Raw genomic sequence first — 41,893 nt, forward strand, 5'->3', positions numbered from 1 at the left:
CCATGCGGGCTGTTCGCTGCCTTTGAGCTCGGGCTTCTCGACATCAAATGCCACTTCATCGACATTCTCGATCGTGCCGGCGGCCAGTGCGCAGAACTTTACCCTGAAAAGCCGATCTATGACATTCCGGGCTTCCCGGTCGTCACAGGTCAGCAGCTGACCGACAATCTCATGGCACAGATCGCGCCATTCTCGCCAGAGTTCCACTTCTCGCGCATGGTCAACTCCATCGAGAAGCAGGAAGACGGCTCGTTCAAGCTCACCACTGACGCGGACGAAGTGTTCAACACCAAGGTTGTGGTCATCGCTGCTGGCGGTGGTTCGTTCCAGCCAAAGCGTCCGCCTGTTGCTGACATTGAGCAGTTCGAAAACAAATCCGTCTTCTACGCTGTGCGCAAAATGGAAGATTTCCGTGGTCAGGACGTTGTCATCGTCGGCGGTGGCGATAGCGCTCTCGACTGGACCCTGGCTCTCGAATCCGTTGCGCGCACCATCACCCTTGTTCACCGCCGCGACGCCTTTAAGGCAGCTCCCGCTTCGGTCAACAAGATGAAGGAACTGGTTGCTGAAGGTAAGGTCAACTTCCAGCTCGGCCAAATCGCCAAGCTTGAAGGCGAAAACGGTCAGCTCAACCACGTTCACCTCGCAACCGATGCGGGCGATCTCTCGATCCCAGCAACGCGCTTGCTGCCGTTCTTTGGCCTGACCATGAAGCTTGGTCCAGTTGCTGATTGGGGTCTTGAACTCAATGACAACACCATCGTCGTGGACACTGAAAAGTTCCAGACTTCGGTTCCCGGCATTTTCGCCATTGGCGACATCAACTGGTACCCAGGCAAGCTCAAGCTGATCCTCTCGGGCTTCCACGAAGCGGCCCTGATGGCGCAAGCCGCTAAGGCCGTTATCTCTCCCGGCGAACGCGTTGTTTTCCAATACACCACCAGCTCGACCAAGCTGCAGAAGAAGCTCGGCGTCGCATAAGGCTCGCGCCCAACACACTGTTTGCGGCGAGGGCGTAGGACTTGCTTCTACGCCCTTTCGGCTTTATCCCCATCGCGCTGTTGAGGAGCGACTGAATGAAGATCACTGTAACTGATCAGGCTGGCGAAGTTCACGAGCTTGAGGGCTTGGAAGGCTGGCGCGTGATGGAAGTGATCCGCGATTGGGGCCTGAACATTAAGGCTGAATGCGGCGGCGCCTGCGCCTGCGCGACGTGCCATGTCTATGTTGATCCGGAATGGCTGGACGCCGTTGGCGCTGCCAATGACGACGAAGAAGATATGCTGGACACGGTCGGCGACGTGAAGTCGAACTCGCGTCTCTCGTGCCAGATCCTCTGTTCAGACGACCTAGATGGTCTCAAACTGACCCTAGCGCCGAGCGCGGCTAAGGACTGAGTGGGTTTTATCACCCCCACCTAACCTCGCCTAATAGGGGGAGGGACGACAGCGCCTAATGATAATATCTCCCGTCGGACTCGATCTGGCTCCTCCCCTGTAGGGGAAGGCCGGGTGGGGATATTGGCCCCTCCATCACACTACCGAGCCTGTTCCGGCAATCCAGTGCGATGCTTGTTCACTCTCCCCGGCATAAATCCGGGGATGACGCCCGCTGCTACCGCGCTCCGTTGTGGATGCTTTAAGCTCTCCTGCCTTAGGAACGCGGCGTATTTCTTTCTGACCACATAGGCTAGTCGATGAGTGCCGTTTCATGCCGAGGCTGCAAAGATGCGGAACCGTTTCCGATTGCCTTCACCATGGCGTTTCAACCAATCGTCGATGTGAGTGCCGGAGAAATCTGGGGCTATGAGGCACTGGTTCGGGGTGCCGAAGGACAGGGGGCCGGTACGGTGCTCGCAGTCGTCACGGAAGCGAACCGTTATGTCTTCGACCAGGCGTGTCGCGTAAAAGCCATTGAGCTGGCAGGCCAGCATTTGCCAGCATCGTCGACAGCCCGTCTTTCGATCAACTTCATGCCCAATGCGGTTTATGAGCCACGCGCCTGCATCCGCGCGACCTTGGCCGCTGCGGCACGCACAGAGTTCAACCCGCATCGCCTGATGTTTGAGTTCACCGAGAACGAACGCATGGCCGATGCCTCACACGTTGCCAACATCGTGGCCGAGTATAAGCGCATGGGTTTTCTGACCGCGCTTGATGATTTCGGCGCTGGCTATGCCGGGCTCGGCCTGCTTGCTAAATTCCAGCCAGACCTCATCAAGATCGATATGGAACTGCTGCGCGGCATTGATACGTCGTCGGCGCGCCAGCATATTATCGGCGCTATTGTAACCATGGCCCAGCAGTTGGGCGTGATGGTATTGGCCGAAGGCGTTGAGACTGAGGGCGAACTCAACGCGCTCCGTCAGGCCGGTATTTCGCTCTTCCAAGGCTATTATTTCGCTCGGCCACAGGTCGAGCAATTTCAAGCCATTGGCGATATCCGCCTCGCTGCCTAACGGCCCACATTCACCAGCCGTCACCCTCCGGGCCCCCCCCCCCCTCCATCGTCATTGCCGGGCTTGTCCCGGCAATCCAGTGCGATGATGGTCCGGTCTGGATCCCGGGGGCGAGCCCGGCGATGACGAAGTGGAAGGAGGCCGGACGACCAAGCTCCGGCAACTGATTGCTTATGCCCCTTTGCCCGCATCCTGCGTGATCTTCACCAGCTCAGGAATGAAGTCGCGAACCATCGGCTGCGGTTGGGCGTCAAATGGCAGTGGCCTCACGACCCGCATCGCGGCGATACCGACACGCACGGTCATCAGACCGTTCACCACGCCTTCGCCCAAGCGTGCCGACAGCTTCGCGGCCAGACCTTGCCCGACGAGCTGTTCGACGATGCCGTCCGTGAGCACCAAGCCGCCTGTGACGGCCAAATGGGAGAGAACGGCACCCGTGAGCCTAAAGAAGCCAAACAGGCCCGGGCGGGCCCCGTAGAGGGCTGCAATAGAGCTTGCGAGCCGGATGCTCTCATAAATCACAAAGGCGATGTCGATCAGCGCGCGGGGCGACACAGCCGTAACAAGCGCCACGCGACGCGCCGACGCGGCAGTGAGGCGTTTGGCCTTCGCATCAAGCGGGGACATCAGCGCGCGCTCCGAGAGAGCGATCACCTCATTGCCGTCGAACATATTGGGCAGATGTTCGGAGACGTTTTGCTTAGCTTGTGCCAGATCGGCGCGAGACGCGTATATGGCGAGCAGTTCGTCGGCGACTTTGCCCGCACGGTGGCGGTCGTTCTCGGCTTTTGCGCGTGCGGCATCGGCCTTGAGCGCATCAAGAACGCGCAGGCGTCGGAGCGCAAAAAACTCGCGCGTCAGCAGGGCCAGGATGGCGACGATGAACGCGCCAAGAACGCCTAACCCAATGTAGCCGACATAGACGTTTTGCGCGAAGAGATCGCTGATGAGCCGCTCAGCCGCCAGACCCAATCCGGCGGATATGAGGATGCCACCCGTCGTCCAGGCGATCCGCCCAACCCAGCCCATGCGTCGGGCCGGTGGCGTTATCAATTCCGGGTCTGGTTCAGGCTCGAACGCGACTTCAACGATCTCCGCGCGTTCCGCTGCGAATGCCCTTGGTGCGCGCACGGGGGCCAGGCTCTCTTCGGACGACGTGATGGTGTGGGCAACAGGGCGCTTCATGCCATCCAGTCTCCAATGAGATAATCAATGGCGCGGTCTAGGCGGATATGCGGAAGCACCACATCACCGGCGGCGTTGCGCTCCAGGCGTTGCGGCGGCGTGAAACGCAGGAAATTCAAGTCCACTGGCGCGCCGTCTTCGAATAATGAATCCGGCCGCGCCGGCAAGTCGCCGGGGAATAGAGCGATTTCGGTCTTGCCGTCATAGACAGTCCCATCCAGTCCTTCGCCGGCGATGGGCGTTCCAACCAGCGTGGGCAGCGTGTGACCATCCTCGCGGATGGTGCCTTCGGTGGTCGCACGAATGCCCGCTAGGGCCATGGATTTGGCGTCAGCCCCTGCGAACCGGCCGCGCTTGGCAGCATTAGCTACCAGCCGATTGAGAATGGCTTCGAGCTTGTCGTGGCTCGTGTGGTGCACATGGTCCGCTTTCGTTGCTGCGAACAGAACCCGATCGATCCGGCGCGAGAATGGCCGTAGAATAGGGTTCGCTTCACCCTGGCGGAAACAAGCCATAACAGCGGTCAGCGCCGTTTCGAGATCGCTCACGGCGGCAGCGCCAGTGTTCAACGCGCGCAGCGTATCGACCAGCACAATCTGCCGGTCGAGCCGGGCGAAGTGATCGCGGAAGAAGGGGCGGACGATGCGGTCCTTATAGGCTTCATAGCGCTGCTCAAGCATGCGGTAGAGGCTATTGCGCGGGATGTCCCCGGCAGGCAGCGGCAGCGGCGCAAAGGTGAGGGCAGGGGAGCCTTCCAAATCACCGGGCAACAGGAAGCGCCCGGGCGGTAGCGTCGAGAGGGCTCCGTGCTCGCGACTGCGGCGCAGATAGGTCGTGAAGGCCGCAGCAAGATGCTCGGCCAAAACGTCCGTTGCCTCCCCCTTCACGTTAACCGTGTTAAGCTCGGTCAGGAACTCGGAAGCCTCAGCGAGGTGTCCCGGCTTTTGTGCGCGCTCCAGCGCGTCCTTGCTCCACTCGGCGTAGGACAGGCCCAAGAGCGGCAGGTCGAGCAGCCATTCGCCGGGGTAGTCGACGATATCGAGGTTCAGCGTGGCCGGGCCACGCATATTGGACCACCATTTGGCTGACTGATATTTCAGGACAATCCTGAGCTGTGAAATGCGTTTTGTGCCTTCTGGCCACGTCGGCGGGTTGCCCGTCAGCGTTGCCAGGTGCTGCTCATAGGCAAAGCGCGGGATGGTCGCATCGGGGTATTCGGCCAATCGCGCGCCAATGAAACGCCCCTCAGATGCCGGCACAAAGCCAGGCAAACGCCCATTGGTGAGGAGGTTATGAACGAGCGCGGTGATGAAGATGGTTTTGCCAGCGCGGCTCAAGCCGGTGACGCCCAATCTCAAGGTTGGGGTCATCACGCCAGTGGCGCTATCTGCAAGATTGGAAAGAGCAATACCGATTTCGTCGGTCAGTCTGGTGGGCGGTTGCGGCACGCGGTCAGTCCTCAATGGCACCCAGAATTTAAGGGCGTTCTGCGCCAATACAAGGCTTGAACCCCAAGTGGGGGAGAGCCGTTCCAAAACAAAGGGGCCACGAGGGCCCCTTTGGATCTTATGCGCCAATCTCGTCGAGATTGTATGGCGTGGATTGGTAGATCTCGTTGATCCAGTTCTGGAACAAGAGATGCCCGTGGCTACGCCAGATATTGCGCGGCGCTTGGGTCGGATCATTGTCCGGATAAAGATTGGCCGGCGGCGGGGTGTCGAGCCCCTCCTTGATATCGCGCTCATACTCATCGGCTAACGAGCGATTGTCGTATTCGAAGTGGTTGAGGAAATAGACCGCGCGCTGGTTTTTGTCGCCCAGCATGCACAGGCCAACGTCTTGGCTATCAACCATAATCTCAAGGTTATCACCGAGCGTGCTGCGGTCGATATCATTGTAGCGCGAAACGGGCACCATCAGATTATCGGACATGCCGCGCAGGAATGGCGAACGCGGAGTGATCACTTGATGCTCGTACACACCAAACGACTTCTTCTCGGTGCGATAGCGACGGGCACCATGGAAGTGGTGCAGCGCGGCTTGAGCACCCCAGCAGATAAACATGGTGTGGTGCACATTGGTGCGGGTCCACTCCATAATTTCGAGCATTTCTGGCCAGTAGCGCACTTCCTCAAACGGCATATGCGCAATCGGCGCACCCGTGATGATGAAGCCGTCGAACTTCTTGTTCTTCACCTCGTCCCAGGTTTGGTAGAACGAATTGAGGTATTCTTCCGAGGTATGCTTGGACTGGTGCTCGGTGATGCGCACGAGCGACAGGTTCACCTGCAACGGCGTCGAGCCGATAAGGCGCGTGAACTGGGTTTCAGTTCGCTCCTTATTCGGCATCAGATTGAGCAGGCCGATTTCAAGCGGACGGATATCCTGACGCGCAGCGCGCGAGGAATCCATGACATAGACGCCCTCGTCTTCGAGGGTCTTTCGGGCAGGCAGCCCGTCTGGAATTCTAATAGGCATGGTGGCCTCTTATTCGATGCAAGGAGAGAGCGTTTCGAGCGGAGCGCGCGTCACCACGGGGTGCGCGCGCTAGCGCATTCGCTTCTCAATTGCGGCGGCCACCAGATCGATAAACTCGTCGCCATCGCGGACAGTGGCCAAGTCCGAAGCTTCGATAACATAGCCGAAATTGTCCGCGAGCGCTTGGTAGCGCGGCAGACGATCATGGAGCAGAGCTTCAAAGCCCCAGGCTCCGAACCCGGCTGGGTCGACATCGCAGTCGTCCATAACGCCGTTGATCAGCTTATATTCGGCCCATTTCTCAACGAGAAACTCGGGGCGATAATACATGGGCTTCGGCGACTTTTTAAACCGCTTCACCAGCTCGATCGCATCCTTGTCGGTGCCACGGATGTAAATAAGCGCCGTGTGCGCGGCCAGCGTCTTAACCACCGGGTCTTCGGCATTGGTTGGGTCGATCACTTCGATCAGCGAGCCGCCCGTGTCTGCAATAAAGTCATTGTAGCCGTACAGGGCTTTCGCACGGTCGAAGAAGTAGGGAACGTCCTGCAGCGCCGCGATTTCCGCTACGCGATGTTGCTCTTGGCGACGTTGATATTCCGCCAAGGGCAATCCACCCCGCGTTTCATCGCCCGGCGTGCCGAGATAGGTCGAGAGCGGGTCGAGATTGTCGAAGGTGATGTTGGACGAGATGTAGATGGAGTCCGAGCGCAGCAGCTGCGCGAGGAACGGCACCTTCATCGCCTCGTGTTTGAAATTGTCGACGATAAACTCGACCATGTAGCGCGTGCCAATGCGGTAGTCGGCCGAATAGTGGAACCAGCTATTGTCGCGCAGCATATTGCTCAGACGAGTTTTGCCCACGCCTGCCATGCCAAACACGGTGATCGCGCGTCTCGGGGCCTTCACAAATTCATCGGCGCTGGAAAACAGCATTTGGGCAGTCTCGTCGTTAGATAGATCGGTTCGATTTAGCTGATGCTCTGTGGTTTCACAAGCAAGAGGCAAAAACTGCCGGTTGGAGTGGATCGTTTTGCCGTGGCTGCCAAGTTTATTGTGACGTAAAAGTCAAAATCGTTAATAGATTCAACGTTCCAAGTAAGTGTCATCCGTCTTGCTTTGTTATCGCCAAGTGAGCCCAGTTGGGCGTGAGGTTGGGCGGAGCGAATAATGGGTATATATGGTGCACTTTCTACTGCGGTTACTGGGTTGCGCGCTCAGTCTCATGCACTAGAAAATATATCAGGTAATATCGCAAACTCTCAGACTGTTGGTTACAAGCGTATCGACACGAGTTTTAAGGATCTGATCGCAGACGCGCCAGTTCGTGCGCAAATCCCTGGTGCGGTGCTTGCTCAGTCGCAATCGACCAATAATCAGCAGGGCGATATCCAGACTAGCTCCAACGAGACCTATATCGCTCTGAACGGTAATGGCTTTTTTGTTGTTGAGCCAAAGATTGGTCAGGCTGATGGTTCGCCGCTCTTTGCGGGCACCAATAACTTCACCCGTCGTGGCGATTTTGAGATCGATAAGGACGGCCTTCTTGTCAATGGCGCGGGCTACTACCTGAAGGGGTTCCCGATCGATACCGCCACTGGGAATATCTCGGGCTCTGTGCCGAGCGTGATTTCGATCTCAAACGCCTATTTGCCCGCCAATGTGACGCGTTTAATCAACTACCAGGCGAACCTTCCACAGGTTCCCAAGACGGCCAACTACAACGCTGCATCGCCAAATAGCGAGCTGATGAAGACTTGGTCCTATACTGGAGTTTCCGGTAGTCCTGCATATCCGCGTACGACAAACGGTGCGACCATTTCCGATTTTGCGACGAGTGTCCCTGCTCGTGCAGTCGGCGCGCAGACCTATGTCGGAACAGCGGCGGCAAATACCATTGCCAATGACGGCGATCTGCTGGCCGTGACGATGCATGGCGCCACCTACAAACCTGCTGTTCGCTCCGACCGGTACGACGCCTGGCGTTGGCGAAATCCTGATCGATAACACTGGTACGGTCGCTGATGTGGTGGGCCGAATTCAGACGGCACTGCGCACGGCGACGGGTGAGCCGACGGTTTCGGCTCAACTGCGCCATGGCGCGATGGTGTTGTCCGCTGGGGATGGCAATACGGCAGACCTTACGTTAGCCACGACACGCGCTGCTGGCGGTGCAGTCGTTGGTGGCATGCTTGGACTTGGCGACGGGACGAAAACTGCCCAGACTGGGGGGGCTGTGACTTCGGCCACAACGCCAGGTTATATGGCCGTCTCTCATGGTCAATCGATGGAAATCAACATCGGTGGTCTGGTCCGCAAGTACACGTTTGATGCTGTTGGTGGCATGACCGCAGGTACGGGCGAGGCGATCATCAATTCCAGTAAGACACTGGATGGCATGCTGGCGGATATTCAGACGGATCTGCGGGCGAACTCCGGGTTCCAAGGCACTGATGGTGACATTGAAGTCGTCATCAACGGCGATGCTGTACAAGGCGCCAAGAGTCGAGCCGCCGACGATATGATCCCGTAGCGCTGCCTCCACGTCAGTGGACGTGGCATCGGCAGTAAGCTCGACCTCTTCTTCGCTGGTCCCGATGTCGATGGTGAGGGTTTGTCCAGAGGTCAGCTCGCCAGCACTGTTCGTGAGTTGGAATGTGGTCTGGGCGGTTGAGGCTGGTTGGTAGTCACTGTTGAGACGGAACGTTAGGCTTGCGGGACTTGCCTCGACGCCTGGATTGGAGGGTGTGACACCGGTTATGGTCGGTGGGTTTGCGCCATGTGTTAGGGCGGTCAGCGTGATTTGCTTCGTGTCTTCGTCGACATCGACGCTGTAACCGCCTTCAACGCTAGCGATACGGAGATTTTCGACAAATTGCGAGAACGAGCCGCCAGTTGTGATGGTTTGTCCGCCCGCTTCGATAGCCGTTGAAACGTCAGAATAATTGAAACTGGTGCTGCCTTTGATGGCTTGGGTGACGCCTGTTTCAGGATTGTTATCTGGGTCGAGGTTGATTGTCGCTGCGGGGTCTTTGGCTCTCACGGTCTCGATGATGATCTTGCCATCAAAGGGCGTGCTCGCGGCTCCGATCGACACCGTATATTCGTCCTGAGTATCCTCGTGACCGTCGAGTGCGAGCCGGATGTTTTCAGCCACACTTTCAGCATCGGGTGTCGCGCCAGTTACGGTGACACTCTGTCCGGCAACTGAGAAGGTGTCGCCAGTCTTGAAGCCAGCGTCCGCACTGATGATGGCGCGCGCGCCTGTGCCAGCACGTGCGTCGGATGCAATTACGGGACCGCGATAGGAGGTCGCGGCTATCGTCTGGACAGTGGCTTTTTGCCCGTCAACCGTGGCAGTCGCTAGGCTAAGCTCGCTGACTGTGTCGCCGAGCTGTCCTCCTTTTAAGCGCAATACGGATGCGTCGGTTACATCGAAGGACTGCGTCTGGAACGATTTATCCTGGCGGGCCTGCGGCAGGGTCGACTGCATGGACTCCAAATTCTTGGTCAGAGCAGTCAAGCCATTGTTAGCGGCCTCGATCACTTTGATGCCGGAGGCCATAGAGTCGAGAAGATTGCTCATATCAGCCGCGCGGCTATTCAGCGCTGAGGCCGTGAAGAAGTTGGAGGGGTTGTCCAGAGCGGAATTGACCTTGTTGCCTGTCGCCAGGCGCTGTTGGGTCTTCTCCATCAGTTGAGCGGTATTTTGGAGGGAAAGCAGATTCCTGCGAACGGCTTTTGATAAAGAAATGTCACTCATGATCAGGCCACTTTCTAGGGTACGCTTGAGATACCTCTTCCTGAGGTGCGCTCATGCTGATCTTGAGGGGCGTAAACTGGGCTTAAGAGCCGACTACGGTGTTCCGCTTACACCGCGGTCACAAATCAAATCAAATTTCAGATAAAACGTTGTCGGCATATCGAGTTAAACGAGAATGTCTCTTAAGCGCATTTGTGGTGCATCGGGAGACGAGGGGGCGCTGGACTGTGCGTATTTCCGCCGTTCGCCCGTCATTCTCTGCGCGAGCAATGATGTGGTGAAACCAGCTTCTCCATCGAGAAGAGGTCGGCCTAGCATCTGGCCCACAGGAGTTGACTGCGGAGGATTGTGCCTTAGTCCCGTACTTTCCGTGCGTGGACCGGCGTATCGACTACTGCTCGCCGCCTGATGTTCAATCAAGCGCTGCCGCTGATCTGGATTGGTTGTCGTGCCCGTAGAGCCGCGAACGACAATGGTCGAGGCCATCGTGATCTCCAATGCTGCCTACTGCACCAGAAACGTATGGCTAGGTCATTGGTTGCAAAACCTATTTGCAACCAATGTATGGGAGGCGGCTCGACGCTAGAGTGCGCGGTTGACGGCGATGCCGCGCGCAGCGCTTTCTGGATCGAGTGTGATGGTTCCGCTCATGTCATAGGTCCGGGTACGTTCCTGCTGACCAACGGCTTTGGACACGTCGGTTAGCACATCTTCGGTGACGGATTTTGCGGTCGCGAGAACGCGCAAGTTCTCGGCCATTTGTGTGGCCAAGCTTTCGTGGCCATTTTGCAAACGACGCAATGCATCTGGCGCTTCAGCAACGATACGGGCGTTCTGGCGCTGGATAGCGCGCGCAAAGCCAACGTAGTCCTGCGCGAGGGCAGTCTTCTCTGGCGTGAGCTGACCGGCTTCGCGCAAGTGACCGGCACGGAGCAGCGTGGTTTCTTTGTTCATCACGTCGACCAGTGACGACAGAGAGGCCTCGGCGCGTACGCAGAGATCGAGAGGATCTAGGCTGTCTAATTCTGCCAAACGGGACGCTGCGGTCATTTCTGGTAGGCTCCGATGCCGGAAACAATATTGATTGGGTTAGAATTGGCTTCTTGCTGGCTCAAAAGCTGCGCGACGATCTGATCAGCGAGACCAATTCCACCGTTTTGAGCGATGGCATTGGCGAACTCTTCTGCTTGCATGCCGCGCCAGGTATCTTCACCGAAGCTGCCGCCGCCCATGCCTTCGTCGCTTTGTACGGTTTCGAACATGGCTTTGGTCAGCTGGGTCAGGAAGACCCCTTCAAGCTCTTCGGCCTGCTGGCGGAAGGCTGCGTACTGAGGACTTTGCTTGAGCGTGGAGTTGGTAATCGCGTCCATTAGAGCACCTGAATTTCGGCTTGAAGTGCGCCAGTCGCTTTGATTGCCTGAAGGATGGCGATGAGATCTCGAGGGGCAATTCCAAGAGCGTTTAGGCCATCGACGAGTTCTTGCAGGGTCACGGACTGGTCCACCACTTGGAGCGCAGAGTCCGTTTGGGTGACCTGCAGATCGGTGTTGGGTTCAACAGCGGTTTGTCCATCTGAGAACGGGGCAGGCTGCACGACCTGAGGGTTTTCAGCGATAGTCACTGTCAAATTTGACTGTGCAACCGCTACGCTGGAGACGCGAACGTCCTTGCCGACAACAATGATGCCAGAGTTTTCGTCGATCACGATCTTTGCTGACTGGTCGGTCTGCACGATCAACTGCTCGATATCGGTCAGCAGGTCCACGATGTTGCCGTTGAAGCCCGGTGGCAGCGTTAGACGCACGGTTGATGGATCTTCAGGCACCGCAGTTGGCACGCCGATGAAGTCGTTGACCGCCAAGGCGATACGACGAGACGTGGTGAGGTCGGGGTTGCGGAGAGCCAAGCGTACAGAGTTTTGAGAGCCAAGATGGAAATCGATCTCACGCTCAATCAAACCACCAGAGGCGATACGGCCTGTGGTTGGTACGCCTGAGATAACACGGGCAGCGTCGCCAGTGGCTTCAAAGCCGTTGATCAACACCGGGCCCTGCGCGATGGCGTAGACTTCACCGTCGGCGCCAACGAGAGGGGTGACCAGCAGGGTGCCGCCTTGGAGGCTCCGCGAGTCGCCCATGGCAGCAACGCTGACGTCGATGCGCGTGCCCTGTGTGCCGAATGGCGGCAGATTGGCTGTGACCATGACCGCTGCTACGTTCGCAGTACGCACGTTCTCGCCCTGCGTATTCACGCCCATGCGTTCGAGCATCGATTGCAGAGACTGCTTGGTGAATGGGGAATTGTTGAGCCTGTCGCCGGTGCCATTGAGGCCGACAACGAGGCCATAACCCACGAGTTGGTTCTCGCGGATGCCTTCCATGTCGACAATGTCTTTAATGCGCGCAGGGGCGGCGGTTACGGGCGCAAGTGGGCTCAAGGCCAAGGCGGCGGTGAGTGTTGCGGCTATAATCGATCGGACCAGACGGTACTGCATTTCATTCCCCGAGGGTTGGCGCCGTGCAAGATCTGCGGAGCCAGTCGGAAAGGTAAATGCGAGAACCGTGCCAGTTTATGTTTTTGCCCTCTATCCATATGTTTCTAAAGAGTAAATGGTTCGTGCTCGGGCGGTTTATTCGCCATTTGAGAAGGTGATAAGCAATTCTTGCCGAGCATTTTAACCATTCGTTAACTGCTGTGGGCAGATTTTGCCGGTGTAGGTTTCGTCACGGTGAGTCATTCGCTTGCGCATCGAGGGTTCAAATAGGTCTGGGTCTGTGTCCAACCGCGGCGCTTTGTCGAAAGCGGGGGCGGGCGCTGTTTTTGCTCCGACCGGTCAGGGCGGTGTGGGACGGATTAAACAAGCGCCTCCTGCTTCTGCAGTGATGGGCGTTGGTTCAATTCTGGCGCTGCAGGGCATTGGTGACGTTAATGAGGGCCGCCGTCGCGCAGTTAAACGTGGGGCTGCTTTGTTGGACCTACTTGAGGGTATGAAGGCAGACCTATTGTTGGGTGATGTTTCACCGTCTCGTTTAGATGCCATGAGCCAACAACTCTCAACGTTGCGCGATAAGGTTGACCCAGATCTCGATGCTGTTCTGGATGAAATTGAGCTCAGAGTACTCGTTGAATTGGCAAAGTCTGGCCGTTTCCCGACACTTTAGTTCGGGTCGGGATGTTATATTTTCCCTGATTTTCTAATGGTTTTGCGGTGATCGGCATTGTCCTGCCGCCGGTCATCATGCTCGAATCTGCTTTGTATGCTTGCGGGGTTCGACTCAGCCGAATATATAGGCCGCCCATAAGAGCGCATTGGAGTTGAGTCTGCTGATGTCTTCGGTTGAACTTACGGACTATCGACCCAGCGAGGACGAGCCTTTCATGAACCCGCGCCAGCGGGAGTATTTTCGGGCGAAGTTGAACGCTTGGAAGGATGAAATTTTGCGCGAAAGCCGCGCAACGCTCGAGACCTTGCAGGAAGAGAGCCAGAACCATCCTGATATGGCCGATCGCGCCAGTTCAGAGAGCGATCGCTCGCTTGAGCTGCGTACGCGTGATCGACAGCGTAAGCTGATCGCCAAGATCGACTCGGCGCTCAAGCGCATCGATGATGGCACTTATGGCTATTGCGAAGAGACTGGTGACCCTATCGGCATAGCGCGCTTGGACGCTCGTCCGACAGCGACCTTAAGTCTTGAAGCTCAAGAGCTGCACGAACGCCGCGAAAAGGTTTATCGCGACGAATAAAGAATTTTACAGAAGCCCGCAGAGATGCGGGCTTTTTTGTTTCTGTCCGCCAAACAGCAAAAAGCGGAGCCGGGGCTCCGCTCTTGGGTCGTGCTGATGGAGGGCCTTAAAAACCGAAGACGGTGGTGATGCCCGATTGGCCATCTCCGTTCTGCAGGCACTGACCGTTGGTGGCATTGCCGAACTGGAATAGGCCGCAGCTATTGCCATAGCCGTTCTGGTGAATAGTGCCGTTATGGCCATTCCCTTCTTGCCAGATCAGGCCGTGATTGCCAGAGCCGTTCTGCGAGCCGCCTGCGGCATTGCCCGAGCCGTTCTGGTAGACATTTGCGCCGGTGCCGGACATGCCCTGAAACAGCGAGACGAGCTGGAGGCCGACGCCAAGCGCTTGGGCCTGGTCTGGGTCGGTTGGGGCGAAGCCAAACGAAATCTGACCTGCGGCCTGTGTTGGTGCGGCGCTAAGAGCCAGAATAGCGGCTGTTGCGGTGGCGGCGATGATCTTGGTGAAGGTCTTGGTCATTTTAGTCTCCTCAGTGTTTGCGTTCCCAGTGCTGGTGTTCCAGCTGATGAGACGAGATTAGCGAGGACCAACTGAACGGCGCAGGAAGAGCTCGTTCAGACAGCGTTAATCATGTCGAATTTGAAATAAAAATACCCCGGACGAGGCCGGGGCATAAAAGCAATAGCGTTCAAACGATTAGCTTTGGTAGCTGATGGTGTTCGAGCAATCATAGGTCACGCCCTTGGCTGTGATAGTGAAGTCGATGTTCAGTTTGGCATCGGCACTGACCGTCACTTTGCTGATGGTGATTGTCTGTGCTTTGGGGGCAGTGAAGCCGCCGCCCTGGTTGATATTTGTCGAGCCCGACCCGCCTGATCCCTTCATCGACAGGCGATATTCGCCGCTGATGGTCTCGGGGCTAAAAACAACGGCTTCAAGCGATTTCATGCCGCGTTCTGTGCTGGCATGGATGCCGCAGCTGATGCCGGTGTTAACTGGTGGCTGGTTGGCAAAGGCGCTCGCGGCAACACAGCCAATGACGGCTAGGGTCGCGATGCGGATAACAGAGTGTGTCATTCTTTCCTCCTCAAAAGCATGAGGGCCGACAGCGCCGGCCCAATTCATTGGTTTATCGGTGTTATGGGCAAGCCTGCACAAAGGCGCTGACATTGTTCGAGCCGTGCTGCACGACATTGGCATTGCAGCCATTGCCAACCTGCACGCCTGCGGCGACGTTGCCATTACCGTCTTGTGTGATGACGCTGGTGTGGTTGGTGCCGAACTGGCCGACGCCCGCCTGATTGTTCCAGCCCTGCTGAGAGATGTCGCCGTAGTTGTCGTAGCCGTCCTGACCGATAGCGGACACATTGTTACCGCCGTTCTGCGAGCTAACCGCCTCATTCCAAGCGCCGTTCTGGTAGCCTGCGAAGAAGTTGTTCCAGCCAGTCTGACCGCCGCCAACGGCATTGCCGTAACCGTACTGTGAGATCGAGATGCCATTTGCCATGGCGGGAGCTGCTACGGTTGCGAGTGTCGCTGCGGCGATGGTGGTGATGATGAAAGTGCGGATCATTTTAGGTCTCCTCGTTTTGCGACCCCTCCGGTCGCGTTGTTGATGGGACCTTTTTACGAGGGCGATTTGGAACGGCCGCTGAAGCGCAAATTCAGAAATCATTCACCCAAGAAAAAAGTCGGCGAGGGTTTCGCCGACTTCTGGCTCTGATATTTTCGCGCGGGCAGGGCGTTAGCCTGCGTAGCGGCTCTTTAGGTGTGATTTGAAATAATCTGCATTGAGCTTTTCTCCCGTCGCCTTGGTGATCAAGTCAGGCGTCGAATAGCGGGAGGCTTGGCTCCAAATCTTGTCTGCCCGCCATTGATTGATCGCCGAGAAGTCGCCTTTGGCAATGTCGGCGCTCATATTGGGCAGGTCCTTGCGCATAGCGCTGGCCAGTTGTGCGGCTGTCATGGCGCCCAGCGTATAGCTCGGGAAATAGCCAAAGCCACCGCTCGGCCAGTGAACGTCCTGCATCGGTCCGTCCTTGGGGTTGTCTATGGTCGAGAGGCCTAAGTAGTCCTGCATCTTGGCGTCCCAAGCCTCGGGAATATCTTTCACCTGCAGCGTGCCTGCAATCAGCTCCTTCTCCAGGTCGTAGCGGAGAATGACGTGGAGCGGATAGGTCACCTCGTCGGCGTCCACGCGGATATAGCCACGCTCCACGAAATTCACTTCGGTTAGAACATCGTCAATGTCCCAACCCGGCAGCGCGTCTGCGCCGAGGTGTTGAGTGACGAGTGGCATGGCGAATTGCCAGAATTCAGGGCTGCGGGCGAGTTGCATTTCCACGAACAGGCTCTGGCTTTCGTGGATTCCCATGCCGCGCGCCTTGCCAAGCGACCAATGCGACCAGTTCTTCGGTAGGCCTTGCTCGTAAAGCGCGTGGCCGGTCTCGTGTAGAACGCCCATGAGTGAAGTCAGGAATTCGTCCGTGCGGTAGCGTGTGGTCATGCGGACGTCGGTCGGTACGCCGCCACAGAAGGGGTGATGCGATACGGCAAGTGAGCCGTGATTGAAGTCAAAGCCGACCGCCTGCATGGCCGCAAGGCCCAACTCGCGCTGTTTCTCGATTGAGTATGGGGCGTTGAGCGCCTTGCGTGGTCGCTTGGCGAGGCGGGCCTCTTGGGCGTCAAGTGCGGTGGGAATGAAGGCCTTGAGGAAGTTTTTGAGATCGGCAAATACAGCGTCGATATCGGCGGCGCGATTGCCCGGGTCGTATTTGTCCATCAGCGCATCATACGGCGCTAACCCGGTTGCTTCCGAACGGAGTGCAGCTTCCTCACGGGCAATGTCGACCACGCCCTGCAGTGCAGGTTCAAACCCCTTCCAGTCGCCCTTAGCGCGCAGCTCGCGCCAGAGCTGTTCAGAGCGCATGCTGGCGCTTGAGGAGCGTTCAACGAACTCCGTCGGCAGGCAGGTCGCCTTTACATAGTCGCGCTCAAACTCTTCGACGGCGAGCCGTTGGTCGGCAGCGAGGTCCTCGGCCTTGGCGGTTTCAATCCAGTCGCGGATATGTGGGGCAGTGGCTTGGGCGTGGTGCATGCCCGCAAGGGTCGAGACGGCATCAGCGCGCTTCTCGCCGCCGCCAATGGCCATATGAGTTGCCTCATCGGCGCCCAGAATGGAGAGGGCGTGTTCAAGCGCTTCGAGCTTGCGGCCCAGATCGTCAAGTTTGGCAAAGGTCATGAAAGGCTCCAGTGTTGGCCAAGCATTTTCATATGCTGAGGCTGGCATCAAGAGCGGGGGCGCTGGGCAAAAAAGAAAAGGCGCAGCCGGGGAAGCTGCGCCTTGGGATGTCCAAACTTACAGATTGGACTGGCCTGACATGCGGCAGGCCGGGGATTGACAGTGTCCGGGGAGGACACTGTCGGGGATGGATTAGAACGGCAGGATGGCGTCGAGGACCTGCTGGCCATAGCGAGACTGCTGGACATCGGTGATCTGTCCGCGGCCACCGTAGGAAATGCGGGCTTCAGCGATTTTGGTCGATGGGATCGTGTTATTGGCCTGAATGTCGGATGGGCGAACGATACCGGCGACGATGAGGTCGCGGACTTCAAAGTTGACGCGAACTTCTTGACGGCCCTCGATCACCAGATTGCCGTTTGGCAGAACCTGCGTGACGACAGCTGCAACTGAGGTCGTCAGCGTTTCCTTGCGGTTGACTGAGCCCGAACCGGTGTCGCGCAGGCCCGAGTTGAAGTCGACAGCGTTTTCCGCATCGATCGGGACGGTGCCGCTTGCAAAGGCAGTGTTCACTGCGGAGCCAAGAATGCCGCCCATGCCAGCGCTATTGCTCGAGTTGCGAGCGCGCTGCGTCTGGTTGTTGAACTGCGCGTTGTCGTTGATCGTCACCTGTACGGTAAGGATATCGCCGACGCGGTGGGCACGTTCGTCCTTGAAAAAGCCCTTGGCCGAAGTGCGGTAGAGAGAGTTCGGCTGATAGGTGTCAGCGAGCGGCTCGGGCATCGGCATGCGCACAGGCTGGTAGCCCGCGGTCGTTGTTGGATCGGCGATTTGCGTGAGCGCTGGGGCCTGGCCAACCTGCGCGAGCTTATCGGTGGTGGCGCATGCGGCAAGGGATGCTGCGAGGGCAACGAAAGTGATGGTTTTGGTGAAGTTCATTTTCATCTATCCCGAATTAGAGGCCGGCAATATTCATTGGTGCGGTGGATACGGCCACGGCCCCGGGGGAGATTGCGGTGGCGCTGATGATGCGCCTAGAAGCTAGATTAAGGACTTGTACTGCCTCGCCTTGGGCAGCGCTGGTGATGGCTTGGCCTTTTACGGTCAAAGTCATTGGGCCCTGATTGAAGACGATCGTAACGAGGTCGTTCTTGGCGATTGTCAGCGGCACGCTAACATCGGTTGCACGCAGCAGCATGCCGTCGCGGCTTGGACGGTTGAGCGCCTTGCCGATAAGCTGATCATAGTGGGGAATGCCCTGAGCGTCGGCCTGCTTGACAGAAATCGGGCGCATAGAAATATGCTCTGGTGCCAGAACTGCCCCTGCGGGGAGAGCCGCGACCAAGTGCGGTGCCTCGATCAGCAGGTCCAGCGTGCCTGACAAGGTGAATGCGCTGCCGACGCCATCGATGATGTAGCGCGCTGTGAAGCTGCTGCTGCCCGGCAGGTAGCGCAGGGCATCCAGCTTGGCGGGCTGAAAGCTATCGGCAGCCTTGATTGGCTCGAAGCCTTCGTTGAAATGGGCCTGCACCTGCATTTGGCCGGTAACGACACCCTTCTGGCGCAGGTCAGCTTCAATCAGCTCCGTGAGCATCGCTTGGTCTACAAGGCTATAAGATCTTGAGACCCGCACCTGCTCCAGTCCATTGGTATCAAACACGGGAACGCCGATACGCTTGGCGGCTTGACGAACGGTGTTTACGTCGACATCGCCAGTCGTTCCTGGGTTGGGCGCACGGAACAGCGCTTTTTCTGCGTCTGCTCCGGCGTTGTCGAACATATCGCCAAAGGTCACGATGGCGCTCGATATCGTAACGTCGGACTTCATAAGCGGCATCGCAAAGGCGCAGCTGCATGAAAGCGCGACACTCAATGCCAAGGTAACAGAGCGAAGTGCGGACATTCCCGTGATCCTCATTAGGTGAGCTGGCTAGTCGCTTGCATCATTTCGTCAGCGCCAGAAATGACGCGGGCGTTCATTTCGTACGCGCGCTGCGCTGCGATCAGATCGGAAATTTCGGTCACCGAGTTGACGTTTGCCATTTCCAAATAGGCCTGCATCAAGTCGCCGTACCCATCGACGTTCGGAACGCTGATCTGCGCTTCGCCGCTGGCCGCGGTTTCGAGGAAGAGGTTGTCGCCCATCGATTCAAGGCCAGACTTGTTCACGAAGCGAGCAAGCTGAAGCTGGCCGAGTTGGGTTGGAAGGCCATCTGTACCGATAAAGGCTTCGATGGTGCCGTCTGGCGAGATCGAAACGCTACGAGCGTTGGCTGGGATGTTGATGCCCGGCTGAACGAGGTAGCCATTGGAGGTTACGAGATTGCCTTCAGCATCCCGTTCGAACGAGCCGTCGCGGCTGTATGCGGTGCGGCCATCTGGCAGGGCGATCTGGAAGAAACCTTCGCCGCGGACAGCGACGTCGAGTTCACGCTCAGTCGGGTTGACCGAACCCTGGCTCATCACGCGTGGGGTCGCCACGGTGCGAACGCCCGAACCGATTTCGAGGCCTGCCGGGATCATGTTGCCCTGGCTTGAGGTCTGCGAGCCGGCGCGGCTGATTTGTTGGTAGAGCAGGTCCTGGAATTCTGCGCGCTGGCGCTTGTAGCCAGTGGTGCGCATGTTCGCGATGTTGTTTGAGATGACTTCGACGTTGCGCTCCTGAGCGCCCATGCCGGTCGATGCGATATATAGTGCTTTCATGGCAGGCTCTCCGAATTATGCTTGTGCGCTTCCGAGACGCTGGATGGCGTCACGGCGCATGTCGTCGTGTTTTTTGGTAAGGCTTGAGATGCTCTCGTAAGAGCGCGTGATGCGGATCATGTCGGCCATCTCGGAGATGCCCGAGACGTTGGAGCGTTCGAGGTAACCTTGCATAGCAACGGTCGTTGTTGCTTCGAGTGGGGTGCCACCAGCGAACAGATTGTCGCCCGAGCGTACGAGCTCTTCGGTGTTTGCGAACTCAACGATACGCAGCTGACCCTTAACACCGGCGCTGGACGATACGGTGCCGTCTTGGCTGATGGTGATGCCGATCTCTTCAGGGCCAAACTGGAACTGGCCGCCAACGCCCATAACTGGATTGCCCGACAGGTCGACCAGGACGCCAGTGTTGCTCAACTGGAATGACCCTGCGCGGGTGTATCGTTCACCTGCAGGCGTTTCGACAGCAAAGAAGCCTTCGCCATTCAGCGCTACGTCCAGGTCGTTGCCGGTGTTCATGAAAGCGCCAGCGCTCATGTCATGAACTGTGGCCCAGTCCTGAACGTAAGAAAGAGGCTGATCGAGTGTGGGGAAGTCGTTGTGGCGCGCGACTGGCATAAGGTATTCTTCGAAGAGAATATTCTCTCCTTTGAACCCTGTCGTGTTGATGTTGGCCATATTGTTGGCCATCACATCCATGCGGCGCTGCAGTGCGATTTGCCTCGACAGGCTGATCAGTTGTGCGTTTTCAATCATTTAGATCCCCGTTAGTCCCGAAGCCTTACTTCCCCAAGCAGGGCCTCGCCGTTAACCTTGCAGAAACCATGCCAACTGATTGGCGCTAGCGTTTCCAAGGGTTTGGTGACTAACGTGTGTGAAAATCTTGCCGCTAAAGAACTATCACCTAGGTAAAACTTACCCGGCAAAAAATGCCGGTTTAGAGGTTTGTTAAGGTTTCGTTAACCACCTGGGCATTAGCTGAGAGGGCATCCGGAATCGTCTTGTGATGCAGACTTTTGGTAGGGCAAAACTATGGCTGCGGAAGCTGAAATTGGTACAGACGCGCCTGTAAAGAAGCGCCCCCCGAAACTCTTGATTATTATCGCTGCGGCGATTTTGGCTCTGCTGCTTGGCGGTGGTGGCCTCTACTTCTTCCTGAGTAGCTCAAATGGCTCAGCTCAGGGTGAGGCGCCCGTAGTTGCACGAGACACCTTCATTTTTAACCTGCCACCGATGACCGTGAATTTGAATTCTGCGGGAAGTGGTCCGGCCTATATGAAGCTGTCGATCGCGCTTGAAGTAGCCAATGAAGAAATGATGACGCAGATTCAGCCGCGCCTCGCGAAGGTTGTCGATGCGTTCCAAGTCTATCTGCGCGAGCTGCGTAAAAGCGATCTAGAGGGCTCGGCGGGCATTTATCGTCTCAAGGAAGAACTGTTGCGTCGCGTTAATCTGGCCATCTATCCGGCTGAGGTTGAGAGCATTCTCTTCAAAGAAATTCTGGTGCAGTAATGGCTGGTCCGGGCGACGACGATAAACTCAACGACGAATGGGGCCTTGATGACCTGGACAGTCTGTCCACGCCACCACCGCCGCCTTCTGACGAAGATATGACTGAAGAGCAGCGCGCTGCGGCCGCTGCTGCTGAATGGGCCGCAATGCTTGAAGCTGCGGCTGGTGAGCCAGACGGTGGTGTTGATCGCGTTCTTAATCAGGACGAAATCGACAGTCTCCTCGGTTTTGATGCGAGTGCGGGCAGTGATGTTGAGCTGACAGGCGTTCAGGCGCTTATCAATTCGGCTCTGGTCTCCTACGAGCGCCTGCCGATGCTTGAAATCGTCTTCGATCGCCTTGTGCGCTTGTCGACGACTTCGCTGCGCAACTTTACGTCTGACAACGTTGAAGTGACCATGGACTCGATCTCGTCCGTGCGCTTCGGCGACTATCTGAACTCCATTCCGCTGCCGGCCATTTTGTCGGTCATCAAAGCGGAAGAGTGGGAAAATTATGGCCTGCTAACGGTCGACTCCAACCTCATCTATTCGATGATTGATGTGTTGTTGGGCGGGCGTCGTGTAGGTGGCAATATCCGTGTTGAGGGGCGGCCTTATACAACGATCGAACTGGCGTTGGCGCGCCGGATGATCGAGGTCATTCTTGAAGATACGCATCGCGCTTTTGAGCCGGTAACGCAGGTGAATTTTAAGCTTGAGCGCATGGAGACCAATCCGCGCTTTGCTGCGATTTCCCGTCCGGCCAATGCGGCCATTCTGATCGAACTTCGTATCGAGATGGATGATCGCGGCGGTAAGGTTGAAATCCTGCTGCCATACGCGACCATCGAGCCTATCCGTGATCAGCTGTTGCAGATGTTCATGGGTGAAAAATTCGGCCGCGATCCGATCTGGGAAGGTCACCTCGCGTCAGAGATTTATCAGGCCGATGTTGAAGTGGAGGCGGTGCTGCATGAGCAGAGACTACCGCTTGCCAAGGTTCTCAACATCAAGCCTGGCCATACATTGATGTTTGACCGCACGCCGAGCGACCCGATCCGGTTGCGTTGTGGTGATGTCGAACTCACCGAAGCCATCATGGGGCATATCGGTAACCAAGTATCGGTGCGCGTCGCGCGCCCGTTAAATCCGCCAAAGGTCACCATGGCCGCCTTTGAAGCTATTGATGAGAAGATGGAGCAGCGCTGATGTTCGGCCTACCACTGGGTGTGATCGTTGAAGGGTCTGTCGCTGTACTTTTGCTGCTGACGATCGGTTACTGTGTCGTTCTGAACCAGCGCCTGAAGCGTTTGCATCAGGATCGTGACGCGCTTCGTCAAATGGTTGCAGATCTTGTTGCTGCGACCAATCTCGCCAATCAGGCAATTAAAGAGCTGAAGGGTACTGCGGTTGAGGCTGACAACCAGCTTTCCTCGCGTCTGCAGGAAGCTGAGCGTTTTGGCATCGAACTGGCGAACCACGTTAATGCCGGTAATGTTCTCATGGAGCGCATTGCCCGTATCACAAGTGTTGCTCGCAATGCTCAGGCTGAAGAGCCTTCTGTGCAGGTTGAGCAGCCCGTGGCCAACAAGGTGCAGTCGGCACTTGATCAACTGCAGGCTCGCGTTCGTAACCGTGGAGTCGCTGCGTGACTAAAATCCGCCTTCTCCCAGTTGTTATTGTTTCAATCTCGGCGCTTCTGGTCTTCAAGACTATTGGGCTTGTAAGCTCAGGCGGCTACGTCTTGACTGGAGTGTCGGGGGTGGCTGCAGCTGATGGTGAAGGCGCGTCTACCGCGCTTGGAACAACCTTGGCCGATCAGACTGTTACCCTCTCTGATCAGCCGACGATTGACGATATGTCGCCGACTCTCGCTGACGGTGCTCCAACTATGGCTCCGTCGGGCACTCCTACCGGCGAAGCTGCGGTTACCGATCTTACCTTGTCGAACCCAGTCGCCTTGGATAACGCATGTGCTCCAGTTCCGGCAGATGGGTCCGAAGACGCGGCTCCTGGTGCTTTGCTAGTGATTTCGGCAGATTGCCCGCCAATGCTTGATGCAAAGGCGCAGTTGTTAACGCCAACTGGTGCCGTGCCGCTGGTTGATGGCGGTGTACAGAGCACCGAAGGCGTGATCACTGAGCGTTTGACCGAGCGTCGCACCGAGCTCCAGACTTATGAGCAAGAGCTCGCTATGCGTGCGGCACTTGTTGAAGCAGCTGAAAAGCGCATTGAAGAGCGTCAGCAGACCTTGCAGTCCATCGAGACCCAAATCTCGTCCTTGGTGGAAGAGCGCAAGGCTATGGAAGAAGGTCAGTTCGGCGCTCTAGTCGCTATGTACGGCACCATGAAGCCGAAGGATGCTGCAGCTATCTTTGATGAGCTGGATATGGAAGTCCTGTTCCGCGTGGCGAAGATGATGACGCCGCGTAAGATGGCTCCGATTATGGCTGCGATGACGACTGCGCGTGCCCAAGAGCTGACCGTGCGCATGGCGACGGATACCACTGAGCCAGCTGAACAGATGTCAGTCGACGATCTGGCTGCTTTACCACAGATTGTTGGTCAATAGCGGTGAATGGCTTAGGCTGCTGTTAAGTAGCGCTAGGTAGATATAACAGGCCCGTCGTGTATGCGGCGGGTCAGTTATGGAAAGCCTCGCGTTCATGAGGTGCCTGGCAGTAGCCTTGTTCATGAACGCGTTTTGGCGTCGGACGGGCAGAAGGCCGGTGAAGAGCGCTATTAAGAAGAGTCCCAAGGGGACGAAGTACCTCCTTTTAGCTACTGTGGCTTTAAGCTGCCAAATGGTAGCTTCTTCCGCATGGGCCCAAGAAAAGGGGCAGTTATTCGCCACTGAAGAAGATGGCTTTGCCCGCCTCATACTCAGCTTTCCAAACTTGGATGCATTGCCTGCATACTCGATGAAAATCGATAATGGCGTGCTCTCGATTCAGTTTGAAGAACAGGTCGATTTAGTGCTGCCCGATGTCGGCACCACTATGCCAAACTACCTTTCTGTGGCGCGGGTCGATCCCGACCGACGCGGTCTGCGAGTTGGACTAAAAAATACCTACCACTTCAATCACATAGAGGCGGGCGAGAAGCTTTTCGTCGATCTCATGCCCTCCAGTTGGCAGGGGATGCCGCCACCACTCCCGCAAGAGATTGTGGACGAGTTGGCCGAGCGTGCCCGCCAGGCTGCGGTGAAGGCGGAACAAGACCGTAAGGCCCGCATGGCTGCGGAGCTCAATCCAACCGCTAAAGTGCGCATTGGTAATGCCGCTACCTTTACACGTATTCAATTCGACTGGTCCGTGCCCACTGACGCTAACTTCGTTCAGAAAGGCGAGCTGGGTGCTATCAATTTTGAATGGCCAGTTGAGATCGATGTTTCTCAAATTATCGACCAACTCCCCGAGCAACTGGCCTCGATTGCTACGGGCTATTCGCTTGACGGTTCGGTCGCGTCACTCCGTTTCGCCGAAGGTGTTGAGCCTCGGTTCTATGCCATTTCGTCCAGCCAGTATGTCTTGGATATCGACACGGGTGGTATTGATCTGCCTGCGTTGACGGCGACCGCGCTCGCCGATGAGGCGGCAAAAAATGCGCAGGCAGAGGCGGAGGCGTCACGTCCGCCAGAGCCGACTATCTCGGCGTTGCAGGCAACTCCGGCCGAGACGATCACGCCGTATGTTAACGTGCTGGGCAACACGGTACGTGTCGTCTTTCCGTTTGAGAGAGATATTCCGGCGGCGGTATTCCGTCGCGGCGACAGTGTGTGGCTCATTTTTGATACCGTCTCGGGCATAGGTACGCCGGCGTACTCATCTGACCTCGAGGCTATTACCGACGACTATGCTGTGTTGACATCTGGTGACACGCAAATCGTCCGATTGGATCTTTCCCAGGAGCGCCTCGCGACTATCGGCTCGGAAGGCATGGCATGGGTATTGTCGCTTGGTGACATGATGCTGAGCCCGACTGAGCCAATGGCACTCAGCCGTCGTCGCGACGATATTGGATCGTTCGAAATGGTGGCTGATATCGCGCGCCCGGGACGTATCCACCAGTTTCAAGACCCGATTGTGGGCGATACGCTATCCGTCGTTACGGCCTATCCACCAGCGCGCGGTTTAACGCGCACACTGGACTATGTTGATTTCACTGCACTGCGCAGTGTGCATGGTCTGGTCGTCAAGCCGAAGTCGTCCACTGTGACGGTTGCGCTTGAGGATAGTTATGCGGTTGTCTCCGAGGCGACTGGATTGACCGTTTCGGCGCTTGATACGCTCCGGAATATCGGAACGACCAGCGAAGTCATGGACCGCAGTGGGTTTATCGATTTCGGTACGCTCGAACATAAAGATCCCTTCGTGTTCACCGAGCAGCGCGATCGACTGGAAATGGCTGCGGCATTGACGCAGGGCGCGGAGCGTGACGCGGCGCGTCTTAACCTTTCGCAGTATTACATCGCCAACCAGTTCGCAGAGGAAGCTCTTGGGGTCATCCGTCTGCTTGAAGAGGAACAGGTCGACGAGGCGTTGACCCGCGAGATGCGGACGACGGCTGCTGTAGCGAACATCCTTGCTGAACGCTCGCTCGACGCGCTCAACGTTCTAAATTCGCCGTCGCTCGACCAAGATATCGACGCCAAGTTCTGGCGCACTATCGCGCGAGCGAATGCGGGTGATTTCCGTGGCGCGCGTTCCGATGCACTCGATGCTCAAGCCGTGCAGCAGAATTATCCCGAGTGGGCTCGCCGCGAGTTTCAATTGGCGACAGCACGCGCTGCGGTAGAGGCAGAAGACCCTGTGCTCGCAGAATCTGTGCTGGATGATTTAAACTTTGCGCTGCTGCCTGAACAGATGGCGTCTAATTATCTCATCGCCACTGCGCGCATGGCAGAGCTTAAGAACCGCCCTGAAGAAGCGCTCGATATCTACGGTCAAGTCATTGCTTCGGAGGTGCGTCCGAGCCGTGCGGAAGCTGTATATCGCACGCTGCTATTGCTCGATAAGCAGGGGCGGCTGGACCTTGCAAAGGCAACAGAAACGCTCTCGTCGGAGATCATGCTTTGGCGTGGTGACAGGCTAGAAGCGGACATGCAGGCGCTGCTAGCAAGCTTGTATTTCCGTAACGGGGATTATCGCCTCGGTTTCGAGGCGGTGCGTAATGCGATCTCGCATTACAACGAGAGTCCAACGCTTAATGCGCTCCGAGACGAAGCGCAGGAGACGTTCAGCGATCTCTATCTCAATGGTGTGGCCGACTCCATCGGCCCGATCGAGGCCCTGAGCATATACTACGACTTCCAGCACCTGACGCCGCCAGGCGCGCGTGGTGACGAAATGATCCGCAATCTGGCGCGTCGTCTCGTGCGGGTGGATTTGCTTCCCCAGGCAGCCGAACTCTTGCGGTATCAGCTGGATAATCGACTTCGCGGCGCTGCGCGTGCTCAGCTGGGCACGGACCTTGCTGTGATTTATCTGGCGGACCGTCGTCCGCAGGATGCCATGCGCGTCTTGAACGATACGCGATTGCCAGACCTGCCGGATAGCCTGCAGCGCCAGCGCCGCATTCTGGAGGCGCGCGCCATGATCGATGCTGGGCGCGATGTTCTGGCGCTCGATCTTGTCCGCATGCTGAGTGGCAAGGATGTGGATATGCTCCGCATTGATGCGCATTGGAAAGCGAAGCGTTATTCGCAAGCGGGCGAAATGATCGAAGCCATTTATGGTAATCGTCCCGAAGGCACTCCGCTCGATGCGGCTGCGCGTCTGAACCTGGTGAAGGCGGGCGTTGGCTATGTTTTGGCCAACGATAACTATGGTGCATCGCGTCTACGGACAAAGTTCAGCGATGAAATGGTCGGTGCTCCAGAGTGGGCGATGTTCGATTATGTCACTGGCCCGATCCAAGCGAGCTCGCTGGAGTTCAAGAAAGTTGCGGCTGAAATTGCTGCGATTGATAGTCTCACAGCATTCCTGACCTCTTACCACGAGACCTATGGCGGGGAGGGGGCCTTGACGCCTGCTACCGCTACCAAGGTGGATGCAGGAATGGCGTCGCGCTAAACGAGCGACCTTGAACCAGTAACGCCGCGGCCTCAATCCAGGCCGCGGCGTTTTCATTTTGAGCGCATAGTTAGGCTTTTAGGGCGGCGAGCACGTGCCTCCCTTTGATGTGCTCCAATATGAGCAGATAAGGCGCCGACCAGCGCTAAGGCTGTGACCGTGCCGTCGGTTGTTTGACACAGGAAATAAAAAACGCCGCGGCTTTCAGTGAAGCCGCGGCGTTACAAATTCCAAGGTTCGGCTTGGCTACGTGCCAAAACTTCGAACAAGTGACCCGGCAACGAGATACCAGCCGTCGACCAGTACGAAGAAAATGAGTTTGAAGGGGAGTGAGATCGTTACCGGCGGCAACATCATCATACCCATGCTCATCAGAACTGAAGCGACCACCATGTCGATGATGACGAAGGGCAGGAAGAGTAGGAAGCCGATTTCAAATGCCCGCCGCAACTCAGAAATCATAAACGCTGGCACGAGCAGATGCAGAGGAATTTCTTCTACGGTTTCAGGGACTTCGGCTGACGTTAGGTCGTAAAATAGAGAGAGGTCTTTGTCGCGCACGTTGAAGCGCATGAACTCGTGGAGCGGTGCTGCACTTCTCTCGAAGGCCTCGGCGACCTCGATTTCACCGGCCATCAGTGGCGCTATGCCCTGGTCGTAAGACTGCTGCAGCGTCGGTTGCATGATGAAAAGTGTCAAGAAGAGCGCCAGCGAGATCATCACTGAGTTCGGCGGCGCAGTCTGTAGGCCAATGGCTGTGCGGAGAAGGGAAAGTACCACAACGATGCGCGTGAAACTCGTCACCATGACGAGGATCGAGGGCGCTAGCGATAGCAGTGTGATCATGCCGATCAGCTGCACAGCGCGTTCCGTGAGGGTCGTTTCGTCCCCGAAGTCTATCGAGACGTCTTGAGCGTAGCCTGTGGATGTCGCGGCAACTAAAAAGCTGCCAGCGAAGATCACTGGCAGCCAGATTTTCCATCCCCAGCTGCGTGCTGGTTTAGCTGCGATTTGCATCTTTTTTAGTGTCATTATCAAGCGACGCATTCCCGCCCAAATCGGTGTCAGCGCCTTCTTTATCTGAGTCGACAGCCTTAACGGTCGAATAATCCGAGGTTTGCGACGTGGAATCTTCGTCTCCCTTGCGGACAGGGCGCAAAAGACCGGTGTGGCGCAGCGACACATGACCCTTCTTGTCCGATGGGTGACCTGCACGTTGCAACTGCTCAAGTACAGTACCTGGCGCGGCCGTCACTAGAGGCTCCGGAGAATCGGTCTGTGCGACATCCGGCGATGCTGTTGGTTGGGCAGGGGGTGTCATTCGGCGCCCGGCTGAAGGTGACAAGCCGCGTCGCGAAGGGACCGCGACTGGGTGTTCAGGCGCCGAAAAACCCGCTTCTACGACGATGTCCTGGGTGCCACCAATGAGGATGAGATGCTCGACATCGTCACGGCGCACAATGAGCAATTGTCTTTTCTGATCAACATTTAACGTGTCGATGACGGCGAGTCGCTTGTTGCGACCGCGTACTGCTTTGCCTGATGCATTGCTGATGAACTTGAGTAGCCAGCTTACCAGCAGAATAAGGACGAGGACGATGGCAAGCGCGAGCACGGCGGTAACCACCGTATTGCCGCTGCCTCCGAAGAGGCTGGTGATAAACTGCAAGGTCGAAACTCCCATTTTGTCAGGCACGTAAGGCGATAGTCCGATTTGTATTTAAGGGCAAGATCGGCCTTTTGATGGGTAATTATTGCCGCATATTGCTGTCAGCAAAGCATTTTGCGACCAAAATTAACCATTTGTTAACCCTAAAATCGGCAAGAAGTGCCCATTAACAACTGCGGAGTCGGGAAATGGGACTGATGGACATGCCGGTGTTTTCAGCACTGACCGATAAAATGCGTTGGCATCAAAGCCGACAAGGATTGCTCGCAGAGAACGTCGCGAATGCCGAAACACCCGGTTATCGCGGTCGAGATCTTGCGCAGTATGACTTTGCTAAAAGAGCAAAGCAAATGAGTTCAGCTTCGATCTCCACGATCGCAACCCAGCCTATGCACATCGTTGCATCTTCAGAAGGCGGTCAGTTCGCAGCCCAGCGAATGGCAAACTTCGAAGTCACACCCGAGGGCAATGGGATCACGCTCGAGGATGAGATGATGAAAGTAACAACCAACATGATGGACTACCAAGCGGCGACGTCGCTGTATCAGAAGTCGGTCCGTATCCTGCGCGTGGCGCTGGGTAAGAACGTTTGAGGTAGATCATGGATTTTAATTCATCACTCAAGATCGCCGCTACTGGACTGCATGCTCAGACAGCGCGCATGCGCGTCATAGCAGAGAATATCGCCAATGCGGACTCGGCTGGCAAAGCGCCGGGTGAGGACCCCTATCGTCGGCGGATCCCAACATTCCACGCTAGCTTTGATGCTGAAGTGGGCGGACGCATCGTCGAGGTTGGCCGGTTGGCGTTGGACCAATCCGACTTCATTCCACGCTACGAGCCAAGTCACCCTGCTGCAGATGAGAGTGGCTACGTTCAGTATCCAAACGTGAACAGCATTATTGAGACCGCGGACATGAGGCAGGCGCAGCGTAGCTACGAAGCCAATCTCAACGTTGTCACGGTCACACGTCAGATGCTCGGGCGCACCCTCGACATTCTTGGCGGTTAATAACCCTTTTTATTGGAGCTTTTGTTATGGCACTTACTACCCCACTAAATGCCGCAACTAGCGCTTATACCAACGCTAGCCGTCTCGTTACTATGCAGCCGCTGCCGATGACCGATCTGCAGGCGAACCTCGGTCCGAGCAACGACTTTGCGTCCATGCTGGCGAGCAATGTTCAGAGCGTGCTCGACAAAGGTCAGACTTCGGATGCACTGGCCATTGATATGGTCAATGGCAAGGCGAATGTCATCGATATGGTGACTGCGCTTTCTGAAACCGAAATGGCTATTGAAAGCATGGTCACCCTTCGGGATCGTGTGATTTCCGCCTACGAAGAAATCATGCGGATGTCGATTTAAGACTAAGTTTTGGGGAGCCCGGCCAAATTCAGAGCCGGGCTACCCCGAATTGCGCTACCCTAACGGCCTGATTCCACCGGAACCCTGTCATGTCTGGCGCAGAAACACTCGATATTGCTCAACAAGCGATTTGGGCTTTGCTCATCGTATCGCTACCATTGATGCTTGTTGGCCTTGCCGTCGGTGTTGTCATCGCGCTTTTCCAGGCGCTAACGCAAATCCAAGAACAAACGCTCGTCTTCGTGCCGAAGGTGGTGGCGATGTTCCTTACCATGTTGCTGATCCTGCCCTTTATGGGGGCGACCATGTCGGGCTTTATGGATAAAGTCGTCGACATGATTATCGTCGGGTTCTGAGGTGACGGTCAGCCTAAATTGGCTGCCAGATGTGGCCTTTGCGTTCATGGTCTTGTTCGCACGCATCGGTGCGTTGCTGATGCTGATGCCTGCCCTCGGAGAGAAGACCATCCCGATGCGGCTTCGCTTGTGCTTTGCGCTAGCGTTCACGTTTGTGGTTTTTCCCCTTCTTAGTCCCCTCATTCCCGCTATGCCGACTGACTTAGGCGCTGTCGTCGGCCTGTTGCTGCATGAACTGGCTATTGGGCTGATAATCGGCGGGATTATTCGCATCACGACAATGGCAACCCTAGTGGCGGGGACCATTGTGGCGTTCCAAACGGGTCTATCGGGTGCGCTCGGAGCTGACCCCGGCCAAGCTGGTGCGCAAAGCGCCGTGTTTGCGAATTTTCTGTCTTTTTTGGGTTTGGCGCTCATCTTTTCGACAGACCTGCATCATCTTGCTCTTGCCGCGATTTATGACAGCTACGGCGTCTTCTCCATATCTGCCCCGATGATGTTTGAAGACTTTATGCAGCTTGCCCTGCAAACCGTGGCGAGTGCTTTCGCAGTGGGCGTACAGATGGCAGCGCCGTTCATCGTTTTCGGCCTGGTCTTTAACCTTGGCTCGGGCATCCTCGCGCGTCTCATGCCTGCGTTGCAGGTGTATTTCGTGCTTATGCCTGCCAATATCTTGGTCGGCATCCTGCTCCTCTTCCTTCTCCTCTCGATGATGATGGGCTGGTATCTCACCGCCTTCGAAGAGCATCTGACGATGTGGCGAGGCTAAGAGATGTCAGACGAGGATAAAGACTCCAAAACCGAAGACCCCTCCCAGAAAAAGCTCGATGACGCACACAAAAAGGGTGATGTCGCGAAAAGTCAGGAGGTCACCTCCTGGTTTATGCTCATAGGCATCACCGGCGTCTTCGCCTCGGTCTCGCCTTGGGTTGCCAGCGAGCTCAACACGTCACTCAGTCTTGTCCTGATGAACGTTGATCAGATCGACATCAGTGCCGCTGGCTTTTCTGATTTCATCAGTCGCTTAGTTTATTCTGTCCTCGGGGTCATGTTGATCCCGCTTATAATTCTGTTTGCCTGCGGCGTGCTGGCGAATTTGGTACAACACAAGCCGGTTTGGTCCGCGCAGCCCATCACGCCCAAGCTATCCAAAATTTCTCCATTAGCAGGGGCAAAGCGCCTGTTCTCTTCTGAAGCTCTGGTGAACTTCGGCAAGGGGCTCCTTAAAATCATCATTGTTGGCGCCGTCGTGGTGGCAGTGTGTTGGCCGGAACGCGACCGACTGGACACGATGATGACCGCTGATCCGCTCGTTATGCTCTTGGATTTTCAAGAACTCGGCGTGAAAATCCTCGGCGCAGTTCTGATTGTCGTGACGATTATCGCTGGTGCGGACTACTTCTACGTGCGTCAGAAGTGGTGGAAGCGTCAGATGATGTCCGTTCAGGAAACGCGCGAAGAGTATAAGCAGCAGGAAGGCGATCCGCATGTGAAGGGACGCCTGCGTCAGCTGCGGCAAGAACGGTCTCGTAAGCGCATGATGGCGCAGGTCCCTAATTCTACCGTGGTTATCGCAAACCCTACGCACTTTGCGGTGGCGCTAAAATACGATGCTAAGATGGCTGCGCCAATTTGCGTCGCCAAGGGCGTTGATGCCGTTGCTCTGCGCATTCGTGCCTTGGCCGAAGATAGTGACGTGCCTGTGGTTGAAAACCCACCCCTCGCTCGCGCGCTCTATGCCACTGTGGATCTTGATGAAACCATTCCAATCGAGCACTTCAAGGCTGTTGCTGAAGTCATCGGTTTCGTGATGGGGCTGAAAAATCGGCGTGGAGGTTGGCGTCCGACGCGGTAGATTGACTATGAAGATTAACTCCTTCGGGCTCCCAACACCGGCCCCCATTTGCTAATCCTTTTTTAATTGTCTCGATTCGGGACGTTGGAGCACGTAATTATGGCAAGGACGCCGCTCGGCGAGCATAGCTATCCCGAACCCGTCCTCGACGCTGCGCGTGGCGGAACGGGATTGTGGCGCGTTATACTACTCGGCGCGGCGCTGATTGCGGCGGCGGTTGTGTTTTCTCTCTTCGGGGAACGCATATCGCCCGAGATTGTGATGAGTTTCGTTGGGCTGCTAGCTGTAGCGGGTGTGTTTTTCCTGTTCGGGCTTGCGGCCAATCTCTTCCGCTTCGCCTCAACCGAAGAACGTCGTACCGTCAATCATGCTCTGGTCGATAGCATGCCCTTTGGCGTGCTGATTGCTGACCGTGATGGCAAGATTTCATATGTGAACCATCATTATGGTAGTTTCCCCGGCGGCGTCACCAATGGTGTCCCTGTTGGCGTACCGCGCCTTTTTGCGGGTTATGCCGATGCGAGCGAGGCGGTTTACCGACTGTCGCGCGCTGCCAAGGAAGGCCGAAATGCCATCGAAGACATTCGAATTCCGGGTGGCCTCGGTGGTTCTCAGGCTGAAGCCAATCGTGTTTTCTGGTATCGTGTCGCAGTGCGTCCGCTCCCTGCTAGTGACGAAACGACCAAGCCTTTAGTCACTTGGTCGGTAGAAGACATTACGCGTGATCGCGAAAACAACGAGACGGCGTTCCGCGATCTGCAGCGCGCCATTGACTATCTTGATCACTCTCCTTCCGGTTTCTTCTCTGCCGATGCCCAAGGCCGCATCCAGTATCTCAACTCGACGTTGGCGGATTGGCTGGGCTATGATTTGGCCGAGTTTAATGTCGGCCAGTTGGCGCTATCGGACATTGTCCGTGGAGACGGTGCGTCGCTGCTGATGCGTGGTCGTGGCGATGGCGAAATTCGCACGGAGATCATCGACATTGATTTCGTGCGCCGCAATGGCACGACATTGCCGGTGCGTCTGTTGCACCGTGCTGCGCGCTTGGCCGATGGCGAACTCGGGGAAACCCGCACGTTGGTGCTCGATCGCTCCAGTGCTCCAGACAATGAAGAAGCGCTACGCGCCGCTGAAGTGCGCTTCTCGCGCTTCTTCAACGATACGCCATTTGCGATTGCGACCCTTGATGGGGAAGGGCGGATTGTCCGCACCAATGCACCATTCAGCCGTATCTTCCAGTGGTCGGGGGAGGCGCAAAGTCTGGAACTGCATCCGGTCGTGGACTTAGTCGATGGCTCCAGCCGCGACAAGCTGGTGAAGGCCATTGCCGACGCTATGTCGGGGCGGTCGGCCGTCGAGCCTGTAGATGCGACGCTCAATATGGAAGGCGATCACGCGGTTCGCCTTTATATCTCCGCTTCGGAACTCAGTGCTGGTTCGCCTGAACAGGTGAACGTCTACGCGCTTGATATGACGGACCAGCGCAAGCTCGAAGCGCAGTTTGCGCAAAGCCAGAAGATGCAGGCGATTGGTCAGTTGGCAGGCGGCATTGCCCACGATTTTAACAATCTCCTCACCGCTATTATTGGCTTCTCCGATCTCCTCTTGCTCAAGCACAAGTTGGGCGATCCATCCTTTAATGAGCTGATGCAGATCAAGCAGAACGCTAATCGCGCGGCCGGTCTTACCCGGCAGCTCTTGGCTTTCTCGCGCCGCCAGACATTACGGCCGCAGGTGCTTGAATTGCCGCTGATCGTTGATGATTTGACGGTGCTGTTGAAGCGCATGATTGGCGAAAAGAACCAGCTGGCCGTCGATCATGGCCGTGATATTTGGCCGGTTCGCGCTGACGTGGTGCAGCTAGAGCAGGTTATTATCAATCTCGTTGTTAACGCCCGTGACGCTATGCCAAATGGCGGCTCGATCACAATTCGCACCAGCAATGTGGGCGAGATCGACGTTGTTTCCATGCGCCACGAAGGCATGCCGGCAGCCGATTACGTGCTCATCGAGGTGGAAGATACCGGTACCGGTATGAGCCCGGAAATCCTGCAGAAGATTTTCGATCCTTTCTTCACCACCAAGGAACTAGGCAAAGGCACCGGGCTTGGTCTGTCGACCGTTTATGGCATCGTCAAACAGACCGAAGGCTTTATCTATCCGGTTTCGACCGTCGGCGTGGGCACGACTTTCAAGATCTTCTTGCCGCGTCATGTACCGACGATTGAAGAAGTGCAGAAGGCAGCTATTGCGGCCGCCGTGCCAGCCAAGGACCTAACCGGTCACGAGCGTATTCTGCTCGTGGAAGACGAGGAAAGCGTCCGTGCCTTCTCCGCTCGCGCGCTGCGGGCGACCGGCTATGAAGTGCTCGAAGCCGATAGCGGGGAAGAGGCGATCTGGGTGCTCGAAGATCACAATTATGAGGTCGATCTGATCATCTCTGATGTGGTGATGCCGGAAATGGACGGTCCGACCATGCTCAAATCGATCCGTGGTAAGATCAAGAATCTCAAGATCATCTTCGTATCTGGCTATGCTGAGGAAAGCGTACGACGCGACATTGAGGACGATCAGAGTGTCGACTTCCTGCCAAAGCCTTATTCGCTCGACGACATCAATTCCAAGGTCAAGGAAGTGCTGCAGCGCCAGGACAAGCCGAACTGATCATGTAGTCTGAACAAAAAAGCCCGCTTCATGAGAAGCGGGCTTTTTACTGCGCGGGTGAGGGGATCAGTAGAGCCCCAAAACTTTCACGTCCTTGTCGGCATCGATCGCAACGCCATTGCGGAGCGGTAGACCGAACTGGGTCTCTTCGATTTCGAAGACGTCGCCGGGTTGAGTCGAAATCCCATCAGCAAAGCTCAGTGTTGCTGTCCCGAACATATGCACATGCACATCTCCTGGCTGGCAGAACAGATCGTATTTGAAGTGGTGGTATTCGAGATTGGCTATGGTGTGGCTCATGTTGTCCTCGCCGGAGAGGAACGGTTTTTGCCAGAGAACTTCGCCATTACGCAGGATGCGCGAGGTGCCCTCCACGTGCTTCGGTAAATCACCGACACGGATTTCAGGGCCAAATGAACACCAGCGCAGTTTCGAATGTGCGAGGTACAAATAGTTGATGCGCTCGGTGACATGGTCAGAAAACTCATTGGCCACAGCAAAGCCGATGCGGCGCGGATTGCCATCCGCATCGATCACGTAAATGCCGGCCATCTCCGGCTCTTCCCCGGCGTCGAGTGCAAAGTTTGGGGATGGGATTGGCTGGCCGGGCTTCGCAACGATATTGCCATTGCCCTTGTAGAACCACTCCGGCTGCACGCCACGCTCACCGTCTTTTGGTTTGCCGTTCTCAAGTCCCATACGGAACATTTTCATGCTGTCGGTCAGCTCTTCGACAGGCTTAGAACCATTTGCCTTGTGCATAGCGTCGCGGGTTGCTGCCGAACCAAGGTGGGTTAAACCCGTTCCGGTAACATGCAAATGGGCGGCATCAGGGTGGTCAATGGGTGAGAGCAAGCGCCCTGCGGCGGCGAGTTCTGCCTTGTCGACAGTTTCACCAAGACCCACCGATTTGACAACTGCGGGGATGCCGCCTTCGGTCGAAAAAGCCTTCTGCGCCAGGGCGTAGACGCTCGTGATCTCGTTGAGGCGGTTCGTGACGCCGTCGAGCGTTACGCCTACAGCGCGCGTGTTGTTGTCGTCCAAATATTGTATGAGATGCATATCAGTCCTCGGCTGCGCTTCCCCTGAGCGGGGGCATAAAACCTAAGCTTTTGGCAGCTGTCTAGCTATAAATCATACTTTTTAAAGTGACGCGACAGGCGCGGCAGAATCGCGGCAATTGGGCCCTGAACTGGCTGTCTCTCAAAAGTCTGGCTTTGTTCTCATTTTCGGCCTTGACTGAACGGGTACAAAATGAGAACAAATGCGATACAGATATCGCACATTGGCTAGATCCTCTCGTTGCAGTGACTTCGAGAGCGTGAAATAAGGAGACAGCATTATGGCAGCTTCGTCGCTTCGCGTTGTTGAAGGTGGATCTATGGACAAGGACAAGGCTCTTGCGGCCGCGCTGAGCCAAATCGAACGTAATTTCGGTAAAGGCTCAATCATGCGCTTGGGTGAAAACCAGGCGATTGAAGTTGAAGCTATTTCAACCGGTTCGCTGGGTCTCGACATCGCGCTGGGCATTGGTGGTCTGCCAAAGGGCCGTATTGTCGAGATTTTTGGTCCGGAAAGCTCCGGTAAGACTACATTGGCGCTGCATGTTATCGCGGAGGCCCAGCGTAAGGGCGGCATCTGCGCGTTTGTGGACGCCGAGCACGCACTTGATCCGGTCTACGCTCGTAAGCTTGGCGTGAATATCGACGACCTGTTGATTTCGCAGCCGGATACTGGCGAGCAGGCGCTTGAAATCACGGACACCTTGGTGCGCTCGGGCGCGATCGACGTGCTCGTCATCGACTCGGTTGCGGCTCTCACCCCTCGCGCTGAACTTGAGGGCGAAATGGGCGATAGCCTGCCGGGCCAGCAGGCGCGTCTGATGAGCCAGGCCATGCGTAAGCTGACCTCGTCGATTTCGAAGTCGAAGTGTCTGGTTATCTTCATCAACCAGATCCGTATGAAGATCGGTGTGATGTATGGTTCGCCAGAAACCACCACTGGTGGTAACGCGCTGAAGTTCTATGCGTCGGTTCGCTTGGACATCCGTCGTATCGGTGCTCTCAAAGATCGCGAAGAGATCGTTGGTAACCAGACCCGCGTCAAGGTGGTCAAGAACAAGCTTGCTCCGCCGTTCCGTCAGGTCGAATTCGACATCATGTATGGCGAAGGCATTTCCAAAACTGGTGAATTGCTCGATCTGGGTGTGAAGTCTGGTATCGTCGATAAGGCGGGCGCTTGGTTCTCTTGGGAAAGTCAGCGTCTGGGGCAGGGGCGTGAAAATGCCCGACAGTTCCTCAAGGATAATCCAGAAGTCGCCAACACCATCGAACAGGGTGTGCGCGAAAGCTCCGGCCTCCTCGGTGAAGTGCTCTTGGTGGCGGCCGGCGAAGACGACGCAGGTAGCGAAGACTAAGATTGAAATTGATTGCACTACCCCCGCTTCGGCGGGGGTTTTTGTTTTCCGGGGGGACGCTTTAGGTCAAATAATTGACAAAGCCGTCACAGCACTTGGGGCAAATGCGCCACTTGCTGAAAACTCGCCGGTTTTTCCCCGTCCAACGCTGGACACACAACGAGCCATCACGATAAATAGCCCCCAAATTTTCCTACTCGGGCGTCACTGCGCCCGCTCGCCATGAAAGCCTGTGTATGACCAGCGTAAACGATCTTCGTTCGAGCTTTGTCGACTACTTTGCACGCAATGGCCACGAAGCCGTTGCCTCGAGCCCGCTCGTCCCGCGCAATGACCCGACGTTGATGTTTACCAATGCGGGCATGGTCCAGTTCAAGAACGTCTTCACCGGCGTTGAAAAACGTCCTTACTCGACCGCGACGACGGCACAGAAGTGCGTACGCGCTGGCGGTAAGCACAACGATCTGGACAATGTGGGCTTTACCGCGCGCCACCACACTTTCTTTGAAATGCTCGGCAACTTCTCGTTTGGCGATTATTTCAAGTCCGACGCGATTGAATTGGCTTGGAACCTCCTCACCAAGGACTGGGCTCTTCCAAAAGACAAGCTGATGGTCACCGTCTATCAGGACGATGATGAGGCTATGGAGCTTTGGAAGAAGATTGCTGGTCTTTCTGAAGATCGCATTGTTCGCCTCGGCGCCAAGTCCAACTTCTGGCAGATGGGCGATACCGGCCCTTGCGGTCCGTGCTCGGAAATCTTCTATGACCACGGCGATAAGGTCTGGGGCGGCCCTCCGGGTTCTCCTGATGAAGATGGCGATCGTTGGATCGAAATCTGGAACCTTGTTTTCATGCAGTTCGAACAGCATGCCGATGGTTCGCGTACTGGCCTGCCACGCCCGTCCATCGATACCGGCATGGGTCTTGAACGTATCGCTGCAGTGATGCAGGGGGTTCACAACAATTACGATATCGACCTGTTCAAGGCGCTGATCTCGTCTGCCGCTCACGCAACCAATTCCGACATCAACGGTCCGGGCAATCGCTCGCTGCGCGTAATTGCCGACCACTTGCGTTCGATGAGCTTCCTCATTGCTGAGGGCGTTCTGCCATCCAACGAAGGCCGTGGCTATGTTTTGCGCCGCATCATGCGCCGTGCGATGCGTCATGCGACCCTTCTGGGTGCTAACGAGCCAGTGATCCACAAGTTGGTTCCAACTCTCGTGCGCGAAATGGGTCAGGCGTATCCAGAACTAAGTCGTGGCGAAGCTATGATCGCGGAAACCGTCCGTCTTGAAGAAGGCCGCTTCCTCAAGACCCTTGGCCGTGGCCTGCAGATTCTCGAAGCCGAAACCGCTTCGCTGGGCGAAGGCGACGTTCTCGCTGGCGCGACCGCGTTCAAGCTCTACGACACCTACGGGTTCCCACTCGATCTGACCGAAGACGCACTGCGTTCGCGTTCGATCACTGTTGACCAGGCAGGCTTTGATGCCGCTATGGCGCAGCAGAAGGCTGAAGCGCGCAAGAACTGGGCTGGTTCGGGCGAAGCGGGCACCGACACCGTTTGGTTCGGTCTTGCGGACAAGCTCGGCCCGACCGAATTCCTCGGCTACGAAACCGAAACCGCTGAAGCTGAGATCAATGTCATCTTGGTCGATGGCAAGGAAGTCACTCAACTCTCCGCTGGTCAGGACGGCATTGTCGTCGTCAATCAGACACCGTTCTATGGCGAAAGCGGCGGTCAGGTCGGCGATAGCGGCGTGATCAAGGCTGATGGCGTTACTGCCCTTGTCACCGATACCAACAAGTATCAGGGCGTCTTCGCGCACCGTGTCTCCGTCAAGGAGGGGGCGCTGAAGGTCGGTCAGGCTGTTGAGCTGGTTGTCGATCACACACGTCGTTCGGCGATCCGTTCGAACCACTCCGCGACCCACTTGCTGCACGAAGCGCTCCGCCTCGTTCTCGGTGATCACGTTGCGCAGAAGGGCTCGATGGTTTCGGCCGATCGTCTGCGCTTTGACTTCGTCCACACCAAGCCAATGACCCCACAGGAATTGGCAGAAGTTGAAGACATCGCCAACGCGATCATTCTCCAGAACACCCCAGTTGAAACACGCCTAATGGGCGTGGAAGAAGCCAAGGAATCTGGCGCGCGCGCTCTGTTCGGCGAAAAATATGGCGACGAAGTTCGCGTGGTTTCCATGGGTGAGCCTACCGGCAACGGTGTTGGCTGGTCCGTTGAACTTTGTGGCGGTACGCATGTGAAGCGTACTGGCGATATCGGCCTAGTGTCGATCGTTTCGGAAGGCGCAGTTGCCGCTGGTGTTCGCCGCGTGGAAGCACTCACCGGCACTGCTGCTCGTCATCGTGGCAACACCAATATCCAGTTGGTTTCCTCGGCTGCCGGTCTCCTACGTTCGGGGACCCACGAGGTTCTTGATCGCATTGAAGCTCTGCAGAACCAGCTTAAGAGTGCTGAAAAGGCTCTTGCTGATGCCCGTCAGAAGTTGGCGCTCGGCGGCAGCGGTGAGGGTGGCGGCGCGACCGAAACAGTCAATGGCGTAACCTTCGTTGGTCGCGTGGTTGAAGGCATTGCGGCTAAAGACATCAAGTCGGTCGTTGACGCTGAGAAGAAGCGTATTGGTTCCGGCGTGGTTGTCGTTGTCCTCAAGGGTGAAGACGGCAAGGGCACTGTTGCTATTGGCGTCAGCGAAGACCTCACCGCCAAGTACGCTGCAGGCACACTGATCAAGTCCGCTACAGTTGCTCTCGGCGGTCAGGGCGGCGGCGGTCGTCCGGATATGGCTCAGGGTGGTGGACCAGACGCTTCCAAGGCTGAAGACGCTGTGGCAGCCATCCGCGCGCTGCTCTAAGCGCGTCAGCTCGAAATACAAAAGCCCCGTCGTGAGACGGGGCTTTTTTCATGGCTACTGGCCGGTACGGAAGAAGAAGATGCGGGGCTTCCAGCGGATCGGTCTGCGGTCGCTGATGACGTTGAGGAGGCCAGCGATCACCACGATCACCATGCCGATGATAGCCACCCAATCCGGGTATTCGCCAAAGAAGAGTGCCCCAAATAGTATAGCCCAGATGAGCTGGCTGTATTGTACAGGGGCCACGATGTTGGCCGGTGTGACCTTCGTGGCTGCAATGACAAGTAGCCCGCCGAGCCCTCCGAGGAGGCCAATGCTGAGGAAGATCAGCATCTGTTCCCACGTTGGAATGACGAAGGTTGGGATCATCAACAAGCCATTGATGATCGCCGAATAGAGCACTTGCAGCCCGACAATGCTAACACGCCGCTCGCGGGGCGCCACATGGCGCAGAATGATGGTGGTGATCGAGCCAAGGAAGGCGCCGAACATCATAATGTAGTGGCCGGGTAGGACTTCACGCACGCCGGGACGGATGACCAATACAACGCCCAAGAAACAGAGGACCAGCAGCAGCCAACGCTGGATGGTGACGTGTTCCTTGAGAAACACCACTGAAAGTATGGTGACGAATACAGGTGTGGTGAAGCCGATCGCATAGACGTCGGCAAAGGGAATATGCGTGAAAGCGTAGACTACGCAGGCGCTCCCCGTAATTGCCGTCGCGCAGCGGAGGTGCAAAAGCCAAGGGTGGTGGAGCTTGTATATGTCGCGAAAACGCTCGCCTTCTTTGCGGAGCATCAAAGGGATGATGGAGAATATGGCCGTAAAAAACGCGACTTCAAAGACGGATATGCCAGAGCCGATCACTTTGATCAGGGCGTCGCTCATCGAGAAAACGGCGTAGGCGACAAACGCAAGTAGGACGCCGATAGGCATCAGGATCACTCAGTGAAAAAAGGGAGATTCGGTAGACGTAACTACCATACGAGTGAAATCTTACTCCGTCACTCACGGAGTGCGCCGCTTTGTATGATTTTTCAGGAAGGTGATGAAGATAGGGGGCGGTTACGTTGCGTCGGGAGGTGAAAGGTATTTAATGAAAGTTGTTTAAGTTCTCCGTCGCTGGTTCGGCTTTGCTTTCAAATTGAAGTTGCGCGTTACTTTATTGGCTTCTGTTAGTGGTTAGTTTGACTTGTGATGGCGTGGTCTATTGCTATCAGTTTAGTTGTTTGCCTATTTTCGTCTCTGGGTGCGAAGCATAGTGCAGGGCTGGTTTCGGTTCTGCCTCGTGAGGAGAGCCTAGATTGAACTTGATTAAACTCTTTTCCGGAGCTGAAGACCCGCAAGAACTGGCTCGCTGAGCCTGCGGCTGCGATTGTGGTCGTCTGATTTCCGTGTTTGAGCAGATTTGGTGCGGCGTTTGGCGATCGGCGGTGCCCATTGACGGCGTTTCCCGGTCATCCGGGCAGACTCATGGCGCGGTTGCGCGCTTTTCGTGGAAGACGAGGCGGTCGAAGTTGTAGGCCAGATTGGCCAAGGT

40 protein-coding genes (1 of these 40 only partly in view) are annotated in these 41,893 nt (G+C 56.5%); 20 read left to right on the top strand and 20 right to left on the bottom strand.

Annotated elements, in window-relative coordinates:
- The 3 genes from HKD40_RS08095 to HKD40_RS08105 form a co-directional block, all read left to right on the top strand.
- On the top strand, positions 1-981 hold the 3' portion of the coding sequence (locus HKD40_RS08095) for an NAD(P)/FAD-dependent oxidoreductase (protein ID WP_169195224.1). Its footprint begins 45 nt before the window's first position; only the last 981 of its 1,026 coding nucleotides appear in the window; its start codon lies off the left edge, out of view; its stop codon occupies positions 979-981.
- Between the two features lie 95 nt (positions 982-1,076).
- Entirely contained in the window at positions 1,077-1,397 is a 321-nt protein-coding gene (locus HKD40_RS08100; RefSeq protein ID WP_169195225.1) for a 2Fe-2S iron-sulfur cluster-binding protein, read from the top strand.
- A 299-nt stretch (positions 1,398-1,696) separates the two neighbouring features.
- Entirely contained in the window at positions 1,697-2,458 is a 762-nt protein-coding gene (locus HKD40_RS08105; protein ID WP_169195226.1) for an EAL domain-containing protein, read from the top strand.
- Between the two features lie 171 nt (positions 2,459-2,629).
- Here the strand turns inward: HKD40_RS08105 and HKD40_RS08110 are convergent, their stop codons facing one another.
- The 4 genes from HKD40_RS08110 to HKD40_RS08125 all read right to left on the bottom strand — a co-directional run bounded on the left by HKD40_RS08110 (position 2,630) and on the right by HKD40_RS08125 (position 7,060).
- The gene (locus HKD40_RS08110; protein ID WP_169195227.1) at positions 2,630-3,646 is read right to left on the bottom strand and encodes a TIGR01620 family protein; all 1,017 of its coding nucleotides are present in this window, start codon (positions 3,644-3,646) and stop codon (positions 2,630-2,632) included.
- Positions 3,643-5,094: a YcjX family protein gene (locus HKD40_RS08115; protein ID WP_349236795.1), complete on the bottom strand. Its 1,452-nt coding sequence runs from the start codon at positions 5,092-5,094 to the stop codon at positions 3,643-3,645. The genes HKD40_RS08110 and HKD40_RS08115 overlap by 4 nt, the downstream gene beginning before the upstream one ends.
- A 118-nt stretch (positions 5,095-5,212) precedes the next feature.
- Complete coding sequence (gene metA / locus HKD40_RS08120; protein ID WP_169195228.1) at positions 5,213-6,124, bottom strand: homoserine O-succinyltransferase; 912 nt, start codon at positions 6,122-6,124, stop codon at positions 5,213-5,215.
- A gap of 69 nt (positions 6,125-6,193) precedes the next feature.
- Positions 6,194-7,060 (bottom strand): ATPase, encoded by an 867-nt coding sequence (locus tag HKD40_RS08125; RefSeq protein ID WP_169195229.1) that lies wholly within the window; start codon positions 7,058-7,060, stop codon positions 6,194-6,196.
- Between the two features lie 234 nt (positions 7,061-7,294).
- On the opposite strand from HKD40_RS08125, the gene HKD40_RS08130 reads away from it, so the two are divergent.
- Positions 7,295-8,131 carry a flagellar hook basal-body protein gene (locus HKD40_RS08130; RefSeq protein WP_169195230.1) on the top strand — a complete coding sequence of 279 codons (837 nt, stop codon included), beginning with the start codon at positions 7,295-7,297 and terminating at the stop codon, positions 8,129-8,131.
- 139 nt (positions 8,132-8,270) lie between these two features.
- Here the strand turns inward: HKD40_RS08130 and HKD40_RS08135 are convergent, their stop codons facing one another.
- The 4 genes from HKD40_RS08135 to HKD40_RS08150 form a co-directional block, all read right to left on the bottom strand.
- On the bottom strand, positions 8,271-9,887 hold the full coding sequence (locus HKD40_RS08135; RefSeq protein WP_282567885.1) for a hypothetical protein: 1,617 nt from the start codon (positions 9,885-9,887) through the stop codon (positions 8,271-8,273).
- Positions 9,888-10,469: 582 nt separating this feature from the next.
- Positions 10,470-10,937: a hypothetical protein gene (locus HKD40_RS08140; RefSeq protein WP_169195232.1), complete on the bottom strand. Its 468-nt coding sequence runs from the start codon at positions 10,935-10,937 to the stop codon at positions 10,470-10,472.
- Positions 10,934-11,257, bottom strand: a complete 324-nt coding sequence (locus HKD40_RS08145; protein ID WP_169195233.1) for a rod-binding protein — start codon at positions 11,255-11,257, stop codon at positions 10,934-10,936. The genes HKD40_RS08140 and HKD40_RS08145 overlap by 4 nt, the downstream gene beginning before the upstream one ends.
- The gene (locus tag HKD40_RS08150) at positions 11,257-12,381 is read right to left on the bottom strand and encodes a flagellar basal body P-ring protein FlgI (protein WP_169195234.1); all 1,125 of its coding nucleotides are present in this window, start codon (positions 12,379-12,381) and stop codon (positions 11,257-11,259) included. The genes HKD40_RS08145 and HKD40_RS08150 overlap by 1 nt, the downstream gene beginning before the upstream one ends.
- A gap of 247 nt (positions 12,382-12,628) precedes the next feature.
- On the opposite strand from HKD40_RS08150, the gene HKD40_RS08155 reads away from it, so the two are divergent.
- Both HKD40_RS08155 and dksA read left to right on the top strand, forming a co-directional pair.
- Complete coding sequence (locus HKD40_RS08155) at positions 12,629-13,048, top strand: flagellar assembly protein FliX (protein ID WP_282567886.1); 420 nt, start codon at positions 12,629-12,631, stop codon at positions 13,046-13,048.
- A 166-nt stretch (positions 13,049-13,214) separates the two neighbouring features.
- Positions 13,215-13,631 (top strand): RNA polymerase-binding protein DksA, encoded by a 417-nt coding sequence (dksA, locus tag HKD40_RS08160; RefSeq protein WP_169195236.1) that lies wholly within the window; start codon positions 13,215-13,217, stop codon positions 13,629-13,631.
- Between the two features lie 106 nt (positions 13,632-13,737).
- Here dksA and HKD40_RS08165 read toward each other — a convergent pair whose 3' ends face one another.
- From HKD40_RS08165 to flgF, 8 genes are all read right to left on the bottom strand, one after another.
- Entirely contained in the window at positions 13,738-14,151 is a 414-nt protein-coding gene (locus HKD40_RS08165; RefSeq protein ID WP_169195237.1) for a curlin, read from the bottom strand.
- A gap of 177 nt (positions 14,152-14,328) precedes the next feature.
- Positions 14,329-14,709, bottom strand: a complete 381-nt coding sequence (gene csgH / locus HKD40_RS08170; protein WP_169195238.1) for a curli-like amyloid fiber formation chaperone CsgH — start codon at positions 14,707-14,709, stop codon at positions 14,329-14,331.
- Positions 14,710-14,770: 61 nt separating this feature from the next.
- Positions 14,771-15,205: a curlin gene (locus HKD40_RS08175; protein ID WP_169195239.1), complete on the bottom strand. Its 435-nt coding sequence runs from the start codon at positions 15,203-15,205 to the stop codon at positions 14,771-14,773.
- A gap of 171 nt (positions 15,206-15,376) precedes the next feature.
- Complete coding sequence (locus HKD40_RS08180) at positions 15,377-16,873, bottom strand: carboxypeptidase M32 (RefSeq protein ID WP_169195240.1); 1,497 nt, start codon at positions 16,871-16,873, stop codon at positions 15,377-15,379.
- A 192-nt stretch (positions 16,874-17,065) separates the two neighbouring features.
- A complete protein-coding gene (gene flgH / locus HKD40_RS08185) occupies positions 17,066-17,812 on the bottom strand; it encodes a flagellar basal body L-ring protein FlgH (protein ID WP_169195241.1) in 747 nt (248 codons plus the stop codon).
- A gap of 16 nt (positions 17,813-17,828) precedes the next feature.
- Positions 17,829-18,776, bottom strand: a complete 948-nt coding sequence (gene flgA, locus HKD40_RS08190) for a flagellar basal body P-ring formation chaperone FlgA (protein WP_169195242.1) — start codon at positions 18,774-18,776, stop codon at positions 17,829-17,831.
- Between the two features lie 14 nt (positions 18,777-18,790).
- A complete protein-coding gene (flgG, locus tag HKD40_RS08195; RefSeq protein ID WP_169195243.1) occupies positions 18,791-19,576 on the bottom strand; it encodes a flagellar basal-body rod protein FlgG in 786 nt (261 codons plus the stop codon).
- A gap of 15 nt (positions 19,577-19,591) precedes the next feature.
- Positions 19,592-20,332: a flagellar basal-body rod protein FlgF gene (gene flgF, locus HKD40_RS08200; protein WP_210257057.1), complete on the bottom strand. Its 741-nt coding sequence runs from the start codon at positions 20,330-20,332 to the stop codon at positions 19,592-19,594.
- Between the two features lie 276 nt (positions 20,333-20,608).
- On the opposite strand from flgF, the gene HKD40_RS08205 reads away from it, so the two are divergent.
- The 5 genes from HKD40_RS08205 (at position 20,609) to HKD40_RS08225 (ending at position 27,143) form a co-directional block, all read left to right on the top strand.
- Positions 20,609-21,088: a flagellar basal body-associated FliL family protein gene (locus HKD40_RS08205; protein ID WP_169195244.1), complete on the top strand. Its 480-nt coding sequence runs from the start codon at positions 20,609-20,611 to the stop codon at positions 21,086-21,088.
- A gap of 146 nt (positions 21,089-21,234) precedes the next feature.
- Complete coding sequence (fliM, locus tag HKD40_RS08210; RefSeq protein WP_248305977.1) at positions 21,235-22,278, top strand: flagellar motor switch protein FliM; 1,044 nt, start codon at positions 21,235-21,237, stop codon at positions 22,276-22,278.
- A complete protein-coding gene (locus HKD40_RS08215; protein ID WP_169195246.1) occupies positions 22,278-22,721 on the top strand; it encodes a DUF6468 domain-containing protein in 444 nt (147 codons plus the stop codon). Before fliM ends, HKD40_RS08215 begins: the two co-directional genes overlap by 1 nt.
- Positions 22,718-23,641: a hypothetical protein gene (locus HKD40_RS08220; RefSeq protein ID WP_169195247.1), complete on the top strand. Its 924-nt coding sequence runs from the start codon at positions 22,718-22,720 to the stop codon at positions 23,639-23,641. The genes HKD40_RS08215 and HKD40_RS08220 overlap by 4 nt, the downstream gene beginning before the upstream one ends.
- A gap of 232 nt (positions 23,642-23,873) precedes the next feature.
- A complete protein-coding gene (locus HKD40_RS08225) occupies positions 23,874-27,143 on the top strand; it encodes a hypothetical protein (RefSeq protein WP_169195248.1) in 3,270 nt (1,089 codons plus the stop codon).
- A gap of 246 nt (positions 27,144-27,389) precedes the next feature.
- Here HKD40_RS08225 and fliP read toward each other — a convergent pair whose 3' ends face one another.
- Both fliP and HKD40_RS08235 read right to left on the bottom strand, forming a co-directional pair.
- Positions 27,390-28,175, bottom strand: coding sequence for a flagellar type III secretion system pore protein FliP (gene fliP / locus HKD40_RS08230; protein WP_248305967.1), 786 nt, complete (start codon positions 28,173-28,175; stop codon positions 27,390-27,392).
- Positions 28,144-28,812: a flagellar biosynthetic protein FliO gene (locus HKD40_RS08235; RefSeq protein WP_169195249.1), complete on the bottom strand. Its 669-nt coding sequence runs from the start codon at positions 28,810-28,812 to the stop codon at positions 28,144-28,146. The genes fliP and HKD40_RS08235 overlap by 32 nt, the downstream gene beginning before the upstream one ends.
- Before the next feature lie 188 nt (positions 28,813-29,000).
- On the opposite strand from HKD40_RS08235, the gene flgB reads away from it, so the two are divergent.
- From flgB to HKD40_RS08270, 7 genes are all read left to right on the top strand, one after another.
- Positions 29,001-29,405 (top strand): flagellar basal body rod protein FlgB, encoded by a 405-nt coding sequence (gene flgB, locus HKD40_RS08240; RefSeq protein ID WP_169195250.1) that lies wholly within the window; start codon positions 29,001-29,003, stop codon positions 29,403-29,405.
- An 8-nt stretch (positions 29,406-29,413) separates the two neighbouring features.
- Positions 29,414-29,824, top strand: coding sequence for a flagellar basal body rod protein FlgC (flgC, locus tag HKD40_RS08245; protein WP_169195251.1), 411 nt, complete (start codon positions 29,414-29,416; stop codon positions 29,822-29,824).
- Between the two features lie 26 nt (positions 29,825-29,850).
- Positions 29,851-30,180 (top strand): flagellar hook-basal body complex protein FliE, encoded by a 330-nt coding sequence (locus HKD40_RS08250; RefSeq protein ID WP_169195252.1) that lies wholly within the window; start codon positions 29,851-29,853, stop codon positions 30,178-30,180.
- A gap of 89 nt (positions 30,181-30,269) precedes the next feature.
- On the top strand, positions 30,270-30,536 hold the full coding sequence (fliQ, locus tag HKD40_RS08255) for a flagellar biosynthesis protein FliQ (protein ID WP_169195253.1): 267 nt from the start codon (positions 30,270-30,272) through the stop codon (positions 30,534-30,536).
- 1 nt (position 30,537) lies between these two features.
- Positions 30,538-31,305 (top strand): flagellar biosynthetic protein FliR, encoded by a 768-nt coding sequence (gene fliR, locus HKD40_RS08260; protein ID WP_248306509.1) that lies wholly within the window; start codon positions 30,538-30,540, stop codon positions 31,303-31,305.
- Positions 31,306-31,308: 3 nt separating this feature from the next.
- Entirely contained in the window at positions 31,309-32,391 is a 1,083-nt protein-coding gene (gene flhB, locus HKD40_RS08265) for a flagellar biosynthesis protein FlhB (RefSeq protein ID WP_169195254.1), read from the top strand.
- 99 nt (positions 32,392-32,490) lie between these two features.
- Positions 32,491-35,058, top strand: a complete 2,568-nt coding sequence (locus tag HKD40_RS08270; RefSeq protein WP_169195255.1) for a cell cycle histidine kinase CckA — start codon at positions 32,491-32,493, stop codon at positions 35,056-35,058.
- 66 nt (positions 35,059-35,124) lie between these two features.
- Here HKD40_RS08270 and araD1 read toward each other — a convergent pair whose 3' ends face one another.
- Entirely contained in the window at positions 35,125-36,120 is a 996-nt protein-coding gene (gene araD1 / locus HKD40_RS08275; RefSeq protein WP_169195256.1) for an AraD1 family protein, read from the bottom strand.
- A 280-nt stretch (positions 36,121-36,400) separates the two neighbouring features.
- Here araD1 and recA point away from each other — a divergent pair, with 280 nt between their 5' ends.
- Complete coding sequence (gene recA, locus HKD40_RS08280) at positions 36,401-37,474, top strand: recombinase RecA (RefSeq protein WP_169195257.1); 1,074 nt, start codon at positions 36,401-36,403, stop codon at positions 37,472-37,474.
- A gap of 236 nt (positions 37,475-37,710) precedes the next feature.
- Entirely contained in the window at positions 37,711-40,350 is a 2,640-nt protein-coding gene (gene alaS, locus HKD40_RS08285; protein WP_169195258.1) for an alanine--tRNA ligase, read from the top strand.
- Positions 40,351-40,404: 54 nt separating this feature from the next.
- Here the strand turns inward: alaS and HKD40_RS08290 are convergent, their stop codons facing one another.
- A complete protein-coding gene (locus tag HKD40_RS08290; RefSeq protein ID WP_169195259.1) occupies positions 40,405-41,289 on the bottom strand; it encodes a DMT family transporter in 885 nt (294 codons plus the stop codon).
- Between the last annotated feature and the right edge of the window lie 604 nt (positions 41,290-41,893).

The organism is Devosia sp. MC1541 (assembly GCF_012847305.1).
In the GTDB taxonomy this organism is placed as follows: domain Bacteria; phylum Pseudomonadota; class Alphaproteobacteria; order Rhizobiales; family Devosiaceae; genus Devosia.

Bases quoted from the DNA above. Each gene is read 5' to 3' on its own strand.
- HKD40_RS08100 (WP_169195225.1), top strand. From the start codon at position 1,077: ATGAAGATCACTGTAACTGATCAGGCTGGCGAAGTTCACGAGCTTGAG.
- HKD40_RS08105 (WP_169195226.1), top strand. From the start codon at position 1,697: ATGAGTGCCGTTTCATGCCGAGGCTGCAAAGATGCGGAACCGTTTCCG.
- HKD40_RS08110 (WP_169195227.1), bottom strand. From the start codon at position 3,646: ATGAAGCGCCCTGTTGCCCACACCATCACGTCGTCCGAAGAGAGCCTG.
- metA (WP_169195228.1), bottom strand. From the start codon at position 6,124: ATGCCTATTAGAATTCCAGACGGGCTGCCTGCCCGAAAGACCCTCGAA.
- HKD40_RS08125 (WP_169195229.1), bottom strand. From the start codon at position 7,060: ATGCTGTTTTCCAGCGCCGATGAATTTGTGAAGGCCCCGAGACGCGCG.
- HKD40_RS08130 (WP_169195230.1), top strand. From the start codon at position 7,295: ATGGGTATATATGGTGCACTTTCTACTGCGGTTACTGGGTTGCGCGCT.
- HKD40_RS08135 (WP_282567885.1), bottom strand. From the start codon at position 9,887: ATGAGTGACATTTCTTTATCAAAAGCCGTTCGCAGGAATCTGCTTTCC.
- HKD40_RS08140 (WP_169195232.1), bottom strand. From the start codon at position 10,937: ATGACCGCAGCGTCCCGTTTGGCAGAATTAGACAGCCTAGATCCTCTC.
- HKD40_RS08145 (WP_169195233.1), bottom strand. From the start codon at position 11,257: ATGGACGCGATTACCAACTCCACGCTCAAGCAAAGTCCTCAGTACGCA.
- HKD40_RS08150 (WP_169195234.1), bottom strand. From the start codon at position 12,381: ATGCAGTACCGTCTGGTCCGATCGATTATAGCCGCAACACTCACCGCC.
- dksA (WP_169195236.1), top strand. From the start codon at position 13,215: ATGTCTTCGGTTGAACTTACGGACTATCGACCCAGCGAGGACGAGCCT.
- HKD40_RS08165 (WP_169195237.1), bottom strand. From the start codon at position 14,151: ATGACCAAGACCTTCACCAAGATCATCGCCGCCACCGCAACAGCCGCT.
- csgH (WP_169195238.1), bottom strand. From the start codon at position 14,709: ATGACACACTCTGTTATCCGCATCGCGACCCTAGCCGTCATTGGCTGT.
- HKD40_RS08175 (WP_169195239.1), bottom strand. From the start codon at position 15,205: ATGATCCGCACTTTCATCATCACCACCATCGCCGCAGCGACACTCGCA.
- HKD40_RS08180 (WP_169195240.1), bottom strand. From the start codon at position 16,873: ATGACCTTTGCCAAACTTGACGATCTGGGCCGCAAGCTCGAAGCGCTT.
- flgH (WP_169195241.1), bottom strand. From the start codon at position 17,812: ATGAACTTCACCAAAACCATCACTTTCGTTGCCCTCGCAGCATCCCTT.
- flgA (WP_169195242.1), bottom strand. From the start codon at position 18,776: ATGTCCGCACTTCGCTCTGTTACCTTGGCATTGAGTGTCGCGCTTTCA.
- flgG (WP_169195243.1), bottom strand. From the start codon at position 19,576: ATGAAAGCACTATATATCGCATCGACCGGCATGGGCGCTCAGGAGCGC.
- flgF (WP_210257057.1), bottom strand. From the start codon at position 20,332: ATGATTGAAAACGCACAACTGATCAGCCTGTCGAGGCAAATCGCACTG.
- HKD40_RS08205 (WP_169195244.1), top strand. From the start codon at position 20,609: ATGGCTGCGGAAGCTGAAATTGGTACAGACGCGCCTGTAAAGAAGCGC.
- fliM (WP_248305977.1), top strand. From the start codon at position 21,235: ATGCTTGAAGCTGCGGCTGGTGAGCCAGACGGTGGTGTTGATCGCGTT.
- HKD40_RS08215 (WP_169195246.1), top strand. From the start codon at position 22,278: ATGTTCGGCCTACCACTGGGTGTGATCGTTGAAGGGTCTGTCGCTGTA.
- HKD40_RS08225 (WP_169195248.1), top strand. From the start codon at position 23,874: ATGGTAGCTTCTTCCGCATGGGCCCAAGAAAAGGGGCAGTTATTCGCC.
- fliP (WP_248305967.1), bottom strand. From the start codon at position 28,175: ATGACACTAAAAAAGATGCAAATCGCAGCTAAACCAGCACGCAGCTGG.
- flgB (WP_169195250.1), top strand. From the start codon at position 29,001: ATGGGACTGATGGACATGCCGGTGTTTTCAGCACTGACCGATAAAATG.
- flgC (WP_169195251.1), top strand. From the start codon at position 29,414: ATGGATTTTAATTCATCACTCAAGATCGCCGCTACTGGACTGCATGCT.
- HKD40_RS08250 (WP_169195252.1), top strand. From the start codon at position 29,851: ATGGCACTTACTACCCCACTAAATGCCGCAACTAGCGCTTATACCAAC.
- fliQ (WP_169195253.1), top strand. From the start codon at position 30,270: ATGTCTGGCGCAGAAACACTCGATATTGCTCAACAAGCGATTTGGGCT.
- flhB (WP_169195254.1), top strand. From the start codon at position 31,309: ATGTCAGACGAGGATAAAGACTCCAAAACCGAAGACCCCTCCCAGAAA.
- HKD40_RS08270 (WP_169195255.1), top strand. From the start codon at position 32,491: ATGGCAAGGACGCCGCTCGGCGAGCATAGCTATCCCGAACCCGTCCTC.
- araD1 (WP_169195256.1), bottom strand. From the start codon at position 36,120: ATGCATCTCATACAATATTTGGACGACAACAACACGCGCGCTGTAGGC.
- recA (WP_169195257.1), top strand. From the start codon at position 36,401: ATGGCAGCTTCGTCGCTTCGCGTTGTTGAAGGTGGATCTATGGACAAG.
- alaS (WP_169195258.1), top strand. From the start codon at position 37,711: ATGACCAGCGTAAACGATCTTCGTTCGAGCTTTGTCGACTACTTTGCA.
- HKD40_RS08290 (WP_169195259.1), bottom strand. From the start codon at position 41,289: ATGCCTATCGGCGTCCTACTTGCGTTTGTCGCCTACGCCGTTTTCTCG.